This is a genomic window from Tardiphaga sp., from assembly GCF_041424195.1.
Taxonomy (GTDB): domain Bacteria; phylum Pseudomonadota; class Alphaproteobacteria; order Rhizobiales; family Xanthobacteraceae; genus Tardiphaga.
On record NZ_JBGMOE010000148.1, the window covers coordinates 1 to 56,909 of the forward strand.

55 protein-coding genes (1 of these 55 running past the window's edge) are annotated in these 56,909 nt (G+C 62.3%); 44 read left to right on the plus strand and 11 right to left on the minus strand.

Going from position 1 to position 56,909, the window contains the following annotated elements:
* Positions 1–371 precede the first annotated feature (371 nt).
* Together ACEK02_RS19415 and ACEK02_RS19420 are read left to right on the plus strand one after the other, a co-directional pair.
* On the plus strand, positions 372–770 hold the full coding sequence (locus tag ACEK02_RS19415; RefSeq protein ID WP_371423206.1) for a hypothetical protein: 399 nt from the start codon (positions 372–374) through the stop codon (positions 768–770).
* Between the two features lie 35 nt (positions 771–805).
* Positions 806–1,138: a GYD domain-containing protein gene (locus tag ACEK02_RS19420; RefSeq protein ID WP_371423207.1), complete on the plus strand. Its 333-nt coding sequence runs from the start codon at positions 806–808 to the stop codon at positions 1,136–1,138.
* A gap of 23 nt (positions 1,139–1,161) precedes the next feature.
* Here the strand turns inward: ACEK02_RS19420 and recQ are convergent, their stop codons facing one another.
* Complete coding sequence (gene recQ, locus ACEK02_RS19425; protein ID WP_371423208.1) at positions 1,162–3,039, minus strand: DNA helicase RecQ; 1,878 nt, start codon at positions 3,037–3,039, stop codon at positions 1,162–1,164.
* 211 nt (positions 3,040–3,250) lie between these two features.
* On the opposite strand from recQ, the gene ACEK02_RS19430 reads away from it, so the two are divergent.
* The 3 genes from ACEK02_RS19430 to ACEK02_RS19440 all read left to right on the plus strand — a co-directional run bounded on the left by ACEK02_RS19430 (position 3,251) and on the right by ACEK02_RS19440 (position 4,837).
* Positions 3,251–3,574, plus strand: a complete 324-nt coding sequence (locus ACEK02_RS19430; RefSeq protein ID WP_371423209.1) for a hypothetical protein — start codon at positions 3,251–3,253, stop codon at positions 3,572–3,574.
* Positions 3,575–3,673: 99 nt separating this feature from the next.
* A complete protein-coding gene (locus ACEK02_RS19435; RefSeq protein WP_371423210.1) occupies positions 3,674–4,018 on the plus strand; it encodes a RidA family protein in 345 nt (114 codons plus the stop codon).
* Positions 4,019–4,021: 3 nt separating this feature from the next.
* Positions 4,022–4,837 carry a 3-keto-5-aminohexanoate cleavage protein gene (locus ACEK02_RS19440; RefSeq protein WP_371423211.1) on the plus strand — a complete coding sequence of 272 codons (816 nt, stop codon included), beginning with the start codon at positions 4,022–4,024 and terminating at the stop codon, positions 4,835–4,837.
* Between the two features lie 106 nt (positions 4,838–4,943).
* Here ACEK02_RS19440 and ilvD read toward each other — a convergent pair whose 3' ends face one another.
* Both ilvD and ACEK02_RS19450 read right to left on the minus strand, forming a co-directional pair.
* A complete protein-coding gene (gene ilvD / locus ACEK02_RS19445) occupies positions 4,944–6,638 on the minus strand; it encodes a dihydroxy-acid dehydratase (RefSeq protein ID WP_371423212.1) in 1,695 nt (564 codons plus the stop codon).
* A gap of 103 nt (positions 6,639–6,741) precedes the next feature.
* Positions 6,742–7,728, minus strand: a complete 987-nt coding sequence (locus ACEK02_RS19450; protein ID WP_371423213.1) for an ABC transporter substrate-binding protein — start codon at positions 7,726–7,728, stop codon at positions 6,742–6,744.
* Positions 7,729–7,997: 269 nt separating this feature from the next.
* Between ACEK02_RS19450 and ACEK02_RS19455 the strand changes: the two genes are divergently transcribed.
* From ACEK02_RS19455 to ACEK02_RS19465, 3 genes are read left to right on the plus strand one after another with little or no spacing between them, the layout of a single operon-like run.
* Complete coding sequence (locus ACEK02_RS19455) at positions 7,998–8,894, plus strand: NAD(P)-dependent oxidoreductase (protein WP_371423214.1); 897 nt, start codon at positions 7,998–8,000, stop codon at positions 8,892–8,894.
* Between the two features lie 10 nt (positions 8,895–8,904).
* Complete coding sequence (gene denD, locus ACEK02_RS19460) at positions 8,905–9,873, plus strand: D-erythronate dehydrogenase (protein WP_371423215.1); 969 nt, start codon at positions 8,905–8,907, stop codon at positions 9,871–9,873.
* A 15-nt stretch (positions 9,874–9,888) separates the two neighbouring features.
* Positions 9,889–10,410, plus strand: coding sequence for an NUDIX hydrolase (locus tag ACEK02_RS19465; RefSeq protein WP_371423216.1), 522 nt, complete (start codon positions 9,889–9,891; stop codon positions 10,408–10,410).
* 35 nt (positions 10,411–10,445) lie between these two features.
* Here the strand turns inward: ACEK02_RS19465 and ACEK02_RS19470 are convergent, their stop codons facing one another.
* Together ACEK02_RS19470 and ACEK02_RS19475 are read right to left on the minus strand one after the other, a co-directional pair.
* Positions 10,446–10,811, minus strand: coding sequence for a glyoxalase superfamily protein (locus ACEK02_RS19470; RefSeq protein ID WP_371423217.1), 366 nt, complete (start codon positions 10,809–10,811; stop codon positions 10,446–10,448).
* A 67-nt stretch (positions 10,812–10,878) separates the two neighbouring features.
* Positions 10,879–11,949 (minus strand): methyl-accepting chemotaxis protein, encoded by a 1,071-nt coding sequence (locus ACEK02_RS19475; RefSeq protein ID WP_371423256.1) that lies wholly within the window; start codon positions 11,947–11,949, stop codon positions 10,879–10,881.
* Between the two features lie 322 nt (positions 11,950–12,271).
* Between ACEK02_RS19475 and ACEK02_RS19480 the strand changes: the two genes are divergently transcribed.
* The 6 genes from ACEK02_RS19480 to ACEK02_RS19505 all read left to right on the plus strand — a co-directional run bounded on the left by ACEK02_RS19480 (position 12,272) and on the right by ACEK02_RS19505 (position 16,857).
* Positions 12,272–12,586 carry a hypothetical protein gene (locus ACEK02_RS19480; RefSeq protein WP_371423218.1) on the plus strand — a complete coding sequence of 105 codons (315 nt, stop codon included), beginning with the start codon at positions 12,272–12,274 and terminating at the stop codon, positions 12,584–12,586.
* Between the two features lie 117 nt (positions 12,587–12,703).
* Positions 12,704–12,913 carry a hypothetical protein gene (locus tag ACEK02_RS19485; protein ID WP_371423219.1) on the plus strand — a complete coding sequence of 70 codons (210 nt, stop codon included), beginning with the start codon at positions 12,704–12,706 and terminating at the stop codon, positions 12,911–12,913.
* A 22-nt stretch (positions 12,914–12,935) separates the two neighbouring features.
* Positions 12,936–13,232, plus strand: a complete 297-nt coding sequence (locus tag ACEK02_RS19490; RefSeq protein WP_371423220.1) for a DUF3303 family protein — start codon at positions 12,936–12,938, stop codon at positions 13,230–13,232.
* A 121-nt stretch (positions 13,233–13,353) separates the two neighbouring features.
* On the plus strand, positions 13,354–15,225 hold the full coding sequence (htpG, locus tag ACEK02_RS19495; protein ID WP_371423221.1) for a molecular chaperone HtpG: 1,872 nt from the start codon (positions 13,354–13,356) through the stop codon (positions 15,223–15,225).
* Positions 15,226–15,287: 62 nt separating this feature from the next.
* The gene (locus ACEK02_RS19500) at positions 15,288–15,512 is read left to right on the plus strand and encodes a hypothetical protein (RefSeq protein WP_089267813.1); all 225 of its coding nucleotides are present in this window, start codon (positions 15,288–15,290) and stop codon (positions 15,510–15,512) included.
* A 151-nt stretch (positions 15,513–15,663) separates the two neighbouring features.
* On the plus strand, positions 15,664–16,857 hold the full coding sequence (locus ACEK02_RS19505; RefSeq protein ID WP_371423222.1) for an ABC transporter substrate-binding protein: 1,194 nt from the start codon (positions 15,664–15,666) through the stop codon (positions 16,855–16,857).
* A gap of 254 nt (positions 16,858–17,111) precedes the next feature.
* Here the strand turns inward: ACEK02_RS19505 and ACEK02_RS19510 are convergent, their stop codons facing one another.
* The 4 genes from ACEK02_RS19510 to ACEK02_RS19525 are packed head-to-tail and all read right to left on the minus strand — an operon-like array spanning position 17,112 to position 22,559.
* Positions 17,112–18,194 carry a lipocalin-like domain-containing protein gene (locus ACEK02_RS19510; protein ID WP_371423223.1) on the minus strand — a complete coding sequence of 361 codons (1,083 nt, stop codon included), beginning with the start codon at positions 18,192–18,194 and terminating at the stop codon, positions 17,112–17,114.
* Complete coding sequence (locus tag ACEK02_RS19515; protein WP_371423224.1) at positions 18,184–20,646, minus strand: FtsX-like permease family protein; 2,463 nt, start codon at positions 20,644–20,646, stop codon at positions 18,184–18,186. Before ACEK02_RS19515 ends, ACEK02_RS19510 begins: the two co-directional genes overlap by 11 nt.
* The gene (locus ACEK02_RS19520) at positions 20,643–21,296 is read right to left on the minus strand and encodes an ABC transporter ATP-binding protein (RefSeq protein ID WP_371423225.1); all 654 of its coding nucleotides are present in this window, start codon (positions 21,294–21,296) and stop codon (positions 20,643–20,645) included. The genes ACEK02_RS19515 and ACEK02_RS19520 overlap by 4 nt, the downstream gene beginning before the upstream one ends.
* Positions 21,297–21,344: 48 nt before the next feature.
* Positions 21,345–22,559, minus strand: coding sequence for an MFS transporter (locus ACEK02_RS19525; RefSeq protein ID WP_371423226.1), 1,215 nt, complete (start codon positions 22,557–22,559; stop codon positions 21,345–21,347).
* A 178-nt stretch (positions 22,560–22,737) separates the two neighbouring features.
* On the opposite strand from ACEK02_RS19525, the gene ACEK02_RS19530 reads away from it, so the two are divergent.
* From ACEK02_RS19530 to ACEK02_RS19590, 13 genes are all read left to right on the plus strand, one after another.
* Positions 22,738–23,988 (plus strand): hypothetical protein, encoded by a 1,251-nt coding sequence (locus ACEK02_RS19530; protein WP_371423227.1) that lies wholly within the window; start codon positions 22,738–22,740, stop codon positions 23,986–23,988.
* 105 nt (positions 23,989–24,093) lie between these two features.
* The gene (locus ACEK02_RS19535; RefSeq protein WP_371423228.1) at positions 24,094–24,804 is read left to right on the plus strand and encodes a Crp/Fnr family transcriptional regulator; all 711 of its coding nucleotides are present in this window, start codon (positions 24,094–24,096) and stop codon (positions 24,802–24,804) included.
* 133 nt (positions 24,805–24,937) lie between these two features.
* Positions 24,938–26,569 carry a cytochrome-c oxidase, cbb3-type subunit I gene (gene ccoN / locus ACEK02_RS19540; RefSeq protein WP_371423257.1) on the plus strand — a complete coding sequence of 544 codons (1,632 nt, stop codon included), beginning with the start codon at positions 24,938–24,940 and terminating at the stop codon, positions 26,567–26,569.
* Between the two features lie 9 nt (positions 26,570–26,578).
* Positions 26,579–27,313: a cytochrome-c oxidase, cbb3-type subunit II gene (ccoO, locus tag ACEK02_RS19545; RefSeq protein ID WP_371423229.1), complete on the plus strand. Its 735-nt coding sequence runs from the start codon at positions 26,579–26,581 to the stop codon at positions 27,311–27,313.
* A gap of 12 nt (positions 27,314–27,325) precedes the next feature.
* Entirely contained in the window at positions 27,326–27,490 is a 165-nt protein-coding gene (locus tag ACEK02_RS19550; protein WP_068729582.1) for a cbb3-type cytochrome c oxidase subunit 3, read from the plus strand.
* A 7-nt stretch (positions 27,491–27,497) separates the two neighbouring features.
* A complete protein-coding gene (gene ccoP / locus ACEK02_RS19555) occupies positions 27,498–28,373 on the plus strand; it encodes a cytochrome-c oxidase, cbb3-type subunit III (protein ID WP_371423230.1) in 876 nt (291 codons plus the stop codon).
* Between the two features lie 100 nt (positions 28,374–28,473).
* Positions 28,474–29,922: a cytochrome c oxidase accessory protein CcoG gene (gene ccoG, locus ACEK02_RS19560; RefSeq protein ID WP_371423231.1), complete on the plus strand. Its 1,449-nt coding sequence runs from the start codon at positions 28,474–28,476 to the stop codon at positions 29,920–29,922.
* An 11-nt stretch (positions 29,923–29,933) separates the two neighbouring features.
* On the plus strand, positions 29,934–30,434 hold the full coding sequence (locus tag ACEK02_RS19565; protein ID WP_371423232.1) for a FixH family protein: 501 nt from the start codon (positions 29,934–29,936) through the stop codon (positions 30,432–30,434).
* Positions 30,435–30,442: 8 nt separating this feature from the next.
* A complete protein-coding gene (gene ccoS, locus ACEK02_RS19570; RefSeq protein ID WP_371423233.1) occupies positions 30,443–30,613 on the plus strand; it encodes a cbb3-type cytochrome oxidase assembly protein CcoS in 171 nt (56 codons plus the stop codon).
* A gap of 185 nt (positions 30,614–30,798) precedes the next feature.
* A complete protein-coding gene (locus ACEK02_RS19575) occupies positions 30,799–32,382 on the plus strand; it encodes a GMC family oxidoreductase (RefSeq protein WP_371423234.1) in 1,584 nt (527 codons plus the stop codon).
* Positions 32,383–32,426: 44 nt separating this feature from the next.
* A complete protein-coding gene (locus ACEK02_RS19580; protein ID WP_371423235.1) occupies positions 32,427–33,590 on the plus strand; it encodes a M20 family metallopeptidase in 1,164 nt (387 codons plus the stop codon).
* 77 nt (positions 33,591–33,667) lie between these two features.
* A complete protein-coding gene (locus tag ACEK02_RS19585; RefSeq protein WP_371423236.1) occupies positions 33,668–35,392 on the plus strand; it encodes an FAD-binding protein in 1,725 nt (574 codons plus the stop codon).
* Positions 35,389–35,724 (plus strand): 2Fe-2S iron-sulfur cluster-binding protein, encoded by a 336-nt coding sequence (locus ACEK02_RS19590; protein WP_371423237.1) that lies wholly within the window; start codon positions 35,389–35,391, stop codon positions 35,722–35,724. The genes ACEK02_RS19585 and ACEK02_RS19590 overlap by 4 nt, the downstream gene beginning before the upstream one ends.
* 77 nt (positions 35,725–35,801) lie before the next feature.
* Here the strand turns inward: ACEK02_RS19590 and ACEK02_RS19595 are convergent, their stop codons facing one another.
* The gene (locus ACEK02_RS19595; RefSeq protein ID WP_371423258.1) at positions 35,802–36,245 is read right to left on the minus strand and encodes a MarR family winged helix-turn-helix transcriptional regulator; all 444 of its coding nucleotides are present in this window, start codon (positions 36,243–36,245) and stop codon (positions 35,802–35,804) included.
* A 211-nt stretch (positions 36,246–36,456) separates the two neighbouring features.
* On the opposite strand from ACEK02_RS19595, the gene ACEK02_RS19600 reads away from it, so the two are divergent.
* The 11 genes from ACEK02_RS19600 to ACEK02_RS19650 all read left to right on the plus strand — a co-directional run bounded on the left by ACEK02_RS19600 (position 36,457) and on the right by ACEK02_RS19650 (position 48,761).
* Complete coding sequence (locus ACEK02_RS19600; protein ID WP_371423238.1) at positions 36,457–37,734, plus strand: amidohydrolase/deacetylase family metallohydrolase; 1,278 nt, start codon at positions 36,457–36,459, stop codon at positions 37,732–37,734.
* A 40-nt stretch (positions 37,735–37,774) separates the two neighbouring features.
* On the plus strand, positions 37,775–40,156 hold the full coding sequence (locus tag ACEK02_RS19605) for a xanthine dehydrogenase family protein molybdopterin-binding subunit (RefSeq protein ID WP_371423239.1): 2,382 nt from the start codon (positions 37,775–37,777) through the stop codon (positions 40,154–40,156).
* Positions 40,153–40,989 (plus strand): xanthine dehydrogenase family protein subunit M, encoded by an 837-nt coding sequence (locus ACEK02_RS19610; protein ID WP_371423240.1) that lies wholly within the window; start codon positions 40,153–40,155, stop codon positions 40,987–40,989. Before ACEK02_RS19605 ends, ACEK02_RS19610 begins: the two co-directional genes overlap by 4 nt.
* Positions 40,986–42,191 (plus strand): 2Fe-2S iron-sulfur cluster-binding protein, encoded by a 1,206-nt coding sequence (locus ACEK02_RS19615; RefSeq protein WP_371423241.1) that lies wholly within the window; start codon positions 40,986–40,988, stop codon positions 42,189–42,191. The genes ACEK02_RS19610 and ACEK02_RS19615 overlap by 4 nt, the downstream gene beginning before the upstream one ends.
* 79 nt (positions 42,192–42,270) lie before the next feature.
* On the plus strand, positions 42,271–43,425 hold the full coding sequence (locus ACEK02_RS19620) for an ABC transporter substrate-binding protein (RefSeq protein WP_371423242.1): 1,155 nt from the start codon (positions 42,271–42,273) through the stop codon (positions 43,423–43,425).
* A gap of 203 nt (positions 43,426–43,628) precedes the next feature.
* Complete coding sequence (locus tag ACEK02_RS19625) at positions 43,629–44,501, plus strand: branched-chain amino acid ABC transporter permease (protein WP_371423243.1); 873 nt, start codon at positions 43,629–43,631, stop codon at positions 44,499–44,501.
* Positions 44,498–45,544: a branched-chain amino acid ABC transporter permease gene (locus ACEK02_RS19630; RefSeq protein ID WP_371423244.1), complete on the plus strand. Its 1,047-nt coding sequence runs from the start codon at positions 44,498–44,500 to the stop codon at positions 45,542–45,544. Before ACEK02_RS19625 ends, ACEK02_RS19630 begins: the two co-directional genes overlap by 4 nt.
* Complete coding sequence (locus ACEK02_RS19635) at positions 45,544–46,356, plus strand: ABC transporter ATP-binding protein (protein WP_371423245.1); 813 nt, start codon at positions 45,544–45,546, stop codon at positions 46,354–46,356. The genes ACEK02_RS19630 and ACEK02_RS19635 overlap by 1 nt, the downstream gene beginning before the upstream one ends.
* A complete protein-coding gene (locus tag ACEK02_RS19640; RefSeq protein WP_371423246.1) occupies positions 46,349–47,053 on the plus strand; it encodes an ABC transporter ATP-binding protein in 705 nt (234 codons plus the stop codon). The genes ACEK02_RS19635 and ACEK02_RS19640 overlap by 8 nt, the downstream gene beginning before the upstream one ends.
* The gene (locus ACEK02_RS19645; RefSeq protein WP_371423247.1) at positions 47,043–47,387 is read left to right on the plus strand and encodes a Rieske (2Fe-2S) protein; all 345 of its coding nucleotides are present in this window, start codon (positions 47,043–47,045) and stop codon (positions 47,385–47,387) included. Before ACEK02_RS19640 ends, ACEK02_RS19645 begins: the two co-directional genes overlap by 11 nt.
* Positions 47,388–47,618: 231 nt before the next feature.
* Positions 47,619–48,761 (plus strand): alpha/beta hydrolase family protein, encoded by a 1,143-nt coding sequence (locus tag ACEK02_RS19650; RefSeq protein ID WP_371423248.1) that lies wholly within the window; start codon positions 47,619–47,621, stop codon positions 48,759–48,761.
* A gap of 43 nt (positions 48,762–48,804) precedes the next feature.
* On the opposite strand, the gene ACEK02_RS19655 is transcribed toward ACEK02_RS19650, so the two are convergent.
* Positions 48,805–49,350 (minus strand): MarR family winged helix-turn-helix transcriptional regulator, encoded by a 546-nt coding sequence (locus tag ACEK02_RS19655; RefSeq protein ID WP_371423249.1) that lies wholly within the window; start codon positions 49,348–49,350, stop codon positions 48,805–48,807.
* 348 nt (positions 49,351–49,698) lie between these two features.
* Here ACEK02_RS19655 and ACEK02_RS19660 point away from each other — a divergent pair, with 348 nt between their 5' ends.
* The 6 genes from ACEK02_RS19660 to ACEK02_RS19685 form a co-directional block, all read left to right on the plus strand.
* Entirely contained in the window at positions 49,699–51,228 is a 1,530-nt protein-coding gene (locus ACEK02_RS19660) for a porin (RefSeq protein WP_371423250.1), read from the plus strand.
* Positions 51,229–51,432: 204 nt separating this feature from the next.
* On the plus strand, positions 51,433–53,418 hold the full coding sequence (locus tag ACEK02_RS19665; protein ID WP_371423251.1) for a tetratricopeptide repeat protein: 1,986 nt from the start codon (positions 51,433–51,435) through the stop codon (positions 53,416–53,418).
* A 480-nt stretch (positions 53,419–53,898) separates the two neighbouring features.
* Positions 53,899–54,105 (plus strand): hypothetical protein, encoded by a 207-nt coding sequence (locus ACEK02_RS19670; protein WP_371423252.1) that lies wholly within the window; start codon positions 53,899–53,901, stop codon positions 54,103–54,105.
* Positions 54,106–54,382: 277 nt separating this feature from the next.
* A complete protein-coding gene (locus ACEK02_RS19675; protein ID WP_149529976.1) occupies positions 54,383–55,282 on the plus strand; it encodes a LysR family transcriptional regulator in 900 nt (299 codons plus the stop codon).
* 188 nt (positions 55,283–55,470) lie between these two features.
* Positions 55,471–55,962 (plus strand): formate dehydrogenase subunit gamma, encoded by a 492-nt coding sequence (locus ACEK02_RS19680; RefSeq protein WP_371423253.1) that lies wholly within the window; start codon positions 55,471–55,473, stop codon positions 55,960–55,962.
* Positions 55,959–56,909, plus strand: partial view of a formate dehydrogenase beta subunit gene (locus ACEK02_RS19685; protein WP_371423254.1) — the 5' portion only. Its footprint extends 621 nt past the window's final position; the window shows 951 of its 1,572 coding nt (coding positions 1–951); it begins with the start codon at positions 55,959–55,961; its stop codon lies beyond the right edge, outside the window. The genes ACEK02_RS19680 and ACEK02_RS19685 overlap by 4 nt, the downstream gene beginning before the upstream one ends.

A 56,909-nucleotide genomic window follows, 5' to 3' on the forward strand; every position in this document is an offset into this window, starting at 1 on the left:
ATGCATACCCTTGCGGAAGACCGCATCGGCATCAGGCCCAGGGGTGCATCGGGCACCCGGCGTTCCGCACGCCCTCTCGCAAGGGGGCGGGAAGGAATGCGCAAAACTCGGACGCGCAAGCGCCGCGAGAATGCGAGCGCTTGTTTTCAACTCACCGTAGCACCGGCCGTCAGCCCCGCTCAATTTAGGTAAGCACTGCTGCTTGTCATTGCGGAGGACGGACCTAAAAACTCCCCCGTGAAGATCATGGGCAGACGAGGATCAGAATGATCATCAAGCCCAGCACGTCATGGCACAGCCGCTCGCCCCTCAGCAGGTTGGCGCACGTCCTCGAACGGATCGGACTCGCTTTGCTCGGGGCTGCCTGCGGGTTGTTCGTTGCCGAGGCGAGTCGTTTCATCGACCTCATTGGTTCGGGTGAAGCCGTGCTCGCCATGATCATTTACGGAGCTGTCGGCTTCTATCTCGGCATCGATCTGCCCCAGATTCCTCCGGATTACCGCACGCGCCTGCCGCAATGGCGCGGGCTGGGCAACAGTGCGGATATGGTGGAGCTGCTCACTGCAGCCGGTACCTTCATAACGTCGGTGACGGCGATCACGTCAGTCTCCAGTATCATTCTGGGCGAAACAATGAGTGCCCGCACGGCAGGCATCATCTGCGTGAGCTGGGCAATCGGCGCCACCATGCAGATCGCCGCCGGTATCATCGCGCGAATAACGTTGGGCCGTGCCGTGAAAAAGGCGAAGCTCGCGCTCTTCTTCCGGTGAAAGGTCAGGACAATCTCGACTGACGGAGTTTGAACATGCCGCTCTATATGTATCAGGCTGCCTACACGCCGGAATCATGGGCCGCGCAAATGAAGAATCCGCAAAACCGCGTTGAATCTGTTGGACGGCAGACGACAGAGGTGGTCGGAGGACAATTGATCGGTGGTTGGTATTGCCTGGGCGAATATGACGTGATGCTGATCGCCGATGTGCCGGATATCGAGAGCATGGCGGCCATCGCCGTTGCGATCGCGGCCGGTGGCGCCATCAAGTCCAGCCAGACGACGGCATTGATGACCGGGGCAGAACTTGTGGCGGCCCTGAAGAAGTCGGGGGCCGTCATCAAGGGTTACAAGCCTGCCCGATAGACATCGGTGGCTTCAGTCACCGGCTATCGTCCCGGCGTCGCATTCACCAGAGCGAGGATCTCCGCGCCGTAATGTTCCAGCTTCTTGTCGCCGATCCCCGGGATTTCGCGAAGCTGGTCGAGCGTTGTGGGATGCGCGCTTGCGATGCCGTCGATGGTGGCGTCGTGCAGGACAACATAGGCCGGCACGTTGCGCTTGCGTGCGACCTCCGAGCGCCAGGCGCGCAGCACGCCGAGCAGATCAGGATTGGCATTGTCGCTGCGCGGTGCCGCGAGATCACCGCGGCGGGATTTGCTGCGCGGGGCACGGCCGGTGCCGCCGGTTTCCTCGCGGAACATCAGCTCGATCTCGCCCTTCAGCACACCGCGCGCTTCTTCGGTGAGCTTCAGCGCATTGAAGGCGTCCGCATCTGCATAGAGAAAGCCGCGCGCCACCAGTTGCCGCATCACCGCACGCCATTGCTTCTCGGTGAGCTCGCCGCCGATGCCGAAGACCGAGAGCTTGTCGTGGCCGAATTGCTTGACCTTATCGGTGAGGCGGCCGATCAGGACGTCCACCAGATGCATGGCACCGAATTTCTGCCCCGTGCGATAGGCGCAGGACAGCAGCTTCTGCGCGGCGACGCTGCCGTTCCAGACCTTGGGCGGCGTCAGGCAATTATCGCAATTGCCGCAGCGCGTGCCGGTGGCCTCTTCGCCGAAGTAACCCAGCAGCCGCGTGCGCCGGCAATCGACGGTCTCGGCGAGGCCGACCAGCGCATCGAGCTTGCCGATGGACACGCGCTTGAAGGTCTCGGAGCCGGTGGACTCGTCGATCATGCGGCGCTGCTGCACGATGTCGGACAGGCCATAGGCCATCCAGGCATTGGACGGCTTGCCGTCGCGGCCGGCGCGCCCGGTCTCCTGATAATAGGCCTCGATGCTCTTCGGCAGATCAAGATGGCAGACGAAACGCACGTCGGGCTTGTCGATGCCCATGCCGAAGGCGACGGTGGCGACGATCACCACACCGTCCTCATTGATGAAACGGTCCTGATTGGTCTCGCGCAGGCGCGCGTCGAGGCCGGCGTGATAGGGCAATGCGAGAATGCCGGCCTTGTTCAAGGCGGCTGCGGTGTCCTCGACCTTGGCGCGCGACAGGCAATAGACCACGCCGGCCTCGCCGGAATGCCGGTCGCTGATGAAAGCCTGCAATTGCTTCTGCGCGTTGGTCTTGTCGACGATTTCGTATTTGATGTTGGGCCTGTCGAAACTCGCCACGAAATTCGGGGCGTCGTCGAGACCCAGCCGCTGCACGATCTCCTGCCGGGTCAGATCGTCGGCGGTGGCCGTCAGCGCGATGCGCGGAACGTTCGGGAACCGTTCGGCGATGACCGAGAGGCCGATATATTCGGGCCGGAAGTCGTGGCCCCATTGCGCCACGCAATGCGCCTCATCGATGGCAAAGAGGGCGATCCGGGCACGGCCGAGCATTGCGAGGCAGCGCGGTGTGACCAGCCGCTCCGGCGCGACATAGAGAAGGTCGAGTTCGCCAGCGAGCAATTGCCGCTCGACCTCGTTGGCCTCGTCCCAGGAGAGCGTGGAATTCAGCACCGCCGCCTTGACGCCTGCTTCGAGGAGGCCAGCGACCTGGTCGCGCATCAGCGCGATCAAGGGCGACACGACGATACCGCAGCCCGGGCGCAGCAGGGATGGCAACTGATAACACAGGGACTTGCCGCCGCCGGTCGGCATCAGCACCAGGCAATTGCCGCCATCGGTCACGTGGCGAACAATATCTTCCTGCGCACCGCGAAACCCCGGCAGGCCGAACACCGAATGCAGCACGGACAATGCGTCCGAGGTCTGGAACGCGTCTGGCTGATTTTTCGATTGACGCGAGGCGCCGGCGGGAACGGACATGGCGCAGGTCTATTCCTGATTCGCCGGTCGCGTATATCCTGGGGGATGCGTCGCTCCCTGGGAAATGGGCATTTCGCGGGGAATGTGTCATTCCCTGACATCGCGACGTTTCGCCTTGATCGCGCCGCTTTACCCCTGTCGATGAACCGGTCTAAGACAGGACAGCGCGAGCGCGCCGGCGTCGCTGCAATCGGGCAAAAAGAAAAGCCGTATGCCATTCATTTTGCGAATCTTTTCATGGCTTCTGAACCGTCGCCGCGGACCCAGGATACGTTGGCTGGCGGCCAATGAGAATGCCGCGCGAAAAGCGCGCCGGAAATTCAGGAAGGGGCCGAAATCGGCGATCCTGTCCCATGTCATCGCGCATAGGCCGCCCGTGACGCTGGTGGGGCGGCTGCCCGCGGTCGAAATCTGGAACCTGTCCGATCCGAAGCGTGTTGCGCTGTTATATCTGCAGCATGGCCGCCGGTTGCGGCTGCCGGCGCCAAAGGCGCTGATGGACGATGCGGTGAAGCGGGCCCGCGCCGCGGAATAGAGCAGCTCTCGTTTGCCGGACTGCGGACACCCTTGACGCACGTTCCCTGAGCGGGGAAGGTTCGCGCGTTTCCACGTTCCAGCAATGAAAGACTTCTGCATGATCAAGCGTCTCGGTCCCGGCAAGCGTCTCAGCCAGGCTTCCATCCATGGCAACACCGTCTATCTCGCCGGTCAGGTTCCCGATGAATATAGCGGCGACGTCAAGACGCAGACCAAGCAGGTGCTCGACAAGATCGACGCGCTCCTCAAGGAAGCCGGCACCGACAAGAACAACATCCTCAGCGCCACCGTCTGGCTGCCGAATATCAACGATCGCGATGCCATGAACACGATCTGGGATGCGTGGGTGCCCGAGGTCGGTCCGGCACGCGCCTGCGTCGAGTCGAAGCTCGCCGACCCCGCCATCAAGGTCGAGATCGCCGTCATCGCAGCGATTCCGTAAGCGATGTCACCCGTTGCCATTGCGGTCGCCCCCAACGGCGGCCGCAAGGTCAAGGCCGACCATCCCGCCGTGCCGCTGACGCCGGCGGAGCTGGCGGTGGCGGCCGCGCATTGCTGTGAGGCAGGTGCGGCCATGATCCATGCTCATGTCCGCAATCCCGACGGCAGTCACCTGCTCGATGCGGCGGCCTATCGGGACGCCATCGCGGCCATCCGCAGCGCAGTCGGCGACAGGCTCGTGATCCAGATCACCTCCGAGGCGCTCGGCAAATACACGCCGGCGCAGCAGCGCGCCGTGGTGCAGGCGGTGAAGCCGGAAGCGGCGTCGCTCGCGCTGCGCGAACTGGTGCCCGATGCCGGCGAGGAGCAGGCCTTCGCCGATCTGCTCGGCTGGATGAAGCGCGAGCGCGTGACGCCGCAGATCATTCTCTACGATGCGCAGGATGCCATCAGGCTGGCCGAGTTTCGCAAGCGCGGGCTGGTGCCGTTCGAGAAACTGCCAGTGCTGTTCGTGCTCGGCCGTTATACGGCGGGGCAGACATCAAGCCCGGCCGATCTGTTGCCGTTCGTGGATGGTGCTGCGCCAAAATTCGAGCACTGGAGCGTCTGCGCCTTCGGTGCGCAGGAGACCGCCTGCGTCACCGCCGCCGCATTGCTCGGCGGCCATATCCGCGTCGGCTTCGAGAACAACGAGTTGCTGCCGGATGGCAGCCGCGCCAAGGGCAATCAGGATCTGGTTGCCGCCGCGCGACGCGCGATCGAGGCGGTTGGATTGAAGCACGCCACGGCGGATGAGCTGCGCGCCGCGACGGCGGAGTAATCCACGCGCCGCGCATTCTTGCCTCTCCCCGCGCAGTGCAGGGAGAGGGAGCGTACTGCCGGCGCCAGGATGGCTTATTCGAACGACTACTTCCTCAAACCACCACTCACTCAAACCACGGCCATTCCGCGCCGCCATCATGGGTGACGGCGCCGCCCGGTGCCTGGCCCACGAGCCTGGCATATTTCGCCAGCGCACCGGCGCGGTGACGCGGCGGGCGCTGGGTCCATGCGGCCTTGCGCGCCGCAAACTCCGCCTCACTGATCATCAAATCCAACCGCTTCGCCGGGGCATCGATGCGGATCGGATCACCATCGCGCACCAGCGCGAGTGGACCGCCGATATAGGCTTCCGGCGAGACATAGCCGATACACATGCCGCGCGTTGCGCCGGAGAAGCGGCCGTCGGTGATCAGCGCGACCTTCTCGCCCATGCCCTGGCCGTAGATGAGCGCGGTGACTCCGAGCATCTCGCGCATACCGGGGCCGCCGACCGGACCCTCGTTGCGGATGATCAGCACGTCGCCTTCCTTGTAGCTGCGATCCTTCACGGCGGCGACGCAGCTCTCTTCATCCTCGAACACGCGCGCCGTGCCTTCGAACACCGTCTTCTTCAGGCCGGCGACCTTGATCACTGCGCCATCGGGCGACAGATTGCCCTTCAGCACCGCGACGCCGCCATCCGGCTGGATCGGCTTCGCTGAACTGTAGATGATCTCGCCATCGGCCTTGTTGGCGTTGCCGTATTCTTCCGCGATGGTTCGGCCGGTGATGGTGATGCAGGAACCATCGATATGGCCGCTCTCGACCAGTGCACGAATGACGACCGCCGTGCCGCCGATGTCATGGACATCCTTGGCGACATATTTGCCACCGGGCCGCAGGTTGCCGATCAGCGGCGTGCGGGCGAACACCTCACCGACATCGTCGATGGTGAATTTGATACCGGCCTCATTGGCGATGGCCGGCAGATGAAGTGCGGCATTGGTCGAGCCGCCGGTGGCAGCGACGATGGCGGCGCCGTTCTCCAGCGATTTGCGCGTAACGATGTCGCGCGGCAGCGGGCCATTGTTGCGCAGCATGTCCATCACCAGACGTCCGGCGCGCCGGGCGAATTGCGCGCGCTCCGCATAGACGCCGGGGATCATCGAGACATTGGGCATGGTGATGCCCAGCGCTTCGGAGACCATCGCCATGGTATTGGCGGTGAACTGGCCGGCACAGGCGCCGATGGTCGGCAGACACGCGCGTTCGATGGCGTCCAGCTCCTGCTTGTCGATATCGCCGGTCATGAAGGCGCCGACTGCCTCATAGGAGTCCAGCGCGGTCAGCGTCTTGCCTTTGTGCAATCCGGGCAGCGAGCTGCCGCCATAGATGAAGATCGACGGTACGTTGCAGCGGACCATGCCCATGATCACGCCGGGCAGTGTCTTGTCGCAGCCGCCGAAGCCGATCAGCGCATCGTAAGCGAGGCCGTGCATCACGGCCTCGATGGAATCGGCAATGATCTCGCGCGAGAGCAGCGAGAACTTCATGCCCTCGTGGTTCATGCTGATGGCGTCGGAGACGGAGATGGTCGAGAATTCGCGCGGCGTGCCGCCGGCTTCGGAAATGCCGGTCTTGGCGGCGTCGACCTGAAAGTCGTGGGTCATGTTGCAGGGCGTCTGCTCGCCCTTCATCGATACGACGCCGATCATCGGCCTCGCGATCGCCTCGTCATCAAGGCCCATGGCGCGCATGAAGGCGCGGTGCGGGGCACGGTCCAGGCCGTCGGTGGTCACGCGGGATCGCAATTTCTTCATCACTCGTATCTTTCGGTTTCTTGGTCTTGTCGTCGAATGCATTGAGGCCACGCCGCGGGGGCGTGGCCTCAGGACATCATATAACGAGATGCCGCGTTTTGCCTTACTGGATCGGCGCCACGATGGTCGGGTGCTTGAACTGCATCACGTCCATCTTCGGCAGCATGCCGGCCTCCTGGTAGATGTCGAGCATCTTCTGCATTGCCGGGAAGTTCGGCGCAGCACCGGGATCCCTGGCGAAGTCGTTGTCCTTCAGCAGATAGGTCTCGAGCACCGGGATCGGTGCCTTCATGACTTCGTTGACGACCTTCAGCGTCTCTTCGCGGTTGGCGAGCGCCTTTTTCATGCCAAGGGTGATGTCGGCGACATAGGCCTTGGCGATTTCCGGGTTCTTGTCGACGAAATCGGCGCGGCAAGCTTCGAGGATATGCACGATGTTCGGCATCGCCTCGTTCAGCGAGAACAGCTTGCGCGTGCCGCCCTTGGCTTCCATGCGCGCGGCGAAAGGCTGGTTCATGTTGATCGCATCGACGCGGCCCTGACGCAGGGCATCCTCGGAAGCGGCGAAGCCGATCTCGATCAGCTTGACGTCCTTCTCGGGGTCGACGCCTGCACCCTTCAGCAGCATCTTGAACGGCCCATAGGTGCCGCCGCCGATGACGGAGATGCCGATATTCTTGCCCTTGAGATCGGCGATGGTCTTGATCGGCGAGTCGTCCTTCACGGCCCAATAGACCGAGAAGCTGCCGGGTTTTTCCGACACGTGCTGCGCCACGATATAGGCCTTGAGGTTGCCGCCGGTGACGCCGTTGGCCAGCGACAGTACGCCCTGGGTGGCGCAGTCCAGCGCGCCGGCGGCGAGCGCCTGCGTCATCGGCGAGGTGCCCTGAAACTGGGTCCATTCGATATTGTAGGTCTTGCCGAGATTGGTGAATTCGGTCGGGCGCTTCATCATCCAGTATTTGGATTCTTCGGCCGGAATGGTCCAGCCGACCCTGATGGTCGGAATCGTCTGCGCCTGCGCTGCGCCCGACAGGGCCCCCGCCGCGAGAGCTGCCGCCATCAGCCACTTCGAAGAACCCAGCTTCATGCCCGCTCGCTCCGTTTGAGATGGCCAAACATGGCCATGAATGAATGATGGCCGAACTCGCCACCTGGCAAGCCCCGTTGTTTTGAAGCCTTTCATGCTTCAAATATTCTGGCAAGCGAGGTCCGTGCCCAACATTCATTCGTGCTGTGGCGCAACATTTGGCAGGCCCGCTGGCGCTGATATCGTCGTTGCTGCGGCTGCGGACGCGGCGTAGATAGCTCGCAGATGCGAGCAGCGTGGCTCGGCAGCAGAAGGACAGCGACGTCAAAATGGCGGAAGCAGCAGGCGATAAAGAGAAGCTTGGTTACCTCGGCCTCGGCCTGATGGGACTGCCGATGACCAAACGGTTGCTGGGTGCCGGTTACGATGTGGCTGTGTGGAATCGCTCGCCGGGCAAGGTGAATGCTCTGCTAGAGGTCGGCGCGAAAGCAGCCGCCAGTCCACTTGATGTCGTCGCGCATGCCAGCATCATCTTCATGTGCCTCACCGATGCATCGGCCGTAGAGGAAGTTGTGTTCGGCGGCAACGGCCTGTCCGGTGCCGACGGCAACGGCAAGCTGGTCGTCGATTTCTCCTCGATCCATCCGGACAAGGCCAGGTCCATCGCAGCGCGGCTGAAGGCCGCGAATGGGATGGGCTGGATCGATGCGCCGGTGTCCGGCGGCACCAAGGGCGCTGAGGAAGCCACGCTGGCGATCATGGCCGGCGGCGACGCTGCCGATGTCGAGCGCGTGCGTCCCTATATTCTGGCGATGGCGCGCAACTTCACGCATATGGGGCCGACCGGCGCCGGGCAGATGACCAAGCTCTGCAACCAGGTGATTGTGGGTTGCGCCATGGCCGTTCTGGCAGAAGCGACGCGACTTGCCGTGAATGCCGGCATTGACGCCAAACGCCTGCCGGAAGCGCTCGCGGGCGGCTTTGCGGATTCGATCCCGTTGCAGCTGTTCGTGCCGCGCATGGCGCAAGGCATTCACTCGCCGCCGCTGGGCCACATCCACACGATGCTGAAGGATCTCGATACGGTGGTCGATGTGGCACAGGACACATCGACGCCGGTACCGATGGCCGCGCTCGCGGCGCAGATTTTCCGCATGGGCAAGGCGGTGCGCGGTGCCGATGCCGATGCGCTGGAGATCTACAAGCTGTCGGCGCCCAAAGAGTGAAGATCAAGGAATGAAGGTTCTGGTGATTGGCGCGGCCGGCATGATCGGCCGCAAGCTCTGCGAGCGTCTGCTGAGGGACGGTCATGTCGGCGGTGGGGAAATCGGCGATCTGGCGATGGCCGATGCGGTCCCCAGCGATCTGGCCGGCGCGCGCAGCATCATGGTCGATCTTGCAAAACCGGATGCGCCCGCAGCACTGCTGGCGTCAAAGCCCGATCTGATCTTCCATCTTGCTGCGGTCGTCTCCGGCGAAGCCGAGCAGAATTTCGACAAAGGCTACGCGGTCAATCTCGACGGCACGCGCAATCTGTTCGAGGCGATCCGCGCGATGGGGGACGGTTATCGCCCTCGCATTGTCTATACCTCGTCAATCGCGACCTTCGGCGCGCCCTATAACGGTCCTATCGTCGACGATTTCTTTCACACGCCGCTGTCGAGCTACGGGACGCAGAAGGCAATTTGCGAATTGCTGCTGGCGGACTATACGCGCCGGGGTTTCTTCGACGGCATCGGAATTCGCCTGCCGAACATCTGCGTGCGGCCTGGTAAACCCAATGCTGCCGCCTCGGGTTTTTTCTCTAATATCATCCGCGAGCCGCTTGCCGGGCGCGAGGCCGTGCTGCCGGTAACCGACGACGTCGGGCAGACACATGCCAGTCCGCGCGCGACGACGGAATTCCTGCTTCATGGTGCGACGCTCGACAGCGCCCAGCTCGGCGCGCGCCGCACCGTGATGATGCCCGGCGTGCGGGCATCGGTCGCCGACATGATCGCGGCGCTACGCCGCGTCGGAGGTGACAGTGTTGTGACACGCATCAAGCATGTGCCAGATCCCGCCACTATGGCGATGGTTGCGGGATGGCCCACGATGTTCGATACCAAACGTGCACTGGCGCTGGGTTTCCAGCCGGAACCGGATTTCGATTCCATCATTCATGCTCATATCGAGGATGACCTCGATGGCGTCTTTGTGCGTTAGCGGTTAAGGACAATCATGGCGCGCGATATCATCATGGCGGCGGGAGGCATTGTCGTACAGCGGGGTGAGACGCCGCTATTTGCCGTGGTGTGCCTGCGCAAACGTGGCGACTGGGTTTTGCCGAAAGGCAAACTCGACAATGGCGAGACGCCGCGCGATGCGGCCGAGCGGGAGGTGCTGGAAGAGACCGGCCACGTCGCGTCGGTGCATGATTTTCTTGGTACACTGGCCTATCCACTCGGCGAACGGACCAAGGTTGTGCATTTCTGGCATATGGAGGCCGCGCCCGCGCCATCACGCAAGCTGATGAAGGACATCAGTGAAGTCGCGTGGCTGCCATTTGATGCCGCTCTGGCGCGGCTGACGCGCAGCCATGAATATGCGTTCCTCGCGCAGGTCGGGCCCATGGCGCTGGCCGCAGCAAGCACGGCGCCGGTCGTCGATGGTGAGCCGGTGCGGCCGGTTGCCGCCGGGCCTGTCAGCGTGCGGCGTGACACGGGATTCTTCGCGAAGATCAGGAACTGGCTGAACGGGTAAGTTCTCTCGTTGCAGCGATGGCTGAAGCGACAGGCTCAGTGCATGTTGGTTGCGTCGTCGAAGCGCAGCACATTGCCGAACGGGTCGCTGATCTTCGGGGCCGTATCGGTCGGATCAGGGCGCGCAAAGCGGGCCTGCTTGTCGTTGAGTTCCTTCGCGAAGGACGCAATATTGCTGCCGCGGATATAGACAACGCTGCCCGGTGTGCCATCGCCATAGTGTTCGCTGAGATGCAGCTTCAGGCCGCCGCGCGACACCTGCATATAGAGCGGGAAGTCTGGTCCGTAGCGATGTTCCCAGTCGATCGCAAAGCCGAGGAAGTCGACATAGAACTCCTTCGCCTTGGCGATGTCATAGATGCGCAGCACCGGGATTGCCGGTTCGAAGGCGACGTCGGTCATCGTTGTCTCCCGCTTGTAACGTGCGGGAGATTATCGCAGCGAATCCGTCATTAACTAGATCGTGCGCCTACGCCCCGCGCATGATCACGCCGTACCAGCCGAGACCTTTGTAAGTCTCATAGCCTGGCGTGGCGTGGAAGGCGACGAGGCCTCCCGAACGGTCGTGATAGAAGCCGCTGCGGCGGCCGTTCAGAGCCAGCGCGATGCGTTCGGTGAGCAGACCCTGTCCGTCCGACGAGGCGATCACCCGCAGGTTCGAATCCACCAGCAGCACGCGGGTCTTGTCGTCGTCGACGCGCACGCCTTCGACGATGGCGCGCGCCTGGGCTTCCCAGTCGAAATGAATCGCGAGCACGCCGATGGCGCGACCATTGGCCTTGCCGCCCTCGCGCACGCTGGCGCAATAGGTCGCGACCTGCGCATTGTCCAGGAGCGGCTGACGCTCGACGTCGCCCGCGGTGTAATCGTCGCCGGAGCGCAGTGTACTGGCATCGCGAAACCAGGCGGTGCCGGCGATGTTCTGGCCCCGTACATTGAAACGGTCACCACGGCCGCTGGCGACGACATTGCCGTTGAGATCGCAGAGCCACAAATCGAGATAGACGGTATAGGCACCGAGAATCACTGCGAGGCGCTCCGATACATGCGCGATGGTGGCATCGCTCGGCGCGGCCGCGCAGTCGACGACGGCGGAGTCGGTCGCCCACCAGCGCACGTCGCAGGTGCGTTCATAGAGATTGCGGTCGATCAGCTCGATGGCATTGAGAGACAGGTCGATCATGCGTTCGCCGCGCGAGCGTTCGGTCATCTTCTCGATCGACGCCATCAGGCTGCCGGTGCGCGCGGTGAGCTGGGATTCCAGATCGCGCGCGATGGTCTCGACCTGCTGGCCGACATTGCGCACTTCCTGCGCCACCACAGCGAAGCCGGCGCCCTGCACACCGGCGCGCGAGCTTTCGATCAGCGCGTTGAGCGCCAGCATCTTCATCTGGTTGGTGATGTGCTGGATCGACCTGGTCTTCTCGCAGGCGATCTCGTTGACCTCGGCGGTCAAGCGCCCGATCAGTGCAGAGATATCGGAGCTGTCGTCGGTCACATCAGTCGCATTGGCATGCGCAGAAGTGTTGCTGCGGTTCATTGCCAAGACCATTGTTGCATCCCCGTTGACAGCAACCAGTTACCTCTCGGTTATCGCCCGGTCATGGTTAATCCGAGCTTAATTTTCCGTGCTGCGGGTTGCGGGAACCGTGCACGAATAAGCGGCAGGAACGCGCAACAGGCAGTGTCTCATTGCGTCTGATCGCGCGTGGACCACGTTCACACGAAGGTCGGCGCCACCGACCGCACAAATTAGGGCGTCATTAGTGATGCTTACGCACATGCTCCCGATTGTTGTGCCGAACAACGCGATATCAACCAGACTCGGGCAGGCTCAGGGTTTCATAGGCTGAGCCATTGTGATGAGCGTTCTCGAAGACCTGACCGGTGCGACCACATCGGAAATATCCGACGAACTGATCTTTCTGATCGCCTCGGCCTCCAGCCCCGAGCAGCGCAAATATGCGGCTGACCTGTTTCGCTATTTCGCCAAACAGCTCGAATTCGAGTCCTATCGGCGCGGGCAGCAGAGCATGGCCGTTCCACAACTTCCGTCGCCGGCCATGATCATCGATGCGACGCCCGAACAGGACGAGGCGCCGGCGATCCAGCCGTCTGACGATCCTTGTGAGGACCTGTACGTCAGCCTGATCCCGCCGGTGCGCTGGCAGGATTGACGGCGGCGCGACAGTTTTACGTCAGATCCGTTGCTTCCTAACGATTGGCTTAACCATTCGCAGGCCAAATAGTCGCGAGTGATTCGAGCGTTGCAATCGTGAAGAGTGGGCGTCCCAGTGAGTGTAGTTATTCCCTTCCCCATGCGTGCGGTGGCCCCCCAGGCCGATGAGTGCGAAATCGATCTGCTGAGCGCCGTCGATCTGGCAATCCGCGATCTCCGTGAAATCTCCCAGACCGCCAATGACATCGCGCAGGCACGTGCGCGTGAATGCCTGGCCATGCTGGAAAGCGCCTATCACGGCGCCCTGCAGGCTGACGCATTCTGATTCAGAGAAGAGAAAATCAGCGATGCTGTTTCTGGTGATCTCGAATCCACGCGCGGATCGTCCGTCCGACATGGCGGCAAGCCGGCAAAGCTTCTGGCCGTGGATGGCGGGGTATCAGGCGTCGGGCATCTGCCAGCACATCTATCCCCGCGTCGGCCGCGGCGTGGTCGTGGTGTTCAAGGTTGACAGCAATGATGTGCTGCATCGCATCCTGAATGAATGGGCCGATATCATTCCGGCGCAGTTCGAGGTCTATCCGCTGGTCGATCGCGATGCGACGGCGAAGCTGCTGGCATCGCAGGTCGCGGCTTCAAAATAAGGTCGCAGCTACAGTTCCCGACCCGTCATTTCGTGCCGAATCCATCGCCTGACGCCATGGACTTGGCAAATCCGCGTCGCTATATGCGTCGTCTCTCCCTTACCAGTATCGGGTACTTTCCATGACGACCACTGATACCGCTGCACCCGTTTCCCAGCCGTTCCAGGCCGAAGTCGCCGAATTGCTGAACCTGATGGTTCACTCAGTCTATTCCGAAACCGACATCTTCCTGCGCGAGCTGGTCTCCAATGCGTCGGATGCCTGCGACAAGCTGCGCTACGAGGCGATCGCGAACCCGTCGCTGATCCCCGACGGCCAGTCGCCCAACATCACGATCGTTCCGGACAAATCAGCCAATACCCTGTCGATCGTCGATACCGGCATCGGCATGGATCGCCAGGAGCTGATCGACAATCTGGGCACCATCGCGCGTTCCGGCACCAAGTCGTTCCTGTCGCGCCTCACCGAAGCCAAGGATGGCTCGAACCTGATCGGCCAGTTCGGCGTCGGCTTCTATGCGGCCTTCATGGTGGCCGAGAAGATCGTCGTCACCAGCCGTCGCGCCGGTACCCACGATGCCTTCACCTGGACCTCCACCGGCGGCGCCGGTTTCGAGATTAGCCAGGTCGCTGACGGCATGAGCGTGCCGACTGGCACGTCGATCGTGCTGCATCTAAAGGACGACGCGAAGAAGTATCTCGAAACCTACGAGATCGAGCGCATCGTGTCAGCCTATTCGGACAACATCCAGTTTCCGATCATGCTCAAGGACGGCGATGCCGAGCCGCGCCAGATCAATTCGGCGAGCGCGCTGTGGCAGCGCTCCAAGTCGGAACTGAAGCCGGAAGACTACAGCGCGGCCTACAAGTCCATTGCGCATGCCTATGACGAACCGGCGATGACGCTGCATTACCGCGCCGAGGGGCGCTATTCCTATGCGGTGCTGCTGTTCGCGCCGTCGCAGAAGCCGTTCGATCTGTTCGAGCCGAACCGCAAGGGCCATGTGAAGCTCTATGTCCGTCGCGTGTTCATCACCAATGATGCGGATCTGCTGCCGTCCTATCTGCGCTTCATCCGCGGCGTGATCGATGCCGAGGATCTGCCGCTGAACCTGTCGCGTGAGATGCTGCAGAACAATCCGCAGCTGACGCAGATCAGGAAGGCCGTGGCCACCCGCGTGATCGGCGAGCTGGAGACGCTCAGCGAGAAGGACGCCGAGACCTTCGCCAAGATCTGGGACGCTTTTGGCCCGGTGATCAAGGAAGGCATCTACGAAGACTTCGAGCGCCGCGAGAAACTGCTGGCGCTGTCGCGTTTCACCACGACATCAGGCGAGAAGCGCTCCCTGAAGGACTATGTCGCGGACCTGAAGCCGAACCAGACCGAGATCTATTACCTCGCCGGCGACAGCCTCGATCGTCTGAAGTCGAATCCGAAGCTGGAGGCCGCCAAGTCACGGGGCATCGAGGTGCTGCTGCTGACCGACGCTGTCGACGCGTTCTGGTCGTCGGCACCGCTGGATTTCGACGGCAAGCCGCTGAAGTCGCTGAGCCAGGGCGAGGTCAATCTCGACCTGATCCCGCGCATTGATGAAGACGCGACCAAGGACGAGCCGAAGACCGAGACCGACGAGGCGGCGACCATCGCCGTCATCAAGGAAGCGCTCGGCGAGCGCGTCTCCGACGTGAAGGCCTCGACCCGCCTGACCAGCTCGGCGTCGTGTCTGGTTGCCGGCGGCGCCGGCCCGGACCGCGAGCTGGAGCGCATGCTGGCGATGCAGAACAGAGGCTCCGTGACCAAGCCGATCCTCGAGATCAATCTGCGCCATCCGCTGGTGGCGAAAATTGCGGGCGCCGACAAGGCGGCTGGCGGCGAGGCGTCGGATATCGCGTTGCTCCTGCTCGAGCAGGCGCAGATTCTCGACGGCGAATTGCCGGAAGATTCTGCGGCCTTTGCAAACCGTCTCAACCGGCTGGTGCTGCGCGGGCTGTGATCGCTGACCATTCACGGCGCGGGGCATTGGTCCCCGCGCTTTTGATGCCAAGGAATTCCACCATGAGCACCGTCTTCGAAAAACTCATTGCGAAATACGCCGAACGCGGCGATTTCGAGCGCCTGCAGGGTTATCGGGACGATCGTCTGGCCATCCTGAAGAGCATTCAGGATGGGACATACGAGAAGATGCACCTGATCTCCGACACCGATCCTGTCTCGATGGTCGCGGAGATCGAGCGGGAACTCGCCTGTATCGACGCCGCGCTGAAAAAGCGCATGCAATGACCGCGCGCGTGCGTTGCAGCAATCGTCGTTGGGCGTGGTCTTGAACTAACGCAAAGCTGATCTGCACATTTCGGCTAAGTCGAAAGATTATCTGGTTCGTCCCGAGCTTCTCACATAGCGTGCGCCCAAATTGAAAATCTGGGAGGCATTGATGAAATTCGGACTGTTGTCGACGGCTGCTGTGTGCGGTCTTCTTTTTGCAACATCGGCTTCGGCGCAAGGCGTCAAGATCGGCATTCTCAACGATCAGTCCGGCGTCTATGCCGATTACGGCGGCAAATATTCGGTCGAAGCCGCGAAGATGGCAATCGAGGATTTCGGCGGCGAAGTGCTCGGCAAGAAGATCGAACTGGTCACCGCCGATCACCAGAACAAGCCCGATCTCGCCGTCTCCATCGCGCGGCGCTGGTACGACGTCGAAGGCGTCGACATGATCACCGAACTCACCACCTCGTCGGTAGCGCTGGCGGTGCAGGAACTGTCGAATCAGGAAAAGAAGATCGACATCGTCGTGGGCGCGGCCTCGTCGCGCGTCACCGGCGATGCCTGCACGCCCTATGGCTTCCACTGGTCGTTCGATACGCGTGCCTTGGGCGTCGGCACCGGCGGCGCGCTGACCGAAGCCGGTGGTGATACATGGTTCTTCCTCACGGCGGACTATGCCTTCGGCTATTCGCTGGAGAAAGACACCGGTGACATCGTGAAGTCCAAGGGCGGCAAGGTGCTCGGCGCCGTTCGCCATCCGCTGAACTCCTCTGACTTCTCGTCGTTCCTGCTGCAGGCTCAGGCTTCCAAGGCCAAGGTCATCGGCCTTGCCAATGCCGGCCTCGACACCACCAACGCCGTGAAGCAGGCGGCTGAATTCGGAATTGTCGCCGGCGGCCAGAAGCTCGCGGGCCTCCTGCTGACGCTGGCCGAAGTCAACGGCCTCGGCCTGCAGGCGGCGCAAGGCCTGGTGTTGACGGAATCGTTCTACTGGGATCGCGACGACAAATCGCGTGAGTTTGCCGATCGCTTCTTCAAGCGCACGCAGCGCATGCCGAACATGATCCAGGCCGGTACCTATTCATCGACGCTGTCCTACCTCAAGGCGGTGAAGGCAGCCGGCACAAAGGATTCCGACGCGGTCGCCAAGAAGCTCAAGGAACTTCCGGTTGACGACGCCTTCGCCCAGGGCGGCAAGGTGCTTGCCAATGGCCGCATGGTGAAGGACCTCTATCTGTTCGAGGTCAAGAAGCCGTCGGAATCGAAGAAGCCGTGGGACTACTACAAGCAGCTCGCCGTGGTGCCCGGCGACAAGGCCTATCCGACCGCAGCCGAGAGCGGCTGTCCGCTGACGAAGTAAAATCGAAGCGCTGATCTTCCTTAACCTCTCCCCGCATCGCGGGGAGAGGTCGGGGCCGGCGCGAAGCGACGGCTCCGGGTGAGGGGCGAGGTATGGCGGAAAATACAAGCTCTTATTCGCGGGTCGGATGGTGCGATCCGAGGGTGTGGCAAGTGGGGCAAGCTCAATGCCATGCCCCTCACCCGAAATACTCGCTCCGCTCGCATTTCGACCTCTCCCCGCGCAGAGCGGGGAGAGGTTAAGAAGATAACCCCCTAATACCCCGTCATTTCCAGATAGCCTGTACCGCTGTGGCTGCCGGTGAAGCTCACCGGTCCTTCCCAATAGGGGAAACTCGTCGCCATCCAGCTCTTGGAATTCAACGGCGAGGTTGCGATCTGTAACCCGCGTGATGCGATCGATACCTTCCATGATGTCGGGATCCTGCGGCCGGCGATCTCCGTCATGACTGTCGGCGCCATATCTATCGCGCCTGGGGCAAGCTGTTCGGATTTTCCATCGGTGATCCAGTTGCCGGCAAAATAATGCGCGCCGTCCTTCTGCCTCAGACGAAACAGCATCAATTTCTCGTTTTCTGGCAGATGCAGCGAGAACCAGTCCCAGCCGGTCTGGTCCGAAGCCAGCGGCTGGCTGGAATATTCCCTGTCCATCCAGGCGCGGCCGGTGACGGCGATCTCCTTGCCGTCGACAATGAGTGCACCACGCGCAGTGAAATAAGGCTGGCTGTAATAATATGAGGCCTGACCGCGTTCGGACTTCCGGCTGTAGCCGTTGTCGCCTTGCAGTACGAGCGGCTGCAGTGCATCGAGACGGAGCCGGTAGCTGAATTCCGCCGACGATGCGGATAGGTCGAGCGGCGCAACCGACATGTCGTCGAAGTTCTCGAGCCCGCGCATCTCCCACGCATCGATCCATGCGCGGAACGGCGCCGCGGTCACGCCGGCTTGTCCGACTCCGCCGCGGGCAAAGGTTTCGGCCGCATGATGCGTTGTTGCCGATGTCACCGCCGCATGGCCCATCCAGATCTGCGGCGTTGCCCAGCCATCGCCTTGCGCGCCGGAGGCCATCGCCTGACGAAACAGCGTCCACTGCGCACCATAGGCATTGCCGGAGGCGTCAGTGAGATTGGCGGTGAGGTACCACCATTCGATGCGGTAGTCCGGGTGCGGGCCGTGATCTGCGGGGAACGTGAGCGCGCGGCCTGGCAGGACAGCCGTAAAGCCTTCGGCATCGCGGCCGAGACCTGCAAAGCCCTGTGCGAGCACGCGCGAACCGCCGAGGCCGAGCAGCGCGGCGGCACCGATGAGGCTACGACGCGTGAGGCGACTACCGCTCATTGGCGAATACCTTCACCAGAGTGGCCGGCTGCATGCGCAGCAGTTTCAGGATCGGGAGCAGGGCTGCGAGCAATGAGGCCAGCATGGCGACGCCGAGCAACTGGACCAGCTGCAGCGGAAAGACATGGAACGGCAGCCGCCAGCCGAAGGCCTTCACATTGACGATGGCGATGAGGCACCACGCCACCAGCAGGCCGAGCGGCAGCGCAAGCAGTGAGGTGATCAAGGCGACCGACAGCGTCTTCAGCAACTCGATGCCGGCGAGACGGCGGCGTGTGATGCCGATGGCCCAGAGCGGCGCCAGTTGGGGCAGGCGCGAATTGCTCAGCGTGAGCAGGCTGGTGAGCAAGGCGACGCCGGCGACGCCGAGCGTGAAGGCGTTGAGCGCGGCGGTCACCGCGAATGTACGGTTGAAGATCGCCAATGATTCCGTTTTCACCGTCGTCTGATCGGCGAGGTTGCGGCCATCGAGACCGAAGCGTGCGCGAATGGCCGTGATCAGCGCCGGGACATTAGCGGGCGCGACGCGCAGGCCCATGCGGGTCTGCGAAATGTCAGGGAAATGTTTGACCAGCGCATCGATGTTGACGCCGATCTGGCCTTTCGGATTGCCGTAATCCGCATACACGGCAACGACGTCGAGCGGCCAGTTGCCGGTCGGCGTCGGCACGTCCAGACGATCGCCGGGTTTGAGCTTCATGCGCAGCGCGAGTTGTTCGCTGATGAGCGCGCCGTCGCCGCTGCGCACGCGATCCCATGCATCGCTGGTGGAATCCAGCAGCGGCCATTGATCGCGATAGGTGGCGTGATCGGCGAAGCCGAGAAGCTCGATTGGCGCGCCGTTGAACTGTATGTCGGTGCGGCTGCCGGGCAGAACTGCCTGCACGTCGGGGCGGGTCTTCAGCCAGGTCTTGATCTCGATCGCCTGTGCTTCGCTCGCGGCGTTCAGATAGATCTCCGACGCCAGCCGTCCGTCGAGCCATCCCGTAAAGGTCCGGCTGAAACTCTCGACCATGGTACCAACGCCGACATTGACGGCGAGCGCCAGCAGCAATGCCATCAGCGCCAGCGACAGGCCGGAGAGTTGCAGCCGGCTGTCGGCCCAGAACCATGTGACGAGGGGGCGTCGCGTGCTGCGTTCGCCGCCGGCAAGAACGATGCCGAGGATCACCGGCAATGCGAGTGCTGCGCCGAGCAGCAGTGCCGCCAGCACGAAGAAGCCCGCGATCAGGGAATCACCAAGCCACAGCGCAAGTCCTGCAGCGAGGAATACGAGCAACGCGCCCGTGCCTTGCAGCCGTAGCCAGCGATGCTGTGCCTGTTGCCAGGCATAGGGCTGCGCGGTGGCGAGCAAGGGGAGGCGGACAGCTTTCAGCAGGCTCGATGTCGCGGCCAGCAGCGCGCCGATGATGGAAATCGCAAGACCGGCGAACCACCATTCGGGCTTCAGTGTCAGTTGCCCCGGGATTTGCGCGCCATAGAGTCCGCGCAGGCTGGCGGCGACATCGGGCAGCAGCGATGCGGCGATGAAGTAGCCGCAGACGAGGCCGATGACGCCGGCAATCAGAGCGATGCTGACAAGTTCCAGCACCAGTACGCTGTTGAGCTGCCGCGCCGAGACGCCGCAAGCCCGCAAGGTGCGCAGCATCGGCAGCCGCTGCTCGAAGCCAAGGCCGATGGCGGAGTTGACGATGAACAGGCCGACGAAGAAGGACAGCAGGCCGAAGGCGGTGAGATTGAGATGGAAACTGTCGGTGAGACGTTCGAGGTCGGTCTCGGCATCCGGCTGCACCAGCCGCAACCGATCGCGGGCGACGCTCTCAAGCGACGCGCGGGGGCCCTTGGCGCTGCCGATCAGCAGACGCGAGATCTGATCCGGCATCTTCAGCAGTTTCTGGGCGATGCCGATATCGACGACCAGCACGCCGGGTGCGAGCTGCGGCTGCAGCTTCAATGGCGGCAGTAGCGCTCCGTCATTGAGCGCAGGCGTCGCACCCTCAGTAAGGCCGAGGCTGGCCAGTGTTTCCGGTGCGATCAGGGCTTGTCCGGGCGGTGTGAGAAAGGCCTGTGCGCCGGTCCTGCCGGTCTCCGCCGCGGCGCTGGCTTCTACGGGCATGGTCACCGGCTCGATGCCGAGCAGGCGCACCGAGCGGCCGGCGATTTGCACACGACCTTCGACCACGGGCGAGACCGGCCAGCCGGCGCGGCGCAGATCGACGAAGAGTTGTTGCGCAAACGCGCTGCCATTGCCGGCCACCAGCATCGGCGTGCGCGTGCCGCCGAAAGCGGCGGCGGCGCGATCATAGCTGGTGCGGGCCTGCTGGTTGAGCGCCTGCACGCCGCTCCACAATGCGGTGGCGGCGATCAGGCCGATCAGGAGCGTCGCGAACTGCATCGGATGCCGGCGCCAGTGGCTGAGCAGCACCGCGAGAATCCAGAGCGCGCGTCTCACGCGATCAGTCCGGCATGAAGATGGACGTGGCGATCCAGCGTGGCGGCGAGGCGCTCGCTATGGGTCACCATCAGGAAGCCGCAGCCTGTGCGTGCCACCAGATCGCGCGCCAGTTTCAACACCTCATCGGCCGTGTCTTCGTCGAGATTGCCGGTGGGCTCATCGGCCAGCAGCAGTAGCGGTTTCGAAGCCAGCGCGCGGCCGATGGCGACGCGCTGCTGCTGGCCGCCGGAAAGCTGCTCGGGATAGCGTCTGAGCAATGCGCCGAGGCCGAGCCGTTCAGTGAGTTCGTTCTGCCAGGCCGCGTCATGCTTGCCGGAGATACGCGACTGAAACGCCAGATTGTCGGCGACCGACAGCGAGGGGATCAGGTTGAATTGCTGGAACACGAGGCCGAGGCGATCGCGGCGCAAGGCGGCGCGGGCGGAATCGTTGAGACCGGTGACGATGATGTCGCCGAGCTGGATCGCGCCGCCGTCGACCTCATCGAGGCCGGCGATCAGATGCAGCAGCGTGCTCTTGCCGCTGCCGGATTCGCCGGTCAGCGCCACGCTCTCGCCAGCGGCAACCGTGAGATCGACGCCGCGCAGCACGGCGACCTGTTCCTGGGCTGAACGATAGGATTTGGTGAGATGGCGAACCGTGAGCATGCGGCGCCATCATAACAGAAGCATAGCGCCTGCGCGATGACGCCGGCGTTACCGCTTGCGTTCCGATACCAGCGCCAGCAGTACCGTTGCCGCCATGAAGCAGGCGGAGGCGCCGAAAACCCAATGCGGCAGCGCATGGTCCATGAACCAGCCGAAGAGAATAGGGCTGATGATGCCGCCGAAATTGAAGCCGGTGGAAACGATGCCGAAGGCACGGCCGGCAGCGCCGGGAGGGGCGGCCTCGCGGACCAGCATGTCGCGTGATGGCGTCAGCACGCCGCCGAGGAAGCCTGCGATAGTCATGGCGGCGACGATCACCGGCGTCGGCAGTGTGAACACTGCGATGGCGCAGATGATGGCGGCGTTGATGGTGAAGCACACCGCGGCGACCCGGCTGTGATGCCGGGTGCGGTCGGCCAGCCAGCCGCCGGCGAGCACGCCGATGGCGCTGGCAGCGAGGAAAGCGGTGAGTGCGATATTCGCCGATGACAGCGACGTGCCGTAGCCGTTCATCAGTGCGACGATGCCGAAGCTGTTGATGCCGTTCTGCGACAGCGACAGCAACGTGAAGAACAGCGTCAGCATCAGGATCGCCGGGGTCATCATGCTGACCTTCGGCGACTCGGAGCCCTTGGCATCATCGCCATCCGCCATCGCGCCGGCATCGGGAATGCCGACCACCATCAGCATCAGTGCGATGGCCACGCCGATGGCGCCGGCGACGATCAGCGCGCCCTGGCCGCCGATGCCGACCAGCAACGCAGCCATCAGCGGCGGTGCGACCGCGCCGCCGACAAAGCCGGCAAAGGTATGGATCGAGAAGGCGCGGCCCATCTTCGACTCGTCCATATGGGCGGCGAGGATGGCGTAGTCAGCCGGATGATAGACGCTATTGGCAAGGCCGAGCAGCGCGGCGCAGACAATCAGCGCAGGATAGCTCAGCAACAGGCCGAGCGCGATCAGCGCGCAGCCGCCGAGCATGACGCCGAGGATCAGGATCTTGCGCGCGCCGATACGGTCGACGAGATAGCCGATCGGGGCCTGGGTGAGGCCGGAGACGACGGCAAAGGTAGTCAGCGCGAAGCCGAGCTCGATATAGCCGACGCCGAGCCGGTCCTTCAGGAACGGGAACAGCATCGGCAGCACGAAGATGTGGAAGTGGCTGACCCAATGCGCGGTGGAAATTGCCGCCAGCGTCCGCGTCGCCGAAGGGGCGTGGTCTCGCGATGCGAGATGCGAGGTCGAGGCCGGAATATCGACCATATGCGTTTCCACCCAAGGCGGCTGATGGCCGCTTTTTGCAGCCTCGAAAAGATGCGCTATGCCTACGTTCGCAGCAGGTTAATGTCCATGAGCGCTGCGACATGCAGGTGTTGCGGCCCGTGCAGGGCGGCACCGGCCCAGGCGACCGTGACCTGAAAATGCGACATGATTGAGCAGCATGACGAGCCGCCCGATTTTTAAGCCGCTGCGGATTTTGCTGTCGGAAGGCACCAGCACCTCCGCGCGGGAGGCTGTCACCGTGCTCGGCCTCGCCGGCCATGTGGTGGATGTCTGCGACCCCGCCGCTGCCGGGCTGGCGCGGTTCTCGGGATTTGTCCGCACATATCACCGCTGCCCGGGGATGCGGGACGACCCATTGGGCTTCCTGTGCTTTATCGAGGATCTGTTGGCGACAGGTGACTACGACGTGCTGCTGCCGATCCACGAACAGGGCTTTCTGTTCGCGAAAGTGCAGGAGCGGTTGAAGACGCGCACGGGCCTCGCGCTGCCGACCTTCGATAGCTACCGCAGGGCGCATAGCAAGGCTGGCTTCAGCCGCGTATTGAGCGAGCTGGGATTGCCGCAGCCGGAGACGCGGATCGTCGCCAGTGTTGATGCATTGCGCGCTTCTGTCCGCTTTCCCTGCGTCATCAAGACGGCGATCGGCACTGCCAGCCGCGGCGTCTGGAAGGTGCGTGACGACGCTGACCTTGCTCTGGCCGTGAGAGAGGTCGAGGCTGGCAACGGCTTTGTCGGCGAGGTGCTGGTGCAAGCATGTGTCACCGGCGCAACCGAGAAGGCTCAGGGTGTGTTCTGCCGCGGCGAACTCGTCGGCTTTCACGCCTATCGCCAGATCATGGAGGGGGCCGGCGGCGGTGATGCCCTCAAGCGCAGCGTGCGACGCGACCGCGTGCGCGACGACCTCGCGGCCATCGGCCGGCATCTCGCCTGGCACGGCGCTCTATCCGTTGACTTCATCATGTCCGGCGACGGCAGCGGACCATTCTATATCGACTGCAATCCGCGGCTGGTGGAGCCGATGGCGGCTTATCTGGCCGGCGTCGATCTGGTCGCCCTGTTGCTGCGTGTTTCGCTAGGCGAGACCCCGGAGGTCGCGCCGGCAAGGTGCGAGGGCGTCGTCACGCATCAGGCCATGCAGGTGCTGCTTGGCAGCGCGCAGCGCGGCGGCGACAGGCGCGTTCTGCTGCGCATCTGCCGCGATATCTGGTGCCGGCGTGGCGACTACGCCGGCAGTACCGAAGAGCTCACGCCGATTCGCATGGACTGGTTCGGCGCAGTGCCGCTGGTGATGACTGCGCTGTTGCTGCTGGCGTCGCCAAAGCTGTCGCATGTACTGGCGAAACGCGGCTGGGGCGCGCATCTGCTCGATGCCAAAACGGTTGCGACGATCGAAAGCGAGGCGTTCTAACATTCACAATCGCAGGGATTGATGTGTATCAATGTACGTCATGCCCATCCGGCTATCCCAAGGTGCCCCGCAACTCCGCGCGGCCAATAGAAACCCGGGATGCGCATGACAAAGCTGATGGCTGCATCGTCGTTCGCGGTGCCTTGTGCAAATGCAGCCGCGCAGCCGGGCGGCTTCCTGTCCCACCTTGGCCCGGCCGATCTGCGCCAGTTGTTGGCGCTGGGCGAGCGGGTGCCTTACGCCGCACAGGATGTCCTGTTCACGCAGACAGCCCCGGCCGGCAAATGCTTCAGCGTGGTCGAGGGTGTGGTCGGCATCTACAGGACCGAATGCGATAATCGCCGCCAGATCATAAGTTTTGCGCTGCCGGGCGACATCCTCGAGATCGCGACACAGGGGCATCATGAAGTGTCCGCCGCCGCAATCGGCCCTGCAGTGGTGTGGGAAATTCCGCGTGAGAAGTTCGCGCAATTCGCCAGTCATCGGCCCTATGTGCTGAACGAGATCATCGCCCTGATGGCGGCCGAGATTGCCGAGGCGCATGACAGAATGTTCTCGCTGGGCCGCCGCGCGGCGGAAGAGAAACTCCTCGTGTTTCTGACATATTGGCGCAATCGGCTGGTGCAGCTCGGCCGCGATGTCGATCCGCTGCCGGTGCCGATGAGCCGGCGGGATATTGCCGACTATCTCGGCCTCACCGTCGAGACGGTCTGCCGGACGCTGGCCAAGCTCGAACGCCGAGGTGCGATCGAAATTCTGCCGGGCAGAGTCCGGTTGTTGGACACCGAATTCGCCCTGGCTTCCGCTTTTGCCTAACCCAGAGCGCTTGCGACGGGCCATCTCCCTGCAACTTTGATTTCGATCAATTCACCGAGCGCACCGCCGTGATTGATGGACGCGTGTTCGGGGAAGAATCATCATGACGAAACAGATTGACAGCGTGAAGTGGATGACGATCGGTGAGGCCGGTCTGGCCTTGATCTTCGCGGCCATCGTGTTTCTCTCCATCATCGCAGCGGCCAAGGCGGAAGATACGGCCTTTGCCTTCCACGTGACGCTGGCCGGCTTCGCCAGCCTGGCTTCCGTGTTCGTCATCCTCAATCGCTATTTCGAGCGCGGCGAGCTGCCACCGCAGGAAATTAACGGGCGGCCGAATTACAATTTCGGGCCGATCAAGTTCGCCACTGCGGCCTCGGTGTTCTGGGGCATCGCCGGCTTCACCGTGGGCCTCCTGATCGCCATGCAACTTGCCTGGCCGGATCTGAATTTCAACCTGCCCTGGACCAGCTTTGGCCGGTTGCGGCCGCTGCACACCTCGGCAGTCATTTTCGCCTTTGGCGGCAACGTGCTGATCGCCACCTCGTTCTTTGTGGTGCAGAAGACCTGCCGCACCCGTCTCGCCGGCGATCTCGCGCCGTGGTTCGTCGTGCTCGGCTACAACTTTTTCATCGTGATCGCCGGCACCGGCTATCTGCTCGGTGTCACGCAATCCAAGGAATATGCCGAACCGGAATGGTATGCCGATCTCTGGCTGACCGTCGTCTGGGTGACTTATCTGCTGGTGTTCCTGATGACGCTGGTGAAGCGCAAGGAACCGCATATCTTCGTCGCCAACTGGTTCTATCTCGCCTTCATCATCACCATTGCGGTGCTGCATCTCGGCAATAACCCGGCGCTGCCCGTCTCGATCTTTGGCTCCAAGTCATACGTCGCCTGGGCCGGCGTGCAGGATGCCATGTTCCAGTGGTGGTATGGCCATAACGCGGTGGGCTTCTTTCTCACCGCGGGCTTCCTCGCCATCATGTATTACTTCATCCCGAAGCGAGCGGAGCGGCCGGTCTATTCCTATCGCCTGTCCATCGTGCACTTCTGGGCGATCATCTTTCTCTATATCTGGGCCGGCCCGCATCACCTGCACTATTCGGCACTGCCCGACTGGACGCAGACGCTGGGCATGACCTTCTCGATCATGCTGTGGATGCCCTCCTGGGGCGGCATGATCAATGGCCTCATGACGCTATCCGGCGCATGGGACAAGCTGCGTACCGATCCGGTGCTCCGCATGCTGGTGGTGTCGGTGGCGTTTTACGGCATGGCGACCTTCGAAGGCCCGCTGATGTCCATCAAGGTGGTCAATTCGCTCAGCCATTACACCGACTGGACCATCGGCCACGTGCATTCCGGTGCGCTCGGCTGGGTCGGCTTCGTGTCCTTTGGCGCGCTCTACTGTCTCGTGCCGTGGCTGTGGAATCGCAAGCAGCTCTACAGCCTCAAGCTGGTGGAGTGGCACTTCTGGATCGCGACGCTGGGCATCGTTCTGTACATCTCGGCGATGTGGGTGTCGGGCATCCTTCAGGGACTGATGTGGCGCGCTTACACGTCGCTGGGCTTCCTGGAATATTCCTTCATCGAAAGCGTCGAGGCGATGCACCCGTTTTATATCATCCGCGCAGCGGGCGGCGGGCTGTTCCTGATCGGGGCGCTGATCATGGCCTGGAATTTGTGGATGACCGTGCGCGTTGGCGAGGCGGAAGAGGGCGCGCTATCGAGCCCCGGCGCCACGTTGCAGCCCGCTGAGTGAGGATCAATCATGTCATTCTGGAGCCGGCACCAAATCTTCGAGAAGAATTCGATCATCCTGATCGTGGGTATCATTCTCGTTATCGCTATTGGCGGCATCGTCGAGATCGCACCTTTGTTCTATCTCAAGAGCACCATCGAGGCGGTCGAGGGCATGCGGCCCTATACGCCGCTCGAACTTGCGGGACGCAATGTCTATGTCCGCGAGGGCTGTTATCTCTGTCATTCGCAGATGGTGCGGCCGCTGCGCGACGAGGTCGAACGCTACGGGCACTATTCGCTCGCGGCGGAGAGCATGTATGACCATCCGTTCCAGTGGGGCTCGAAGCGCACCGGGCCCGATCTGGCCCGTGTCGGCGCCAAATATTCCGATGAATGGCATGTCACGCATCTGAGCAATCCGCGCTCGATCGTGCCGCAATCGGTGATGCCGTCCTACAAGTTCCTGGCGGATACGCCTGTCAGCACCGAGACCATCGCTGATCATCTGCGCACAAACCGCGCGGTGGGTGTGCCCTATACGGATGAACAGATCGCCAATGCGGTGGCCGATCTGAAGACCCAGGCCGATCCCGATAACGGCGACACCGACGCGTTGCTCAAGCGTTATCCGAAATCGGTGGCACGCAACTTCGACGGCAAGCCGGGGCTGCCGACCGAGATGGATGCACTGGTCGCCTATCTGCAGATGCTCGGCACGCTGGTCGATTTCAAACTCTACAACGAAAGAGCAAACCTCCGCTGAGGAGATGAAAGCATGCGCGCAATCCTGACCGTCGAGAACTTCGCGTCGAACCTTGTCCTGACATTCTGGACGCCAGTGTTCGTCGGGATCTTCATCGCAATTCTGACCTACGCATTGTGGCCCCGCAACAAGGCGATGTTTGACGCAGCCGCGCGTCAGCCGTTGCGAGAGGATTGATCAGATCATGAGCGATCACGAAGGCGAATTTGACAAGGCGACCGGCAAGACCACCACAGGTCACTCCTGGGATGGTATCAAGGAACTCAACACGCCACTGCCGCGCTGGTGGGTGATGACCTTCTATCTCACCATCGTGTGGGCGATCGGCTATTGGATCGTGTATCCGTCCTGGCCGCTGGTGCAGAGCTATGCGACGGGCGTCATGGGCTATTCGTCACGTGCGGATGTCGCTGCCGATCTCGCCAATCTCGAGAAGATCCGCGGAGGCAAGATGGCGGTGCTCGGCGCTGCACCGCTCGCGGAAATCCAGAAGGATCCAGCGCTGCTGGCACTGGGGCGCGCCAGAGGCCGTGTAGTGTTCGGCGACAATTGCGCGCCGTGTCACGGCACTGGAGCCGCCGGTGCCAAGGGCTTCCCAAACCTGAACGATGACGACTGGCTGTGGGGCGGCACGCTGGAGCAGATCGAGAAGACTATCCAGTTCGGCGCGCGTTCCGCTCATGCGGAAACGCGTGAGGGATCGATGCTGGCCTTCGGTCGTGACGGCATGTTGAAGAAGCCGGAGATCGAGATGGTTGCGAACTACGTGCGCTCACTGTCGGGATTGCCGACGGCCAAGGGTTACGACGCCTCTGCCGGCCGGAAACTGTTCGCCGACAACTGCGCCTCGTGTCACGGCGACGCCGGCAAGGGAAATCCCGAGATGGGGGCGCCGAACCTGACCGATAATATCTGGCTTTACGGTTCGGACGAGGCGACCATCGTCGAGACCATCACCAATGGCCGCAACGGCGTGATGCCGGCCTGGATCGGCCGTCTCGATCCGGCGACCATCAAGGCACTGACGATCTACGTCCACTCGCTGGGGGGTGGACAATAAGTCATAGCGCGCGCGGGCGATTCCGCCCGCGCGTTTGACGTACATCAATTGCGCCTCACCGGCGAAGTCTAGGGTCATTCCAGAGACGAGAGTGACCGCCATGAACAAGCCTGTTGCGCCAGAGGAATTCGACTACGGTCCGCTCTATGCGGCGCAGAAGAAAGTCTATCCGCAAAAGGTCTCCGGCACGTTCCGGCGCATCAAATGGGCGCTGATGGCGGTCTGCCTCGGCATCTATTACCTGCTGCCCTTCCTGCGCTGGAGCCGTGGCCCTGGGGCGCCCGATCAGGCCGTGCTGGTCGATCTGCCGAACGGGCGTTTTTATTTCTTTTTCATCGAGCTGTGGCCGCAGGAAGTCTATTTTTTCACCGGCCTGCTAATCCTCGCCGCGCTGACGCTGTTCCTGATGAATGCCGTCGGTGGTCGCGTCTGGTGCGGCTATCTCTGTCCGCAGACGGTCTGGACTGATCTATTCTTTGCCGTCGAGCGGCTGATCGAAGGCGATCGCCGCGAGCGGATGAAGAAGGAGGCCGAAGGTTTCACGCTGCAGCGTGTCGTCGAACTGACGATGAAGCACTCCATCTGGCTCATGATCGCATGGTGGACCGGTGGCGCCTGGGTGCTCTACTTCAATGACGCGCCGACTTTGGTGAAGGAGCTCGTGACGTTCCAGGCGCCGGCGCTCGCTTACATCTGGATCGCCATCCTGACGGCGACGACTTATGTGCTGGCCGGCTGGATGCGCGAGCAGGTCTGTCTCTATATGTGCCCGTGGCCGCGCATTCAGGCGGCGCTGACGGATGAGTGGGCGCTCAATGTCACCTACAAGACCGATCGCGGCGAGCAGCGGACGTCGCTGAAGAAGGCCAACGAGCTGCGTGCACTCGGTCAGCCCGCGGGCGACTGTGTCGATTGCTATCAATGCGTGAATGTCTGTCCCGTGGGCATCGACATCCGTAACGGGTTGCAGATGGATTGCATCCAGTGCGGGTTGTGCATCGACGCCTGCGACGGTGTGATGAGCAAGATCGGCCGGCCGACCCGGCTGATCGGCTATGACACGGACATCAATATCGCCAGGCGCAAGGCAGGCAAGCCGGAGATCTACCGGATCATTCGTCCGCGCACGGTGACCTATGCCGGCCTTATCATGGCCGTCGGCGCCGTGATGCTCTACGCGCTGCTGACCCGCACCCTGCTCGACATCAACGTGCTGCATGACCGCAATCCGGTCGCGGTTCGCCTCAGTGACGGCTCGATCCGCAATGCCTATACCGTACGGTTGCTGAACAAGCGCGGGGCCGGGCGCGTGGTCACGCTCGATGTCAGCGGGCCGGTGAATGCCACGGTGCATGTGGTGGGCGTGGATGCCGTGTCATCAGGGCGACCGGAAATCGTGCTCGGCCGCGACCAGACCACCGAACTGCGTGTGTTGGTGACGGCGCCGGCGGCCAGCAATCCCGAAAAGTCGATCCCGCTGGTGATGCGCGTGAGCGATGCCGTTCATGGCGATATGGCGTCGGCGATCGATCATTTCGTCGCACCGTGAAGGAGAACAGTATGAACAGCGCCTTGGCCACACCGCGTCCCATCACCGGCCGATTCGTTCTGATCTGCCTGATTTTGTTTTTCGGCATGATCATAGGCGTCAACATCGTGATGATGAAGTTCGCGCTGGAAACGCTGCCGGGCGTCGAGGTGGATAGTCCCTATACCGCCAGTCTTGCTTACGGCAACGAGATCGAGGCTGCGCGGGGCCAGAGTAGCCGCGGCTGGAAAGTCAGCGCGCATGTCGAGCGCGACGCAGTTGGTGATGCCGCGGTGCGCGTCGAGGCGCGCGACCGCAACGGCAATCCGATCACGGGGCTGAGCTTTACCGGGCGACTTGAACGACCGGCGGATCGTCGCGCCGACCGGCCGGTTGAGCTGGTCGACATGGGCGATGCGGTCTATCGCGGCAAGGTCGCCGAACTGGCGCCGGGCCTGTGGGATCTGGTGCTGGAAGGTGAGGCCGGCGGCGAGCGCATGTTCCTGTCGAAGAACCGCCTTGTGCTGAAATAGGCCCGGGCATGCAGTCCCTCATCGTCCTCGTACCACTGGCACTCGCGCTCGGGCTGCTCGGCCTGTGGGCCTTCATGTGGTCGCTGAAAAGCGGTCAGTATGAGGATCTGGAAGGTGCCGGATGGCGCGCGATTCTCGATGAGGATACGCCCGCGAAGAAGCCCCGCGATCCCGGCTGAGGCCGCCTGCCGTTCAATTTTTTACCTTTACAACTTTATGGCTATGCCTTTGTCGCGTGTTGCCTCTGCAACGCGCCTGCTAGCGTCTGCTGTGCGCCGGGCGCATACTCCCGGGAACGGGTTTTGCACGCGTTGTGCCGGTCGAGACCGGTGCGATGCGCCTCAGCAGAAAGAAATGAAGCACTATGTATGATGTGATCGTCGTCGGCGGTGGATCTGCCGGCGCTGCCGTGGCTGCCAGGCTCTCCGAAAATCCAGCCACGCGCGTGCTGCTGCTCGAAGCCGGCCTCGACTGGCGCGCGGCGGATGCGCCTTGGGAAGTGACCACGCCGAACCCGATCCCGATCATTCACCAGCGCGAATTCCAGGAGAAGTGGCAATGGCCGCAGTTGCATTCGCGCCGCGTCGCGTCGCAGGACCAGCGCTTCTACTGGCGTGGTAAGGGCCTCGGCGGCTCCTCGATGATGAACGGACAGATCGCGATCCGCGGCGTCGCCGATGCGTTCGACGAATGGGCGTCGCTCGGCTGCACGGGCTGGTCGGCGAAGGACGTGATGCCGCTATTCTCGGTGATTGAGGATGATCTCGACTTCGGCGACAGGCCCGGCCATGGCCGCGGCGGCCCGCTGCCGGTCTATCGTGCGCCGCCGGACACATGGGGCCCAATCGACAAGGGCTTGCGCGATGCGGCGCTGGCCTCGGGTTATGCGTGGTGCAACGACGTCAACGGGCCGGATGGCGAAGGCGTTGCCTGTTATCCGATCAACAGCCGCAATCTGCGCCGCATCTCCACCAATGAAGCCTATCTCGAGCCGGCGCGCGGCCGCGCCAATCTCGATATCCGCGGTCACGCGCTGGTCGATCGTGTCGTGATCAAGGATGGTCAGGCGACCGGCGTGATCGTGCATATCGACGGGCAGGGCACGCAGGAAATCAGCGCGCGCGAGATTGTGCTCTGCGGTGGCTCGATCCACAGCCCGGCCATCCTGCTGCGCTCGGGCGTCGGTCCGGCGGAGGAGCTGAACGACATGGGCATCGCCGTCGAATGCGATCTGCCCGTCGGCCGGAATTTCTTCGATCATCCGCTGTTCCGGACAACCATCAGGCTCCATGACGATGTTGCACCGAAGGACAAGGACACCCGCCATACCAATTGCTGCGTGACCTACTCGTCGGACCTGGCCGATGGAGGCAAGCGCGACATGATCCTGATCGCGTTCAACCATCGCGGCATAGGCAATCCCGGTGCGATCGGCGCCGGCCTGTTCAATGCCTTCTCGCGCGGCACATTGAAGCTCGCATCGACTGATGCGTCGATCGATCCGATCGTCGAGGAGAACATGTTGGCCGACTCCCGCGACATGCTGCGCATGGTCGACGCGGTGAAGCGGCTGGCCGTGATCACGACCCAGCCGGCGCTGGCCGGCATTGCCGACTGGATTCGCCTCACCGATACCGACATGACGCTGCCGCAGGCGGCGGCCTTGCCGACACGTGAGCTCGAAGCCGTGCTGCGCCGTGACACCGGCGACATCCAGCATGCTGCCGGTACCTGCCGCATGACCGGCTTCAAGGACGCGGGTGGCGTGGTCAATCCGGACGGCACGGTGAAGGGCCTCAAAGGCCTGCGCGTCGCCGATGCGTCGATCATGCCCTCGGACTGCCGTGCCAATACCCACTTCACCACGGTGGTGATCGGTGAAGCCATTGCGCGGATGATGATGCGCAAGGAGAACAACGCCGCGCCTGCCGTGGCGATGGCGAAGTAAGAACACGCAACTTAAGCGCCCCAAGAGTGACTGAAGGACAATTCATGCCGAACACTACCGAAACCCGGATCATCGACTGGCTGGCGTCACAGAAGCAACCGATGATCGATCTGCTGCGTGACGTCGTGAACATCGATTCCGGCTCCTTCGACAAGGAAGGTGTCGATGCCGTTGGCGCCCGCTTCGAGCAGCACTTCGCCGAGTATGGCATCGAGACCTGGCGCGAACCGCATGATGTCTATGGTGATGCGGTGCATGGGCTGATCAGCAAGCCTGGCAGCAACGAGAAGCCAATCCTGCTGATGGGTCATCGCGATACGGTTTTCCCGAAAGGCGAGGTGGCGAAACGTCCCTTCACGATCAAGGGCAATCTTGCCCATGGCCCGGGTGTGGCCGATATGAAAGCCGGCGTCGTCATCAACGTATTCGTTGCCGCGGCGCTGAAGAAATTCGATGCGGCGCCGTGCCCGATCAAGCTGCTGATTACCGGCGATGAAGAGATAGCATCGCGCTCGTCGCGGCCGATCATCGAACGTGAGGGCCGCGCTGCACGCGCGGTCTATAATTCGGAGCCGGGCCGTCCGACCGGCAATATCACCACGGGCCGCAAGGGCGGCGTATTCATGCGCTTCGAGGTATTCGGCAAGGCCGCACATTCCGGCAATAATTTTTCGGTCGGCATCAGTGCGATCGGCGAGCTCGCGCGCAAGATCGTGCAGATCCATGCGCTAACCGACATGGACAAGGGCATCACGCTGAATGTTGGCCTGGTGTCGGGCGGGCAGTCGGTCAACACCACGGCGCCGCATGCCGAAGGCGAGATCGATTTTCGCTACATCGAACCGGCCGACCGCGCGACCATCATGAGCGCGATTGAAAAGATCATCGCGACATCTACCGTGCCGGGCACGACTGCGAAGCTGCATATTAACGGCGAATTCCTGCCGCTGGTGCAGGACGCTGCTGCCAAGGCGATGTTCGAGACCTATCAGGCGGCCGCTGTCGACTCGGGTCTCGCCACGCTGACCGGCGAATTCGCCGGTGGCTGCGCGGATTCAGGTTTCACCGCCAGCGTCGGCACGCCAACGCTTTGCGGCCTGGGTCCGGTCGGCGGCAATGTCCATACCGATCTGGAGTGGCTCGACATCGACAGCATCGTTCCACGCGCGCAAACGCTGGCGCGGGCGATTTTGCGCACGGAGATCTGACGAAAGGCAGAGCGTGGCATGGTTCTGGCTCAGCGACGGTTGCTGACAACGCCTTTGTTTGAAGGGACACTCGCCTGATGATGACATCATCTCCCTCCAATACTTCGGTTCCCACCCATCTCGAATCCGATGTCCTCGTCATCGGCGCCGGTGGCGCTGGCATGTATGCGGCGCTGGAAGCAGCGAAGGGTGGCGCGTCCGTCATTCTTGCCGATCGCAGCCTGATCGGGCGTGGCGGCGCCACGGTAATGGCCCAGATGACGGTCGCAGCCGCTTTGGGCGAGCAGACACCGGATCACTGGGAGCATCATCTCGCCGATACGCTCTCGGCTGGCCGTGGGCTTTGCGACGAGCGGCTTGCAGCTTTGTTGTGTGAGCACGGGCCGCAGCGACTGCGCGAGATGGATGCGTGGAAGGTCGGCTGGGCGCGCGAGGATGGTCACATCAAGCAGGCGCAGGCGCCAGGTCACGATCGTCCGCGCTGCGCCTATGTGGATTTTCTTTCCACCGGGCCTGCGGTGTCGAAGACGCTGCGCACGCAACTCAACAATGCGAGCGGCATCCGTCGTATCGGCGACCTCACCATCGTCGATATCGCGCTGCGCGACGGCGAAGCCTGCGGTGCCACGGCGCTGCATCTGCCGACCGGGCAGACCGTGACACTGGCCGCAAAGGCCGTGGTCATCGCGACCGGCGGACTGACCGGCCTCTATCGCCGCAACTCGGCGTCGTCGAATATGGGCGGCGATGGCTATGCGCTGGCATTGCGCGCGGGCGCCGAACTGATCGACATGGAATTCGTGCAGTTCTTCCCCATCGGCCATCTCGCGCCGCGCCTCGTCGGCATGGACCCGATCATGTGGGATCCGTTTCGTTACAAGCTCGGCGGCAAGCTCTTGAATTCCGAGATGCGCGAATTCGAAACGGATTATGCCACAAAGGACGCGCGCAGCGACGGCACCTACAAGCTCACGCGCGATCTGGCGACCTATGCCATCACCAGGGAAGTCGAGGCCGGACGCGGCAGTCCCGCCGGCGGCGCCTATCTCAGCTTCCAGCATGTGCCTGAAGCCGAGATCCGCAAGGCGTTCGGGCCGGTGGTGGATCGGCTCGCCGACAACGGCATCGATCTCGCAAAAGGCCCGGTCGAGGTGGCGCCGATCGCGCATTATCATATGGGCGGCATTCGCGTGGACGAGATGATGGCGACCGGCGTGCCCGGGCTCTATGCCAGCGGCGAAGCCGTCGGCGGCGCCAATGGCGCCAATCGGCTGTCGGGCAATGCGATCACTGAAGCCTTTGTGTTTGGTGCGCGGGCCGGCCAGAGTGCCGCGAAGCGCGCCGCTGGGAGGCAGTCGATGTGGTCCGCCGATGCGGCGCAGCCGGCCATCGATCTGCTGCGCAGCGCGAGCAAGCGCGACGCGCCAAATCCGGCAGCGGTCATCGTCAAGCTCCAGGCCGTGATGGCCGACGATGTCGGCCCATTCCGCACCGATGCGAAACTGCGTTCTGCGATATCAGCCATCGCGCAATTGAAGGCCGATGTCGGCGACAGGCCCTTCGCCTCAGCAGAAACCTTCGATCCAGTGCTGGCCGATTGGCTCGACCTGCGCAACATGCTCGCCGTCGCGCAATCGGTTGCCGTGCCGGCACTCGCGCGCAATGAAAGCCGCGGCGCGCATCAGCGCGACGACCATCCCGGTCTCGATCAAGCCTGGAGCATCAACCAGATCGTCTCGATGTCGGATGGCGACATGACCTTGCGCAAAGCGATGCCCACCACCGGAAAGGCTGCTGCATGAAAGCGACACTCAGCATCCAGCGCGGCGTACCCGGCGTAACGCCGCATCTGGACACGTTCGACATTCCCTTTGAGCACGGCCAGTCCATTCTCGACGGCCTGCGTGCCATCAGGCGCAGTGTGGATCCTTCGCTGGCGTTTCGCTTCTCCTGCATCAATGCCAATGCCTGCAAGGAATGCATGATGCTGATCGACGGCAAGGTCGATTACGCCTGCACGGTTCGGTTGAAAGAGGGAACAACGTCGCTGGCGCCGCTGCCGAAAAAGGCGCTGATCCGCGATCTCGTCACTGAGATCGCTCCGCCCGACGAACGCCTGATGCCGCGAACCTGAAGCGGCTGCTGCCCGCTGCGCGATCAGGTTGACTAATTTATAGCCGCTCTAATCCAGAAGAGCCGCCTTGGCGCCATTCAATCCGATAGATCGGCGGCGCCATCGCGGCTGCTATTGGCCGCGACAATGCGCTGCATCATCGCAATAAACGCAGTCTGTTCCGTCTTGGTAAGGTTGCCGAGCGTGGCGCGGTGCGCCTCGCGGGCGGCGCTCTCGATCTTGTCCAGCAGGGCAGCGCCGGCCGGTGTGAGCCGGCAGATGCGGGCGCGGCGGTCGTCGTCGCTGATCGGACGCTCGACCAGCTTGCGTGCTTCGAGTCGCTTGAGCGCGCCCGTCGTCGTCGTGCGATCCAGAGCAATATCAGCGGCTAAGCTGGTCTGATCGGCCGTTCGGCGCGCCGCCAATGCAGACAGCAGGCTGTATTGCAGTGGGGTCATTTCGAACGCGCTGCACGCTTCCTGGAACAGCGCGACATGGATCTGGTGCAGCCGCCGGATCAGAAATCCCGGTCGCTGGGCCAGCGGCCAGGGCTTGTGGACGGGCTTGTCGCGGCGCGGCTTGGCCTGGGGCAACGCAGTCTCTCCTTGTGTCGGCTGCTGCTCGATGGTGCGGGCGCTCTGAAAATACCGCATTGCAATCTTTATGGCACGGACTTTGCTTTTGTAAAATACGAAGTATGCTTCGTATTTTGGTGAACCTCTAAAGGTGCCACCAAAGCGTAAGGAGATCGCCATGTCTGTTACTGCCTCGTTCGACCTGCTGCTGCGCGGTGGTCGCGTTATCGACCCTGCTGCCGGCGTGGACGGCATCAAGGATGTCGCCATTCGCAATGGCAAGATCGCCGCCGTGCAGTCCGATATTCTGCCGACCAGCGCGAAGGAAGTGGTGGATGTGACCGGCAAGCTGGTGCTGCCGGGCTTGATCGATACCCACGCGCACGTCTTTCAATACGTCAGCGGCCGCTTCGGCATGAATCCCGACATGGTCGGCGTACAATCCGGGGTTACGACCCTGGTCGACCAGGGCGGTCCGTCCTGCATGACGCTGCCCGGCTTTCGCCATTTCATCGCCGAGCCCGCGAAATCGCGGGTCTACGCGTTTCTCTCCGCCTATCTCGTCGGCGGTCTTGAAGGCCACTTCTATCCGAACCTCTACAGCCCCGATGGTGTCGATGTCGATGCGACCGTGAAGTCGGCGACGGCCAATCGCGATCTGGTGCGTGGCATCAAGGCCCACGCTGAAATTGGCGGCTTCGCGCGCTGGGGCATTCGCGTGCTGGAGATGGCGGCGGAAATCGGCAAGCGCGCCGAGCTGCCGGTCTATGTGCATTTCGGCCAGCTCTGGGGTCTCCCTGAGAGTGGCACCAATGGCGAGGACGTCGACACGATTCTGGAGCGCGTGATCCCGCTGTTGAAGGAAGGCGATGTGCTGGCGCATCCGTTTACGCGGCATCCCGGCGGCTTCGTTAATCGCGAAGGCGAGGTGCATCCGGTAATCCAGGCGGCGATCGATCGCGGCCTCAAGATCGATGTCGGCCATGGCAGCCACTTCTCCTATCGCCTCGCCAAGAAGGCGATTGCGGCCGGCATCGTACCAAACACGCTCGGTGCCGATATCCATGGCTATAACACCGAGGTGCCCGCGCCTGCCGGTACGCCGGACGAGCACGAGGACGACGAGAATCATCCGTTCAAGGGCCAGGCCAAGTTCAGCCTCGTGCAGGCGATGAGCTCGATGATTTCGCTTGGCCTCACGCTGGAGCAGGTGGTGCCGATGGTGACGTCGAATCCGGCCAAGATGATCGGCCTGTCCGACAAGATCGGCTCGCTGAAGGTCGGCATGGATGCCGACGTCTCGGTGCTCGTCGAGAAACCCGGCCGCTACGTCCTGCGCGACAACGAGAACACCGAGGTGATTTCGAACGGCCTGCTGCAGCCGGCCTTCTGTCTGCGTGAAGGCGTTCGCTTTGAGCCGATCGCGCCGATCCTGCCTCAGGCCGTTGCGGCCTGAGGGTACACGCATATTCGTGAAAGACGCTGAGGGTTCGTCGATGCGCAATGAGCGTGATTTTTCTTCCGCTGCGCCTGCGTCAAAGCAGGGCGTCGGGGCGCGCGTGCCGCGCAAGGAGGACGATCGCCTCATGCGCGGGCGCGGGCAATTCGTTGGCGATATCAGGCTCGCGGGACTGCAGGACGTCGCTTTCGTTCGCAGTCCGCTGGCGCATGCGCGAATCCGCGCGATCCATATTCCCGAACGTTATCGCGACGTGGTGTTCACGTCCGCTGACCTGGTCGGTATCAAGCCGATTCGCGCCATCACCGGCCTTGCGGGCTTCAAACCCTCCGAGCAGCCGATTCTGGCGACCGATAAAATCCGGCAGGTCGGCGAACTCGTCGCCATGTGCGTCGCGCCGACGCGTGCCGAGGCCGAGGATATCGCAGCCTCCGTCACCCTCGATCTCGAAGAGCTTCCCGCCGTCTACGACATGCTCAAGGCGCGCGAGCCCGGCTCGCCTTTGGTGCATGAGCACTGGGGCGACAATGTCTTTCTCGAAAGCTTCTTCGAACTCGATATTTCCAGCGCGCTCGATGCGCCGATCAAGGTGACGCGCGAGATCGCGACCGCGCGGCAATGCATGTCGCCGCTGGAAGGCCGGGGTGTCATCGCCACATTCGATCATCGTCTCGATCAGCTCACGCTCTATACGGGCAGCCAGATGCCCCACATTGTGCGCAATGGTCTGTCCGATTGCCTTGAGATGGATCAAGGGCAGATCAGAATCGTCTCGCCGGATGTCGGCGGCGGTTTCGGTCACAAGGGCATTCTGCTGCCGGAGGAAGTCTGCCTGTCGTGGCTCACCATGAAGCGCGGCTTTCCGGTGCGCTGGATCGAGGATCGCCGCGAGCATCTGGTCGCCAGTTCCAACTGCCGCGAGCATCACTACAAGATCACAGTCTATGCCAATAACGACGGCACCTTGCGCGGCATCGATTGCGAAGCGACCGTCGATTCCGGCGCTTACTCGTCCTATCCGTTCTCGGCCTGTCTCGAGGCGGCGCAGGTGGTCAGCATTCTGCCAGGGCCATATCAGATGCCGGCCTATCGCTGCCGGACCTATTCGGTCGCGACGAACAAGTGCCCAATCCTGCCTTATCGCGGCGTCGCGCGCACGGGCGTCTGTTTTGCGCTGGAGCTGATGCTCGATCTTGTTGCGGCTGAAGCAGGGCTTGAGCCCGGCGTCGTTCGTCTGCGCAATCTGGTACGGCCGGAGCAGATGCCGTTCGACAACATCACCAAGAAGCATTTCGACAGCGGCGATTATCCCGAAGCCTTACGTCGCGCGGTCGCGCAGATCGATATTGAGGGCATCCGTGCGCGGCAGCGCAAAGGTGAGGCGGATGGACGCCTGATCGGCGTCGGCCTCTCGATCTATTGCGAGCAGGCCGCGCATGGCACCTCGGTCTATTCCGGCTGGGGCATTCCGATGGTGCCGGGTCACGAACAGGCGACGGCGCGATTGACGCCGGATGGCGGGCTTGAGCTGAAGGTCGGCGTGCATTCGCACGGGCAGGGCCTCGAGACCACGCTGTCGCAAGTTGCATTCGAAATGCTCGGCGTCGATGTCGCAAAGATTCGCGTCGTCCACGGCGACACGGCGATGACACCGTATTCAACGGGCACCTGGGGTTCGCGCTGTATGGTGATGGCCGGCGGCGCTGTGGCGACCGCATGCCACGAACTCGGCGAACGCGCCAAGAGGATTGGCGCCAAGCTGCTGCAGGTCGACGAGGCCAATGTGGTTCTGGTGGATGGCGAGATTCGTGGACCCAATGGCAGCGTTACGCTGAAGGAAATCGCACATACCTGGTATCGCCGCCCGCAAGATCTGCCCGGCGACGTCGATCCCGGCGGCTTGGAGGCGACCTCCGGCTACAAGCCGCAGCGCGACAGCGGCACGTTCAGTTATGCCGCGCATGCGGTGACCGTCGCGGTCGATCCTGATCTGGGCGATGTGGAAATTCTCGACTACGTCATCGTCGAAGACGGCGGCGTGCTGGTCAATCCGATGATCGTCGATGGCCAGATCTATGGCGGTCTCGCGCAGGGCATAGGCACGGCGCTCTATGAGGAAATGCCATTCGATCGCGCTGGCCAGCCGCTCAATACGACGCTTGCCGACTATCTGCTGCCGGGACCGACCGAGGTGCCAATGCCGTGGCTCGACCACATGGAAACGCCGTCGCCCTACACCAAGTTCGGCGTCAAGGGCATCGGCGAGGGCGGCGCCATCGCGCCGCCGGCGGCCATCGGCAATGCGGTCAACGATGCGCTGCGCGGCCTCGGCGTCGAGATGCTGCAGTCGCCGATCACACCGCGCCGCGTGCTGGAAGGCATTCTTGCTGCGCGCGATGCAGAAAGGCCGGTCGCATGAAGCCGGCACCTTTCGCCTATGAACGCCCGCGCGATGTCGCCTCGGCTTTGGCGGCAATGGCCAGCACCGAAGGCGTCGTGAAGATCATGGCTGGCGGTCAGTCACTCGGGCCGATGCTGAACTTGCGTCTGGTGGCTCCCGACACGATCGTCGACATCACCGGTCTCGCCGAGCTGAAACATGTGGAAGTCACCGGCGATGAGTTGGTGATCGGCGCCTGCGTCACTCACGCCGATATCGAGGACGGCCGCATTCCCGACGTCACCCGCGGGGCGATGCAGCGTGTGGCTAGCGCCATCGCCTATCGCGCGGTGCGCAACCGTGGCACCGTCGGCGGCTCGCTCAGCCATGCTGACCCCTCGGCCGATTGGGTGTCCACCTTCGCGGCCCTCGGCGCGACTTTGTCGCTGCGCAGTGCCAAGGGCGCGCGGCGTGTGGCCATGAAGGATTTCATGCTCGGTGCGCTGGAAAGCGTGCTGCAGCCCGGCGAGATGCTGGAAGCCGTGCGCGTGCCGGTGATGTCTCCCACAGCACGTTGGGGCTATGTGAAGAGCTGCCGCAAGACGGGCGAATTCGCCCATGCCATCGGTGCGGTGCTGATCGATCCCGGTGCGGGCAGTGCGCGTATCGTCATTGGCGCTGTCGAAGCCGCGCCGATCATCGTTGAAAATGCCGAAGAACTGTTCGGCGGCCGGATCGCCGCCGATTTCAAGACACGCTTCGATGCACGTGTCGCCGATGCCCTGCTGGCGAAGGCCGGAATGAGCGATGCCGCTAACCGGCATATCCATGTCACGGTGTTGCGCCGGGCTGTTGCGGAGGCCGCGGCATGAATTCGGTCCAACTCACCGTCAATAGCCGCATCGTGAAGAAGGACATCGAGCCGCGCACGAGTCTCGCCGATATGATGCGCGACACGCTCGACCTCACTGGTACACATCTCGGATGCGAGCACGGCGTCTGCGGCGCCTGCACGATCCTCGTCGATGGCGTGCCGACGCGGTCCTGCATCACCTATGCGGTGGCGTGCGACGGAGCTGACATCACCACCATCGAGGGTCTCGACGACGACGAGATCGCCGGTGAATTGCGCGCGGCCTTCACGCGCGAACATGCGCTGCAATGCGGCTACTGTACGCCGGGCATGCTGGTCTCCGCGCGCGATCTCGTGAAGCGCCTGCCGGATGCCGACGAGCAGCAGATCCGCATCGGCATGTCAGGTAATCTCTGCCGGTGTACCGGCTATGTGGGCATCGTCCGCGCCGTGCAGACGGTCATCACCGAACGCCGCGCGCGCGACATCTCGCCGGAGCCGGATGGCGGCCGGAAGGCGCTGGGACCGGCCGGGTCGGGGCACAAAGCCTGTGTCAGTTCGCAGAGGTTGGCGGTGGACAAGCCTGTTGCCGTATCTGAACCAGCTGCTGCCGTCGTGCCGCTGGAGATCCCTGATTTTACGCCATCAACGACGCTTGAGCAGCAATTCACTGTCGCGCATCCGCCGGCCAAGGTCTTCGCACTGTTCGATGACATCGCCGCCGTCGCCTCGTGCCTGCCGGGCGCCACGCTGGTCGGCACGCCCAGACCCGAGCGCGTCGAGGGCGCGATCCGCGTCAAGATTGGACCGATCTCGGCCAATTTCAACGGCGCCGCCCGCGTCGAGCGCGACGAGGCCAATCTCGCCGGCCGCATTCTCGGCATCGGCAACGACCAGCGCAGCCGCTCGACGACGCAAGGGGAAATTCGTTACCGGCTTGTGCCGCAGGATGACGGCGTGGCCACGCGCGTGGAGCTTTCCATCGGCTACAGCCTCACCGGCATGCTGGCACAGGTTGGCCGCAGCGGGGTGGTGCGCGATCTCGCGGGGCGGCTGGTTGCGGAATTCGCCGGCAATCTCGATCGTCGCCTGTCGGGCGATCCGACATCGGCGCCTACAGCGGCAGCCGATCTGAATGGTGTTTCGCTGATCCTTGGCCTCTTGCGTGAGCGCGCGACGAATGTTGTTCGCCGTCTCACCGGGCGTGGCGGATCGGCGTGAGAGATCGACGTTCGCGCGGACATGCGAGCGGCGAGGTTTGGACTGCGCAAGCTTCATCAGCGTCACACTGGAGGACCACATGATACGGACCATCAAGGCAGCTTCGGCGGCGGCCCTGGCAATTGCTTTCCTGAGCAGCGCCGCCACTGCGCAAACCATCAAGATCGGCGTCAATGAGCCGCTGACCGGCGCCTTCGCCGCATCGGGCACCTATGTCGTGAACGGCGCCAAGATCGCCGCCGACGAAATCAACGCCAAGGGCGGCCTGCTCGGCAAGAAGATCGAGCTCGTCATCGAAGACAACAAGAGCAACCCGACAGAAGCCGCTGCCGTTGCCGAGAAGCTGATCACCCGCGACAAGACGCCGGTCATGCTCGGCGCCTGGGGCTCCAGCCTCACGCTGGCGGTAATGCCGAAGCTGGTCGAATACGAAACCGCGATGGTCGTCGAGACCTCATCGGCGAGCAAGATCACCACCTCGGGCAATCCTTACGTGTTCCGCATCTCGCCGCCGTCTTTCGTCGAGGCCGCTGCGTTCAAGAACATCGTCGACAAGCTGGCGCTGAAGAAGGTCGACTTCCTTGTCATCAATAACGACTGGGGCCGCGGCACCGCCGAGGACTTCAGCAAGATGATGAAGGAGAAGGGCATCACCATCGGCCTGGTCGAGACCATGGATCAGTCGGCGCAGGACATGAGCGCACAGCTCGCCAAGATCAAGGCAACGGATTCCGAGACCGTGATCATCACGGCGGCGGTAGACCAGCTCACTTTGATCTTCAAGCAGGCCGCAGCACTCGGCCTGAAGAAACGGATCATCACCACCGGCGGTTCGCAGAATCCCGACCAGATCATCGCTCAGGCCGGTGCTGCAGCGAACGACACGATGCATCTGACGACCTTCCTGCCCTGGATGCCGGACAAGACGCCGAACCCGGAAGCCACCACCTACTTCATCGGTGAGTGGAAGAAGCGCGGCTTCGATTTCGCCGGCTGTACCGAGAGCTTCCGCGGCTATGACGGCATCCGCACCATCGCGGCGGCCATCGAGAAAGCCGGCAAGGCCGAACCGGCGGCGATCAAGGATGCGCTCTGGAAGATCGACGTCAAGGGTCTGAACGGCGACATCATCTTCAAGAAGTCGGGGCCGGCCGGTTCGGAGAGCGGCCAGAGCTTCCCCAACGTCTATCTGGTCGAGATCTCCGGCGGCAAGATCGTGATGAAGGATCTGTGATCCAGACAAACTCCGGCAGTGAGCTCCCTCGCCCCGCTCTTGCGGGGAGAGGGCTGAGGTGAAGGGCGCTTGCGAGTGAAACACTGGCTCCCCTTCATCCGAAGCCTCGCTGTCGCTCGGTTCCGACATCTCCCCGCCTGGCGAAGCAAAGCTTCGCTAGGCGGGGAGAGGTTAGCATCTTACTCGAACTTTTAGGGCCGCTCGTGGACCAGCTCCTGCAACACTTCGTCAATATGCTCGTGCTCGGTGGCACCTATGCGCTGCTCGGCATCGGCCTGACGCTGATTTTCGGCATCATGAACGTGGTGAACTTCACCCACGGCATTCTCTACACGTTCGGCGCCTACATGATGTTCATCGTCGTGCATCAGCTTGGCTTGAACTTCTTTCTCGCGCTGCCGGTGGCGATCGTCGCCGGCTGGCTCTTGGGCGCCGTCATCGAAATCACGCTGCTGCGGCCGCTGCGCGGCGCCGATATCGACACCACCATGCTGGTGATGATCGGTGCCTGGATCGCAATGCAGTCCGGAGCGCTTTGGATTTGGGGCGGCGTCGCCAAGTCGATAGACAATCCATTTCCCGACGCGCCGCTGGTGATCGGGCCCGTGTCCGTGTCCTGGCTTCGGCTGTTCGTGCTGCTAGCAGCCGCGCTGCTGATTGTGCTGGCTTACTCGCTGATCAATCTCACGAAACTCGGAAAGGCGATGCGCGCGACCTTCCAGGACTCTGACACCGCCGCGCTGATGGGCGTCAATGTCAGCCTGATCTATACTTCGACCTTCGCCATCGGCTCGAGCCTTGCTGCCGCTGCCGGCGCGTTGCTCGGCCCGGTCTATGTAGTCTTCCCGCAGATGGGAGATCTCGCTGCGGTGAAGGCCTTCGCCATCGTGATTCTCGGTGGTCTCGGCAACATCACCGGCGCGGTCATCGGCGGCTTCATTCTCGCATTGGCTGAAGAACTCGGTGCCGGCTACGTCTCGTCGGGCTATCGCGACGCCATGGGGTTCCTGATCATCATCATGGTGCTGATCTTCAAACCCACAGGATTGTTCGCACGGGCGGAGCGCGTCGGATGAAGCAGATCGTTACGCTCCTCTGTCTCGCCTTCTTCGCTTCCGTGCCCATGTGGCTGACGGATCCGTATCTGCTCAATGCGCTGATCACGACCGGTATTTTCATTATCGGCGCCATGAGCCTCAATCTGCTACTCGGCTTCACTGGGCAGCTCAGCCTTGGCCATATCGCTTTCTTTGGTATCGGCGCTTATGTCAGTGCGCTGACATCGCTGGGCTTCGATGTGCCGATCTACGGCGATTTCCACATCGTTCACGTGCCGTGGCCGCCAATTGCTGGCTTCGTGCTCGCGATTATCATCTCAGGCTTTTGTGGCTATCTCGTCGGTCGGCTGTCGTTCAGCGTGCGCGGCGCCTATTTCGTCATCGTCACGATTTCGTTCGCGGAAGTTGTACGATTGGTCGCGCTGAACTGGGTCGAGCTGACACAAGGTCCGCTGGCGCTGACCAACATTCCCTCGATCACCATCGGTCTGCCGGGGCTGGGCTATCTCGTGCTGAAGACCAAGCTGCAGAACTATTATCTGGTGCTGGGTGTTGCGGCGATTTCGTACTTCATGATCTCGCGCCTGGTTCACTCGCATTACGGCCGCGCGATGCGCGGGCTGATGGAGAACGAAACGCTCGCGGTCGCCGTCGGCATCGACGTCACCAGGACACTGACCCTGGCCGCCGTGATCTCTGCCGGTATCGCTGGTGCTGCCGGCAGTCTCTATGCGCATTACATCCGCATCATCGATCCGGACGTCTTCGCTTTCATCTCGACGGTGACCATGGTGATCATGGTGGTGTCGGGCGGCAAGGGATCGCTGGCCGGGCCTGTTGTCGGCGGCGTCATTTTCGGCCTGCTGCCGGTGTTCTTGCGGCCGATCATGCCGCCGGAGGCGCAGTGGATCACCTATGGTGTGGTGCTGATCGTCATCCTGTTCGTAGTGCCGCGCGGCATCGTGCCGTCGCTTGCCGCGAAACTCGGTTTGGCCCGTGCCGGCGGAACCAGACGGGCGTCTATGGCCGTCTCCGAGCGTACCGCAGAGGAGCATGCGTGATGGCCGAAACAGTCCTCAGCATAGAACATGTCGCGGTCCATTTCGGTGGTCTCGTCGCGATCTCGGACATGAACTTCGATGTCAACAAGGGCGAGATCGTCAGTCTGATCGGGCCGAACGGTGCCGGCAAGACCACGGCCTTCAACGTCATGACCGGCTTTCTCACGCCGACCAAGGGCGCGGTCAAGTATTGCGGCGCTGATCTCCGGGGCAAGAAGCCGCATGAGATCGCAGACCTCGGCCTGATCCGTACGTTTCAGCGCACAAGCGTGTTTCCAAACGATACAGTCTACGACAACGTTCTGATCGGTCTACATCGCCAGGGCGAGCTTAAGGGCAAGCTCGGGCTCGCCGAGGCGATTCTCGGCCTGCCGCGCGCCCGAGCCTCCGAGAAGGCGCAGCGCGCGCGTGCTGCCGAACTGGTGCGCTGGATCGGGCTCGAAGCCCGCGCCAACGACCTCGCAGGCTCGCTCTCCTATGGCGAGCATCGTCTCGTCGGTGTTGCACTGGCCCTCGCCGCCCAGCCGAAGATGCTGCTGCTCGATGAGCCGGTGTCCGGCATGAACGCGTCGGAGACGCATACATTCGTGCAGCTAATCCGCAATATCCGGGATTGCGGCGTCACGATCCTTTTGGTCGAACATGACATGCCAATGGTGATGAGTGTGTCGGATCGCATCGTGGTGCTGAATTACGGACGCATCATCGCGGAAGGGCCGCCCGATGAAATCCGGAAGAATCCCGCGGTGATCGAAGCCTATCTCGGTCAGAGCGCGAAGGATGCAATCAAGGAGGTCGCGGTCCATGCTTGAGATACGTGACATGGTCTGCGCCTATGGCCAGATCACTGCGCTGAAGGGCATCTCGCTTTCGGTCAAGGCTGGTCAGCTCGTGGCGCTGATCGGCGCTAACGGTGCTGGCAAGAGCACGACACTGCGGGCGATTTCCGGCCTCGTGCCGTCGCGCTCCGGCAGCCTGCATTTCGATGGCGAGGACATCACCGGCATGGGCGCGCAGCGGGTGCTGACCAAAGGCATCGCGCATTGCCCGGAAGGCCGTCGCGTGTTTCCGCACATGACGGTCGCCGAAAATCTCGACATGGGCGCCTATCTGCGCTCCGACATGTCCGAAGTCGCAGTGGACCGCGACCGCATCTATGGCGAATTCCCGCGTCTTGCCGAACGCCGCAAGCAGGCGGCGGGCACGCTATCCGGCGGCGAGCAGCAGATGCTGGCCATCGGCCGCGCATTGATGTCGCGCCCGCGCCTGGTGATGTTCGATGAACCGTCGCTTGGTCTCGCGCCCAACATCGTCGAGCGAACCTTTGCGATCATTCGCGCGATCCGCGACGCTGGCACGACTGTTTTGCTGGTTGAGCAGAATGCCTTCGCCGCGCTCGAGATGTGCGATCACGCCTATCTGCTGGAGGCCGGTCGCGTCGTGCTGTCGGGAGCAGGAGCGGAGCTGATCGAGAACGAGCATGTGCGACGGGCCTATCTTGGCGGATGACGGTGATCCCGCCCGGTGGGTCGTGGTCTGCTCGCGCGAGCGCCTGACCGAACAGGCAATCGTCTGCGTCAACGTAGCTGGCATCGGTGTGCTCATCGTGCAGGATAGCGAGACGATCTACGCCTGCGAGCGCGCCTGTCCGCATGAGCAGGCCGATCTCAGCCTTGGCCGTATTGCCGATGGCCGGCTGCACTGCCCGCGTCACCTCGCCTGGTTCGATCTGGCAGATGGCAGCATGTCGCCGGGCTGGCCGAGCCGCGGTTTGCGACGCTATCCGGTGCGCGAACGCGATGCGCAAATCTGGGTCGACGCAGCGGCCATCGTCCCGAAGTAACGAGCCTTCGCGAGAGTTCCGCGGCATCGAGCCTGAATTCAGAGTTGGTTGACGCACTGCAGCATTCAATTGGGCAGTTGCGGTGTAATAATCATGCTTGCCCGCCGTCAAAGCACGGACAATACTGCTGCAAAGTCAGACTGTTGAGCGTGTCTGGCTGTTACACAAGTGGGCGCTAGACCCATGCTTATCGTCGATCTTTTAAAGCGATCTCCGTCTGGGGCTAGGGATGTGACCATTATCGATTTCGGCAGGGCCGTCCCGTCGTCACGGGCGCGCGGCTGGCAGCAATGGCCAGGCCACGAGGACTTCTCGCTGCAGTTCCTGCGCGTGCTGCGCGCGGCGCAGGAAGGCGGAAGTACCGTTTCGGAATGTTTCCTGGCGGCGGAGCGCATCAATCCGCGCGATGACGAAAGCTGGTATCGCGAATGGTATAGCGCGGCTGACATCAACCGTGAGCGCGCCGCGGAGGCGCTGGCGAGCGGCCGCATCCCGACGGCGCTGAGCAACTGGCTGCGTGCGACCAACTACTACCGCACCGCTCAGGTCATGCTCGCTTGCAGCGATCCGCGGCAAGGCGCAGCCATCGCCTTGATGCAGGATTGCGCCCGACTTTACGTTCAGCATGCGACGCCTGCCGGCGAGGTCGTCGAGATCCCGTGGCGGGACGGTGTGTTGCAGGGATACTTCGTTCCTGCGCGGCACGCCACGCGGCCGCCGCCGGTCGTTCTCTGCGTCGTCGGGCAAGGCCACTACAAGGAAGAGCATCTGCACAGGGTGCCCAGCTACGCGCTGGAACGCGGTCTCTCGCTGTTGCTCGTCGATTTGCCCGGTCAATCCTATAGCCAGGAGATGATCGGGTCGCCTTGTCGATATGACGTCGAAACCGCGATCAGCGGCTGGGTCGATTTCCTGGCCGACCGTGTCGATATCGATCAAGAGCGAATTGCGATCTTCGGCGACGGCCTGGGAGCCGCCTTTGCGACGCGCGGCGCCAATCTCGACGATCGCTTTGCAGCCGCTGTGTGTGATGCCGGAATCTGGGAGCTTCACGAGCGCGCGTTTATCGCCAGTCGTATTTCAGGCCGGGCGGGTCTCGGCTGTCCGAGCGAAATCGAGGGCTTTAACAGCAGCAGCGTTGCCGCCAATATCAAATGCCCGGTCCTGGTTGCGATGGGCGAGCGCGACTGGCTCGATGTCGATCACGTCACGGAATGCTGCCGCGTCCTGAAACAAAACGGCCTCGACATCGAATTGAAGATCTTCCGCGCGTCGGAAACGGTAGCTTCGCCTGCCCAGATCGATAATCCGACCGTGGGTAACGAGTTCATCTTCGACTGGATTGTCGATCGCCTGGGCGCAAGGACGAAATAGAGGTCCCGGCTCGGTCGATTGACCCGCTGCTCGCCGGCGATGTTCAGCTATTAACTTCCAGCATCAGTGTCGCTTTTTCGAGGCGATTCTTCAGCTGGGACATGTGCTGCGCGATCTCCTTCATGGCCTGCTCGTCGATATCTCCGAGAATAAAATCCCCGATCGACTCGCGCCGGGTGGAAAGCGCGGAGATCTTTTTGCTGGCCTTGTCGGACAGTGACATCAGCACGACGCGGGCATCTTCGCGGGACGCAACGCGCTGCATGAAGCCGTTTTTCTCAAGCATTTTAGACTGAGTGGTAACAAAAGACGGGTCGACATGGAGCATGGCCGAGACGTCCTTGACCGGAACACCGTTGCCGCGATCGAGGTCGCTGACGGCCATCAGGATCATCCATTGCGGCCCGCTGATGCCGAGTTCCTTTGCCCAGAACTGGCGGATTCCTTCGAGATGAACGTTGATCGAGGCGATGTCCCAGATGAACTGTCGAATGACTTCCTGATTCTGCCCGCTCACAAAAATCGAAAGGTCATTTTCGTTCCAGCCCGGAGATCCCCCACGCATAGTCGCTGTCGCCCCGCCGGCCATTCCATAGTCCTAACACTTCTCAGAATTCTATAATTGTATCAGTGAATTGTGACGAGCAAACCACGATTTCGTGTGTTGCCGGGAAACCACACTGCATCGCGATAAAGTTACCTGAGTTCATAAAGTATTTTGCTTCTAAGAATTGCGCAGGCATTGTCGGTTCCGGCGATGGGGCAACCCTCGATCGTCCCGTTGAAGTAGTTCGCTTGAGTGCCTCGCGTTATGCGGGTGTTTCCGAAAGCGCGAAGTGCTGAGGCGGTTAGTTTGGGGACTTGGGGGACTAAATCTTCGGGCGCTCGCGTCTGGCAGATCCGGAACCTTCCCTTTTGGACAACTTGGAGGTTTAACATGACGATGATTAAGAGCCTTATCCTCGGCTCGGCGGCGGGTCTGATCGCCATCGGTGGAGCTCAGGCAGCCGATCTTCCGGTGAAGGCCAAGGCAGTTGAATACGTGAAGATCTGCTCGCTCTACGGCGCAGGCTTCTACTACATCCCGGGCACCGATACCTGCATCAAGATCGGCGGCGCGATCCGTTTGGATACTGCTTTCAACGGCAGCACCTACGACGTTCCGTTCTGGCAGGGTGGTGCCGGCGGCAACAACCTCTGGACCAAGAACTATCTCTCGACTCGTGAACGTATCAACTTGACGACGGACACCCGCACCGCGACCGAATACGGCGTGGTTCGTACCTACGCGAACATTCAGTTCGACTTCCTCCAGGATCGTGAATCGATCGCTGGTGGTTACACCGAAGTCGACTACGCGTTCATCCAGTTCGCCGGCTTCACCTTCGGTAAGGCCGTCTCGCAGTTCGATCCCCAGTGGGCGCTCGCCAAGCCGTACATTTCGTCGGGCTTCAACGCCGGTTCGAACAACGCGACCGGTATCCCGCAGATCGCCTACACCGCTTCGTTCGGTAACGGCGTGTCGGGCACGATCTCGCTCGAAAACGCATCGCCCTACCGCAACGCAGGTCTCTGGAACACCAACGCGTTCATCGTCGGTCCGGGCGCAGCCTCGTTCACCGGTGCGTTCTACGGCACGAACTCGAACACCTTCCTGGGTAACTCCATCGGTGGTAACCACATTCCTGACGTCGTCGGCAACATCCGTCTCGATCAGGCTTGGGGCACCCTGCACTTCGGTGCTGCGATGCATGCAATCACCCCGGGTCTCTATGGCTCGACCGAGAACACCGGTCATGCTGACGACAGCTATGGCTTCGCAGTTACCGGCGCAGTCGAATTCAAGAACCTGCCCACCGGCGCAGGCGACAGCTTGAAGATCGAAGCATCGTACGGCAAGGGCGCAGCCAAGTATGTCTTCGGTGGCACGACCGACACCTCGGGTGGCGGCCGCTATGCGAAGGTTGATGGCAACAGCCTTGGCTTCGGCTACGTGCTCGATGGCGTCTACACCACCAACGGCCAGATCATCCAGAGCTCCGCTTGGGAAGTCAGCGCTTTCTACGAGCACTACTGGAACCCGGCTTGGCGCACCTCGCTGTTCGGTAACTACAGCCATATCTCCTATGGTTCCGGCAACGACCTGATGATGGCCTCCTTCCAGGGCCTGACCACTGGTGGCCCGGGCTTCAGCTCGTCGTCGGCTGCTGCTGCTCGTGCGGGCGTGTTCGCCGGCACTGGTAACTTCGACCTGGGTCTGGCCCAGATCGGTACCCGTACGGCCTGGACCCCGGTTCAGAACCTGACCCTCTCGGCTCAGTTCACCTATAGCCGCCTCGATCAGAACCTGAACGGCACCTACACCACCAATACCGGTGGCATGTCGGGCAAGCCGGCCGGTACGGTCTTCAATACCGCCGACCAGAACCTCTACAACGGTTCGGTGCAGATCCTGCGCTCCTTCTAATTCTGATCGTCTCACGACGACCAGTCTTTGAAACGAAGACCCCCGGCAGGAAACTGCCGGGGGTTTTTGCTTTTCGCGGCCCAAAGGGCCGTTTGACCCGTCATGCAACAGCGCCCGGCGTTCTCGACGCCACGGAGGCGGGCGTCTATACCGGCGACGTCATCCTTGGCCCGGCAGCCTGCAAAGCCCGAAGTCCGCGAAATCATGGCCTCTCCAGCTGAACTGTTTCAAAGCGCATTCGCCGCCTTCCAGCAGGGCCGGCTGCAGGATGCCGAGCGCGGGTTCAGCAAGTTCCTGCGCAAGGATCCGAAGCATTTTCCGGCGTTGAACATTCTGGCCGTCGTGCTGGTCGCGCTGAAGCGGCATGCGGAGGCCGAGCCGCATCTGAAGGCGGCCCTGCGCATCAATGCGACATCGGATGCCACGTTCTACAATTACGGCCTGGTGCTGAAGGCGCTGAATCGACCGGACGAGGCGCTGCAGCGTTTCACCGAATCGCTGGCGCTCAATCCCGGTAATACCGAAACGCTGAATAGCCGTGGCACGGTTCTGAACGATTTGCGCGATTACCCGGCTGCGCTGGAGGATTTCGATCGCGCACTGGCGCTCAATCCGCGTTATGCCGCGGCCTTCTTCAACAAAAGCAAGTCACTGGCGGAGTTGAAGCGCTATGACGATGCGCTTGCAGCCTGCGAGGCGGCGCTCGCCTTGCAGCCCGATCTGGCGGAAGCCTGGTTCGGCCGCGGCTACATCTTTGGCCAGATGCGGATGCCGGCTGAAGCAGTGGAGGCCTATGGCCGCGCACATCAACTCAATCCGGACATACCGCTGCTAAAAGGCAATCTGTTGCATCAGAAGATGCTGGTCTGCGACTGGCAGGACACAAATGCGCTGATTGCCGAGATCGAGGCTGATCTTGCTGCCGGCAAACTGGCCGCCGAGCCATTCGGCTGGCAGGGCGTCGCCACCTCGGAACGCAGTCTGCAGCGCTGCGCCGAGCTGACCAACGCCTTGCGTTTTCCCATGCAGGCCCCGCTGCTGCGTGCTTCCCCGGCCGGGCCGAATGCAAAAATCCGCGTCGGCTATCTGTCCGGTGAATTTCGACAGCAGGCGACCTCGCTGCTGCTGGTCGGTGTGCTGGAGCAGCACGACAAAAGCGCATTCGAGATTTTGGCCATCGACAACGGGTATGACGACGGCAGCGACATCAGGCAACGCATCGCTGGTGCCGTGGATGGGATCGTCGATATCTCCACACTGAGCGATCCGCAGGCGGTGGATGCCATTCGTGCGCAGCGCATCGACATCCTCGTCAATCTCAACGGCTATTTCGGCGAGCAGCGCACCGGCGTATTCGCGCGCAGGGCCGCGCCGGTACAGGTCAATTATCTCGGCTTTCCCGGCACGCTCGGCGCGGGCTTCATGGATTACGTCCTCGCCGATCAGTATGTCCTGCCGCCCGAGCACCGGCAGTTCTATAGCGAGAAAGTCGCCTGGCTGCCGAATTGCTATCAGGCCAATGACGATCGCCGGGAGATATCGACACGTGTATTCACGCGTGCCGAGGTCGGCTTGCCTGCGCAGGGCTTTGTGTTCTGTTGCTTCAACAATGCCTACAAGATCACGCCCGATGTCTTCGACAGTTGGATGCGGATTCTCTCAGCCGTTGACGGCAGCGTCCTCTGGTTGCTGGAGGACAGCGCTGCGGCCGTGGCGAATTTGCGCCGCGAAGCGCAAGCACGGGGCATAGATCCCGCGCGTCTGGTTTTTGCTGCGCGCATGTCGCCGGCCGAGCACCTGGCGCGGCATCGGTGCGCGGATCTGTTTCTGGATACGTTGCCGTACAACGCGCATACGACAGCGAGCGACGCATTATGGGCTGGATTGCCTTTGCTGACGTGTCGCGGAGAAACCTTTGCAGGGCGCGTCGCCGCAAGTCTTCTGCAGAATCTGGGCATGTCGGAGTTGATTGCGGCGAACCGAGATGACTATGAGCGCATGGCCATCGAACTGGCGCGGAATCCGGAGCGATTATCGTCGATCCGGGAGAAGTTATCTGCCAATCGTCTGAAAATGCCGGCCTTCAACACCCGGCGTCTGGCGCGCGATATCGAAACAGCATTTCGCAAGATGGCCGAGCGGGCCCGGGCAGGCCTGGCGCCGGGCCATATCATGTTTCCCGCTGACTAAACGCCAATAATATATTTGGTTGAGCAAATCAGGTATTGCGCTCAACATTCTAGCTCATGTAATATTTTCGTGCGCAGTCGGCAAATTTTTTGACGGCCCTAGGTCTTCAAGGAGACTCGCGTGCTCTGATGTAAATCTCCGAAACCACCGGCAATGCCCTGCCGGTGGTTTTTCGGCTTTTGGGGCCCCAATTCGGGTAGCGCGGCTGGTTTCATGATTCATTACCAACGCACCAAGGGAGCGGAACTGTGCCATGGCGGCACGCCCTTGAATCAGTCCAACCCTCTCTGAAAACGACGGAATTGCTGCTGAACAGATCGGCTGCATGGGATCGAACCTGTCGCAAAGGCATCCAGATTATGACCTGTTGCGCATCGTTGCATATCAGGACTGACGAGCTATCTGACCGAAATTGCTAGAGATTTCTTGCTTTTTGAGCAAGTTGTGGCTAAAAGCCGCTCATCGTGGAGAGTATGAATAATGGCGCATAACTACGCAATTAATGAGGACGTTCACCACCAGCTGCAGGGGCCGCAGGGCCGTTCCACCGTCAAGGAGCGCAGCATTTACACCATCACCTCTCGCCTTCCGATTGAAGCCGATGGTCGCCCGCGTTACCGGATCAAGAGCAAGTCCGAGAACATTGAGCGCGTCGTGACCGAAGAGCAGATCAGCCGCCTGGGTTGATCTCCGATCGGCTCTCTTGCTGATCGCACTTGCCGTTTGCTGTCGTCGCCGGGGCCGTGGACCCCGCGACGAAGCAGGCCGCCGCAAAGACCCCAACCAGATGATATCTTGAAGCGGGAAGCTTGCCCGGGGCTGATCTCCGCCTGCGTCGCTGCGATGGTTGCGGGCTGACAGCTTCGCGCCATATGCTTTGCCTCGAGGGCGGATACGGAAGGCCACACACGCGATCGTCGCGCCGCACCTCGGCAATAATGATGTGGTCGGAGCGGGGCGTCCCTTGATCGAAAAACTTGAACTGCTGTTGTCGCTGGCGAAGGAACGGCATTTCGGCCGCGCCGCGGAAGCTTGCGGCGTGACGCAGCCCACGATGTCGACCAGCCTCAAGCAGCTCGAGGACATGCTCGGCGTGATGCTGGTGCAGCGCGGATCGCGCTTCCAGGGCTTCACGCCGGAAGGCGAACGTGCGCTCGATTGGGCACGCCGCATCGTTGGCGATGCCCGCGCGATGAAGCAGGAAATCAATGGCCTCAAGGACAGTCTCTCGGGCGAGATCCGCATAGCTGCGATTCCCACCGTCCTCGGCATGGTCGCATCGCTGACGACGCCATTCCGCGCGCGGCATCCTGACGTACGCTTTCGGATCGTGTCCTGCACATCGGCGGCAGTGCTCGGTCTGCTCGAAAATCTCGAAGTCGATGCCGGGCTGACCTACATCGAGAACGAGCCGCTCGGCAAAGTGCGTTCGATCCCGCTTTATAAAGAAAGCTACCGGCTGCTGACCTCGCCGGACAGCATGTTCGGCGATCGCAAGACGGTTACCTGGAGCGAAGTCGGCCAGGTGCCGCTGTGCCTGCTGACCCCCGACATGCAGAACCGCCGCATTATCGATCGTGCCCTGAAGTCGGTTGGTGCCGAGGCGATGCCGATGCTGACGTCGAATTCGATCATCGTGCTCTATACCCATGTGAAGACCGGCCGCTGGGCGAGCGTGATGCCGGCCAAGCTGGCAGAGACGCTGGGTCTGACCGCCAACGACTCGGTGCGCATGATTCCGATCGTCGATCCCGTGGTGAATTACGGCGTCGGTCTTGTCGTGCCTCAGCGCGATCCCATGACCCCACTGGTGGCGACCCTGGTGCAGATCGCCCGCGAAGTGGCGCCGTCGCTGGAGGCGTGAGGCGGCGGTTGATGATGGTTTGCTGCACAGCGCCTACCGCGTCGCAACCAGGCTAACCATTTCAAACTCATTGGTTTCGCCGGCTGTCGATACCATTTCCGTATCGCAGCATGAGACAGCTTTATTGATCTTTGGATCGATTCCAATTCTGATCGGTTTTCCAGTCATTGGATCAATCGAGTACCGGGATGAACGCAGCCTACGAGCCCAATGCTTATGAGTCTTGGAGTGCCGATCGCGGCGCCGAGATCATCGAAAGCCTGTCCTATGTGGAAGGCGGTGTGATCGTGATCCTGCATGCGATGCAGGAAGCCTTCGGCTACGTGCCGGAGCCGGCAATTCCGATGATCGCGCTGGCGCGTAACCTGTCCCGCGCCGAGGTCCATGGCGTGTTCACTTTCTACCATGACTTCCGCCACGAGCCGGCCGGCAAGCATGTGCTGAAGATCTGCCGGGCCGAAGCTTGCCAGGCCGCCGGCGGCGATGCGCTTGCGGCGCGCGCGGAAGCGAAATTGGGTGTAAAGTTTGGAAATACGACGGCGGATCAGCGCGTTACATTGGAGCCGATCTATTGCCTCGGGCTCTGCGCCACGGCGCCGTCGGCGATGCTGGATGGCCGTCTGGTTGGCCGCCTCGATGAGAAGCGCATCGATGCGCTGGTCGCGGAGGCACAGCGATGACATCGTCTGATAAAACTCTGAAGATCTACATTCCGCGGGATGCGGCCGCTGTTTCCGTCGGTGCCGATGAACTTGTCTCTGCCTTCGAGATACAGGCCGCGACGCGCAAGCTTGCCATCGAGATCATTCGCCCCGGTTCGCGCGGATTGCTGTGGCTTGAGCCGATGATCGAAGTCGCGACGCCGGAAGGTCGCGTCGCCTTCGGTCCGGTCGAAGAGAAAGACGTTGCGTCGGTGCTCGATGCGATGGTCGCAAACGGCCAGCACGCGCTGCGTCTTGGTGTCGCGGAGGAGATTCCGTGGCTCAAGAAGCAGACGCGTCTGACCTTTGCGCGCTGCGGCGTGGTCGATCCTCGTTCGGTTCAGGATTACATCGCACATGGTGGCTACAAGGGCCTCGAGCGTGCGCTGGCGCTGGATAGCGCCGGCATCATTGCCGACGTCACCACCTCCGGCCTGCGTGGCCGCGGCGGGGCCGGCTTCCCGACCGGCATCAAGTGGAAGACGGTGGCCGATACCAAGGCCGATCGCAAATTCATCGTCTGCAATGCGGACGAGGGCGATAGCGGCACCTTCGCCGACCGCATGATCATGGAAGGCGATCCCTTCGTGGTGATCGAAGGCATGACCATCGCGGGCATCGCTGTGGGTGCAACCAAGGGCTACATCTATATCCGCTCGGAATATCCGCATGCCGTCGAGGCGATGAATGCGGGCATCGCAGCCGCCAAGCGCGCCGGATATCTCGGCGACAGGATCAACGGTTCGGCGCATTCGTTCGATCTCGAAGTTCGCGTCGGCGCAGGTGCCTATGTGTGCGGCGAGGAAACCTCGCTGCTTGAGAGTCTCGAAGGCCGCCGCGGCATCGTCCGCGCCAAGCCGCCGCTGCCGGCCCATAAGGGCCTGTTCGGCGAGCCGACGGTCATCAACAACGTGCTGTCGTTTGCG

Coding starts and splice junctions, on each gene's coding strand:
- ACEK02_RS19670 (WP_371423252.1), top strand. CDS start 53,899: ATGGCGCATAACTACGCAATTAATGAGGACGTTCACCACCAGCTGCAG.
- ccoG (WP_371423231.1), top strand. CDS start 28,474: ATGAACAAGCCTGTTGCGCCAGAGGAATTCGACTACGGTCCGCTCTAT.
- ACEK02_RS19430 (WP_371423209.1), top strand. CDS start 3,251: ATGCCATTCATTTTGCGAATCTTTTCATGGCTTCTGAACCGTCGCCGC.
- ACEK02_RS19590 (WP_371423237.1), top strand. CDS start 35,389: ATGAAAGCGACACTCAGCATCCAGCGCGGCGTACCCGGCGTAACGCCG.
- ACEK02_RS19680 (WP_371423253.1), top strand. CDS start 55,471: ATGAACGCAGCCTACGAGCCCAATGCTTATGAGTCTTGGAGTGCCGAT.
- ccoN (WP_371423257.1), top strand. CDS start 24,938: ATGACGATCGGTGAGGCCGGTCTGGCCTTGATCTTCGCGGCCATCGTG.
- htpG (WP_371423221.1), top strand. CDS start 13,354: ATGACGACCACTGATACCGCTGCACCCGTTTCCCAGCCGTTCCAGGCC.
- ACEK02_RS19535 (WP_371423228.1), top strand. CDS start 24,094: ATGACAAAGCTGATGGCTGCATCGTCGTTCGCGGTGCCTTGTGCAAAT.
- ACEK02_RS19575 (WP_371423234.1), top strand. CDS start 30,799: ATGTATGATGTGATCGTCGTCGGCGGTGGATCTGCCGGCGCTGCCGTG.
- ACEK02_RS19450 (WP_371423213.1), bottom strand. CDS start 7,728: ATGAAGCTGGGTTCTTCGAAGTGGCTGATGGCGGCAGCTCTCGCGGCG.
- ACEK02_RS19580 (WP_371423235.1), top strand. CDS start 32,427: ATGCCGAACACTACCGAAACCCGGATCATCGACTGGCTGGCGTCACAG.
- ilvD (WP_371423212.1), bottom strand. CDS start 6,638: ATGAAGAAATTGCGATCCCGCGTGACCACCGACGGCCTGGACCGTGCC.
- ccoS (WP_371423233.1), top strand. CDS start 30,443: ATGCAGTCCCTCATCGTCCTCGTACCACTGGCACTCGCGCTCGGGCTG.
- ACEK02_RS19610 (WP_371423240.1), top strand. CDS start 40,153: ATGAAGCCGGCACCTTTCGCCTATGAACGCCCGCGCGATGTCGCCTCG.
- recQ (WP_371423208.1), bottom strand. CDS start 3,039: ATGTCCGTTCCCGCCGGCGCCTCGCGTCAATCGAAAAATCAGCCAGAC.
- ACEK02_RS19665 (WP_371423251.1), top strand. CDS start 51,433: ATGGCCTCTCCAGCTGAACTGTTTCAAAGCGCATTCGCCGCCTTCCAG.
- ACEK02_RS19470 (WP_371423217.1), bottom strand. CDS start 10,811: ATGACCGACGTCGCCTTCGAACCGGCAATCCCGGTGCTGCGCATCTAT.
- ccoO (WP_371423229.1), top strand. CDS start 26,579: ATGTCATTCTGGAGCCGGCACCAAATCTTCGAGAAGAATTCGATCATC.
- ACEK02_RS19605 (WP_371423239.1), top strand. CDS start 37,775: ATGCGCAATGAGCGTGATTTTTCTTCCGCTGCGCCTGCGTCAAAGCAG.
- ACEK02_RS19500 (WP_089267813.1), top strand. CDS start 15,288: ATGAGCACCGTCTTCGAAAAACTCATTGCGAAATACGCCGAACGCGGC.
- ACEK02_RS19505 (WP_371423222.1), top strand. CDS start 15,664: ATGAAATTCGGACTGTTGTCGACGGCTGCTGTGTGCGGTCTTCTTTTT.
- ACEK02_RS19615 (WP_371423241.1), top strand. CDS start 40,986: ATGAATTCGGTCCAACTCACCGTCAATAGCCGCATCGTGAAGAAGGAC.
- ACEK02_RS19630 (WP_371423244.1), top strand. CDS start 44,498: ATGAAGCAGATCGTTACGCTCCTCTGTCTCGCCTTCTTCGCTTCCGTG.
- ACEK02_RS19435 (WP_371423210.1), top strand. CDS start 3,674: ATGATCAAGCGTCTCGGTCCCGGCAAGCGTCTCAGCCAGGCTTCCATC.
- ACEK02_RS19620 (WP_371423242.1), top strand. CDS start 42,271: ATGATACGGACCATCAAGGCAGCTTCGGCGGCGGCCCTGGCAATTGCT.
- ACEK02_RS19655 (WP_371423249.1), bottom strand. CDS start 49,350: ATGGCCGGCGGGGCGACAGCGACTATGCGTGGGGGATCTCCGGGCTGG.
- ACEK02_RS19635 (WP_371423245.1), top strand. CDS start 45,544: ATGGCCGAAACAGTCCTCAGCATAGAACATGTCGCGGTCCATTTCGGT.
- ACEK02_RS19440 (WP_371423211.1), top strand. CDS start 4,022: ATGTCACCCGTTGCCATTGCGGTCGCCCCCAACGGCGGCCGCAAGGTC.
- ACEK02_RS19420 (WP_371423207.1), top strand. CDS start 806: ATGCCGCTCTATATGTATCAGGCTGCCTACACGCCGGAATCATGGGCC.
- ACEK02_RS19530 (WP_371423227.1), top strand. CDS start 22,738: ATGACGAGCCGCCCGATTTTTAAGCCGCTGCGGATTTTGCTGTCGGAA.
- ACEK02_RS19660 (WP_371423250.1), top strand. CDS start 49,699: ATGACGATGATTAAGAGCCTTATCCTCGGCTCGGCGGCGGGTCTGATC.
- ACEK02_RS19455 (WP_371423214.1), top strand. CDS start 7,998: ATGGCGGAAGCAGCAGGCGATAAAGAGAAGCTTGGTTACCTCGGCCTC.
- denD (WP_371423215.1), top strand. CDS start 8,905: ATGAAGGTTCTGGTGATTGGCGCGGCCGGCATGATCGGCCGCAAGCTC.
- ACEK02_RS19510 (WP_371423223.1), bottom strand. CDS start 18,194: ATGAGCGGTAGTCGCCTCACGCGTCGTAGCCTCATCGGTGCCGCCGCG.
- ACEK02_RS19490 (WP_371423220.1), top strand. CDS start 12,936: ATGCTGTTTCTGGTGATCTCGAATCCACGCGCGGATCGTCCGTCCGAC.
- ACEK02_RS19475 (WP_371423256.1), bottom strand. CDS start 11,949: ATGAACCGCAGCAACACTTCTGCGCATGCCAATGCGACTGATGTGACC.
- ccoP (WP_371423230.1), top strand. CDS start 27,498: ATGAGCGATCACGAAGGCGAATTTGACAAGGCGACCGGCAAGACCACC.
- ACEK02_RS19640 (WP_371423246.1), top strand. CDS start 46,349: ATGCTTGAGATACGTGACATGGTCTGCGCCTATGGCCAGATCACTGCG.
- ACEK02_RS19480 (WP_371423218.1), top strand. CDS start 12,272: ATGAGCGTTCTCGAAGACCTGACCGGTGCGACCACATCGGAAATATCC.
- ACEK02_RS19520 (WP_371423225.1), bottom strand. CDS start 21,296: ATGCTCACGGTTCGCCATCTCACCAAATCCTATCGTTCAGCCCAGGAA.
- ACEK02_RS19465 (WP_371423216.1), top strand. CDS start 9,889: ATGGCGCGCGATATCATCATGGCGGCGGGAGGCATTGTCGTACAGCGG.
- ACEK02_RS19585 (WP_371423236.1), top strand. CDS start 33,668: ATGATGACATCATCTCCCTCCAATACTTCGGTTCCCACCCATCTCGAA.
- ACEK02_RS19525 (WP_371423226.1), bottom strand. CDS start 22,559: ATGGTCGATATTCCGGCCTCGACCTCGCATCTCGCATCGCGAGACCAC.
- ACEK02_RS19565 (WP_371423232.1), top strand. CDS start 29,934: ATGAACAGCGCCTTGGCCACACCGCGTCCCATCACCGGCCGATTCGTT.
- ACEK02_RS19600 (WP_371423238.1), top strand. CDS start 36,457: ATGTCTGTTACTGCCTCGTTCGACCTGCTGCTGCGCGGTGGTCGCGTT.
- ACEK02_RS19550 (WP_068729582.1), top strand. CDS start 27,326: ATGCGCGCAATCCTGACCGTCGAGAACTTCGCGTCGAACCTTGTCCTG.